Source organism: Bacillus infantis NRRL B-14911 (assembly GCF_000473245.1).
GTDB lineage: Bacteria > Bacillota > Bacilli > Bacillales > Cytobacillaceae > Bacillus_AB > Bacillus_AB infantis.
Genome location: NC_022524.1, coordinates 170,001 through 226,063 on the forward strand (window position 1 = coordinate 170,001; position 56,063 = coordinate 226,063).

58 protein-coding genes, 10 tRNA genes, 2 rRNA genes, 3 riboswitches and 1 other annotated feature (2 of these 74 cut by a window edge) are annotated in these 56,063 nt (G+C 47.9%); of the genes, 50 read left to right on the plus strand and 20 right to left on the minus strand.

Translation table 11 applies throughout. The features are described from left to right. From N288_RS00950 to rocF, 13 genes are all read left to right on the plus strand, one after another. Positions 1-1,402: ribosomal RNA gene (locus tag N288_RS00950) — 23S ribosomal RNA — on the plus strand; it begins 1,543 nt to the left of the window's first position. A gap of 119 nt (positions 1,403-1,521) precedes the next feature. Further along, positions 1,522-1,638 (plus strand): 5S ribosomal RNA (gene rrf / locus N288_RS00955). Positions 1,639-1,651: 13 nt separating this feature from the next. Further along, positions 1,652-1,726 (plus strand) — tRNA-Asn (locus N288_RS00960). 31 nt (positions 1,727-1,757) lie between these two features. Continuing rightward, positions 1,758-1,830, plus strand: a tRNA-Thr gene (locus tag N288_RS00965). A 33-nt stretch (positions 1,831-1,863) separates the two neighbouring features. Next, positions 1,864-1,938 (plus strand) — tRNA-Glu (locus N288_RS00970). A 3-nt stretch (positions 1,939-1,941) separates the two neighbouring features. Further along, positions 1,942-2,017, plus strand: a tRNA-Val gene (locus tag N288_RS00975). A gap of 5 nt (positions 2,018-2,022) precedes the next feature. Then, positions 2,023-2,098 (plus strand) — tRNA-Thr (locus N288_RS00980). A 28-nt stretch (positions 2,099-2,126) separates the two neighbouring features. Continuing rightward, positions 2,127-2,211, plus strand: a tRNA-Tyr gene (locus N288_RS00985). Positions 2,212-2,285: 74 nt separating this feature from the next. Beyond that, positions 2,286-2,360: transfer RNA gene (locus tag N288_RS00990), tRNA-Gln, on the plus strand. Positions 2,361-2,366: 6 nt separating this feature from the next. Further along, positions 2,367-2,439 (plus strand) — tRNA-Lys (locus N288_RS00995). Between the two features lie 52 nt (positions 2,440-2,491). Continuing rightward, a tRNA-Gly gene (locus N288_RS01000) sits at positions 2,492-2,566 on the plus strand. Between the two features lie 6 nt (positions 2,567-2,572). Then, a tRNA-Ala gene (locus tag N288_RS01005) sits at positions 2,573-2,648 on the plus strand. Positions 2,649-2,958: 310 nt separating this feature from the next. After that, positions 2,959-3,855 carry an arginase gene (gene rocF, locus N288_RS01010; RefSeq protein WP_009795852.1) on the plus strand — a complete coding sequence of 299 codons (897 nt, stop codon included), beginning with the start codon at positions 2,959-2,961 and terminating at the stop codon, positions 3,853-3,855. Positions 3,856-3,891: 36 nt separating this feature from the next. On the opposite strand, the gene N288_RS24465 is transcribed toward rocF, so the two are convergent. Next, positions 3,892-4,050, minus strand: a complete 159-nt coding sequence (locus N288_RS24465) for an aspartyl-phosphate phosphatase Spo0E family protein (protein ID WP_022543224.1) — start codon at positions 4,048-4,050, stop codon at positions 3,892-3,894. 186 nt (positions 4,051-4,236) lie between these two features. On the opposite strand from N288_RS24465, the gene sigW reads away from it, so the two are divergent. The 9 genes from sigW to N288_RS01055 all read left to right on the plus strand — a co-directional run bounded on the left by sigW (position 4,237) and on the right by N288_RS01055 (position 12,779). Further along, positions 4,237-4,800: an RNA polymerase sigma factor SigW gene (sigW, locus tag N288_RS01015; protein WP_009795680.1), complete on the plus strand. Its 564-nt coding sequence runs from the start codon at positions 4,237-4,239 to the stop codon at positions 4,798-4,800. A 69-nt stretch (positions 4,801-4,869) separates the two neighbouring features. Then, on the plus strand, positions 4,870-5,508 hold the full coding sequence (locus N288_RS01020) for an anti-sigma factor family protein (RefSeq protein ID WP_035403448.1): 639 nt from the start codon (positions 4,870-4,872) through the stop codon (positions 5,506-5,508). 227 nt (positions 5,509-5,735) lie between these two features. Further along, the gene (cdaA, locus tag N288_RS01025; protein WP_009795682.1) at positions 5,736-6,563 is read left to right on the plus strand and encodes a diadenylate cyclase CdaA; all 828 of its coding nucleotides are present in this window, start codon (positions 5,736-5,738) and stop codon (positions 6,561-6,563) included. Continuing rightward, positions 6,556-7,890: a CdaR family protein gene (locus N288_RS01030; RefSeq protein ID WP_009795683.1), complete on the plus strand. Its 1,335-nt coding sequence runs from the start codon at positions 6,556-6,558 to the stop codon at positions 7,888-7,890. The genes cdaA and N288_RS01030 overlap by 8 nt, the downstream gene beginning before the upstream one ends. A gap of 36 nt (positions 7,891-7,926) precedes the next feature. Next, positions 7,927-9,276 (plus strand): phosphoglucosamine mutase, encoded by a 1,350-nt coding sequence (glmM, locus tag N288_RS01035; RefSeq protein WP_022543227.1) that lies wholly within the window; start codon positions 7,927-7,929, stop codon positions 9,274-9,276. A 444-nt stretch (positions 9,277-9,720) separates the two neighbouring features. Then, positions 9,721-11,523: a glutamine--fructose-6-phosphate transaminase (isomerizing) gene (gene glmS / locus N288_RS01040; RefSeq protein ID WP_009795686.1), complete on the plus strand. Its 1,803-nt coding sequence runs from the start codon at positions 9,721-9,723 to the stop codon at positions 11,521-11,523. Positions 11,524-11,910: 387 nt separating this feature from the next. Next, positions 11,911-12,123, plus strand: a complete 213-nt coding sequence (locus N288_RS01045) for a helix-turn-helix transcriptional regulator (RefSeq protein ID WP_009795687.1) — start codon at positions 11,911-11,913, stop codon at positions 12,121-12,123. A gap of 2 nt (positions 12,124-12,125) precedes the next feature. Then, positions 12,126-12,488, plus strand: a complete 363-nt coding sequence (locus N288_RS01050; RefSeq protein ID WP_022543228.1) for a hypothetical protein — start codon at positions 12,126-12,128, stop codon at positions 12,486-12,488. Positions 12,489-12,500: 12 nt separating this feature from the next. Further along, complete coding sequence (locus N288_RS01055) at positions 12,501-12,779, plus strand: DUF3784 domain-containing protein (protein ID WP_009795689.1); 279 nt, start codon at positions 12,501-12,503, stop codon at positions 12,777-12,779. Positions 12,780-12,802: 23 nt separating this feature from the next. Here the strand turns inward: N288_RS01055 and N288_RS01060 are convergent, their stop codons facing one another. Further along, positions 12,803-13,186, minus strand: a complete 384-nt coding sequence (locus tag N288_RS01060; RefSeq protein ID WP_035403454.1) for an SET domain-containing protein — start codon at positions 13,184-13,186, stop codon at positions 12,803-12,805. Between the two features lie 801 nt (positions 13,187-13,987). Here N288_RS01060 and N288_RS01065 point away from each other — a divergent pair. Further along, positions 13,988-14,266 carry a CD3324 family protein gene (locus N288_RS01065; RefSeq protein ID WP_009795694.1) on the plus strand — a complete coding sequence of 93 codons (279 nt, stop codon included), beginning with the start codon at positions 13,988-13,990 and terminating at the stop codon, positions 14,264-14,266. Positions 14,267-14,375: 109 nt separating this feature from the next. Next, positions 14,376-15,011, plus strand: coding sequence for a FusB/FusC family EF-G-binding protein (locus N288_RS01070; protein WP_022543231.1), 636 nt, complete (start codon positions 14,376-14,378; stop codon positions 15,009-15,011). A gap of 89 nt (positions 15,012-15,100) precedes the next feature. Here the strand turns inward: N288_RS01070 and N288_RS01075 are convergent, their stop codons facing one another. After that, positions 15,101-15,799, minus strand: a complete 699-nt coding sequence (locus N288_RS01075; RefSeq protein ID WP_022543232.1) for a DUF421 domain-containing protein — start codon at positions 15,797-15,799, stop codon at positions 15,101-15,103. 138 nt (positions 15,800-15,937) lie between these two features. Here N288_RS01075 and N288_RS01080 point away from each other — a divergent pair, with 138 nt between their 5' ends. The 5 genes from N288_RS01080 (at position 15,938) to N288_RS01100 (ending at position 19,640) form a co-directional block, all read left to right on the plus strand. Continuing rightward, positions 15,938-16,561 (plus strand): histidine phosphatase family protein, encoded by a 624-nt coding sequence (locus tag N288_RS01080; RefSeq protein WP_009795697.1) that lies wholly within the window; start codon positions 15,938-15,940, stop codon positions 16,559-16,561. 126 nt (positions 16,562-16,687) lie between these two features. Beyond that, positions 16,688-17,029, plus strand: coding sequence for a hypothetical protein (locus N288_RS01085; protein WP_009795698.1), 342 nt, complete (start codon positions 16,688-16,690; stop codon positions 17,027-17,029). Between the two features lie 28 nt (positions 17,030-17,057). After that, positions 17,058-17,225, plus strand: a complete 168-nt coding sequence (locus N288_RS01090) for a twin-arginine translocase TatA/TatE family subunit (protein WP_009795699.1) — start codon at positions 17,058-17,060, stop codon at positions 17,223-17,225. An 86-nt stretch (positions 17,226-17,311) separates the two neighbouring features. Continuing rightward, positions 17,312-18,133, plus strand: a complete 822-nt coding sequence (locus N288_RS01095; RefSeq protein ID WP_022543233.1) for an undecaprenyl-diphosphate phosphatase — start codon at positions 17,312-17,314, stop codon at positions 18,131-18,133. Between the two features lie 72 nt (positions 18,134-18,205). Beyond that, a riboswitch (cyclic di-AMP (ydaO/yuaA leader) is annotated at positions 18,206-18,343 on the plus strand. Between the two features lie 73 nt (positions 18,344-18,416). Beyond that, complete coding sequence (locus N288_RS01100) at positions 18,417-19,640, plus strand: dicarboxylate/amino acid:cation symporter (protein WP_022543234.1); 1,224 nt, start codon at positions 18,417-18,419, stop codon at positions 19,638-19,640. Positions 19,641-19,713: 73 nt separating this feature from the next. Here the strand turns inward: N288_RS01100 and N288_RS01105 are convergent, their stop codons facing one another. Together N288_RS01105 and N288_RS01110 are read right to left on the minus strand one after the other, a co-directional pair. Then, complete coding sequence (locus N288_RS01105; protein WP_009795703.1) at positions 19,714-21,210, minus strand: potassium/proton antiporter; 1,497 nt, start codon at positions 21,208-21,210, stop codon at positions 19,714-19,716. A gap of 18 nt (positions 21,211-21,228) precedes the next feature. Next, the gene (locus N288_RS01110; protein ID WP_009795704.1) at positions 21,229-21,786 is read right to left on the minus strand and encodes a tyrosine-type recombinase/integrase; all 558 of its coding nucleotides are present in this window, start codon (positions 21,784-21,786) and stop codon (positions 21,229-21,231) included. A 173-nt stretch (positions 21,787-21,959) separates the two neighbouring features. Between N288_RS01110 and N288_RS01115 the strand changes: the two genes are divergently transcribed. Next, positions 21,960-22,406 (plus strand): hypothetical protein, encoded by a 447-nt coding sequence (locus N288_RS01115; protein ID WP_022543235.1) that lies wholly within the window; start codon positions 21,960-21,962, stop codon positions 22,404-22,406. 107 nt (positions 22,407-22,513) lie between these two features. Here the strand turns inward: N288_RS01115 and N288_RS01120 are convergent, their stop codons facing one another. Continuing rightward, a complete protein-coding gene (locus N288_RS01120; protein WP_009795707.1) occupies positions 22,514-23,560 on the minus strand; it encodes a lactonase family protein in 1,047 nt (348 codons plus the stop codon). Between the two features lie 134 nt (positions 23,561-23,694). After that, complete coding sequence (locus N288_RS25755) at positions 23,695-24,510, minus strand: general stress protein (protein WP_009795708.1); 816 nt, start codon at positions 24,508-24,510, stop codon at positions 23,695-23,697. 199 nt (positions 24,511-24,709) lie between these two features. On the opposite strand from N288_RS25755, the gene N288_RS01130 reads away from it, so the two are divergent. Both N288_RS01130 and N288_RS01135 read left to right on the plus strand, forming a co-directional pair. Beyond that, complete coding sequence (locus tag N288_RS01130) at positions 24,710-25,552, plus strand: STAS domain-containing protein (protein WP_022543236.1); 843 nt, start codon at positions 24,710-24,712, stop codon at positions 25,550-25,552. A gap of 118 nt (positions 25,553-25,670) precedes the next feature. After that, on the plus strand, positions 25,671-25,865 hold the full coding sequence (locus N288_RS01135) for a hypothetical protein (protein ID WP_009795711.1): 195 nt from the start codon (positions 25,671-25,673) through the stop codon (positions 25,863-25,865). A 30-nt stretch (positions 25,866-25,895) separates the two neighbouring features. On the opposite strand, the gene N288_RS01140 is transcribed toward N288_RS01135, so the two are convergent. The 3 genes from N288_RS01140 to N288_RS01150 form a co-directional block, all read right to left on the minus strand. After that, entirely contained in the window at positions 25,896-26,036 is a 141-nt protein-coding gene (locus tag N288_RS01140; protein ID WP_009795712.1) for a BA3454 family stress response protein, read from the minus strand. Positions 26,037-26,131: 95 nt separating this feature from the next. Continuing rightward, a complete protein-coding gene (locus N288_RS01145) occupies positions 26,132-26,857 on the minus strand; it encodes a YqcI/YcgG family protein (RefSeq protein ID WP_035403460.1) in 726 nt (241 codons plus the stop codon). Positions 26,858-26,960: 103 nt separating this feature from the next. Continuing rightward, positions 26,961-28,625, minus strand: coding sequence for a mechanosensitive ion channel (locus N288_RS01150; protein WP_009795714.1), 1,665 nt, complete (start codon positions 28,623-28,625; stop codon positions 26,961-26,963). Positions 28,626-28,785: 160 nt separating this feature from the next. Here N288_RS01150 and N288_RS01155 point away from each other — a divergent pair, with 160 nt between their 5' ends. Both N288_RS01155 and N288_RS01160 read left to right on the plus strand, forming a co-directional pair. Beyond that, positions 28,786-29,301, plus strand: a complete 516-nt coding sequence (locus N288_RS01155) for a sigma-70 family RNA polymerase sigma factor (RefSeq protein ID WP_009795715.1) — start codon at positions 28,786-28,788, stop codon at positions 29,299-29,301. Next, positions 29,294-30,616 carry a DUF4179 domain-containing protein gene (locus tag N288_RS01160; protein ID WP_009795716.1) on the plus strand — a complete coding sequence of 441 codons (1,323 nt, stop codon included), beginning with the start codon at positions 29,294-29,296 and terminating at the stop codon, positions 30,614-30,616. The genes N288_RS01155 and N288_RS01160 overlap by 8 nt, the downstream gene beginning before the upstream one ends. 280 nt (positions 30,617-30,896) lie before the next feature. On the opposite strand, the gene N288_RS01165 is transcribed toward N288_RS01160, so the two are convergent. Continuing rightward, positions 30,897-32,216 (minus strand): TrkH family potassium uptake protein, encoded by a 1,320-nt coding sequence (locus N288_RS01165; protein ID WP_022543237.1) that lies wholly within the window; start codon positions 32,214-32,216, stop codon positions 30,897-30,899. A gap of 104 nt (positions 32,217-32,320) precedes the next feature. Beyond that, a riboswitch (cyclic di-AMP (ydaO/yuaA leader) is annotated at positions 32,321-32,474 on the minus strand. A gap of 113 nt (positions 32,475-32,587) precedes the next feature. Beyond that, the gene (locus N288_RS01170) at positions 32,588-33,142 is read right to left on the minus strand and encodes a GNAT family N-acetyltransferase (RefSeq protein ID WP_009795719.1); all 555 of its coding nucleotides are present in this window, start codon (positions 33,140-33,142) and stop codon (positions 32,588-32,590) included. Between the two features lie 170 nt (positions 33,143-33,312). Between N288_RS01170 and N288_RS01175 the strand changes: the two genes are divergently transcribed. Further along, a complete protein-coding gene (locus N288_RS01175) occupies positions 33,313-34,197 on the plus strand; it encodes a YegS/Rv2252/BmrU family lipid kinase (RefSeq protein ID WP_009795720.1) in 885 nt (294 codons plus the stop codon). On the opposite strand, the gene N288_RS01180 is transcribed toward N288_RS01175, so the two are convergent. The 5 genes from N288_RS01180 to N288_RS01200 all read right to left on the minus strand — a co-directional run bounded on the left by N288_RS01180 (position 34,194) and on the right by N288_RS01200 (position 37,222). Continuing rightward, positions 34,194-34,838 carry a VC0807 family protein gene (locus tag N288_RS01180; protein WP_022543238.1) on the minus strand — a complete coding sequence of 215 codons (645 nt, stop codon included), beginning with the start codon at positions 34,836-34,838 and terminating at the stop codon, positions 34,194-34,196. The genes N288_RS01175 and N288_RS01180 overlap by 4 nt on opposite strands. Positions 34,839-34,952: 114 nt before the next feature. Beyond that, positions 34,953-35,384, minus strand: a complete 432-nt coding sequence (locus N288_RS01185; RefSeq protein ID WP_009795722.1) for a Dps family protein — start codon at positions 35,382-35,384, stop codon at positions 34,953-34,955. Between the two features lie 128 nt (positions 35,385-35,512). Beyond that, positions 35,513-36,094, minus strand: coding sequence for a YqaA family protein (locus N288_RS01190; protein WP_009795723.1), 582 nt, complete (start codon positions 36,092-36,094; stop codon positions 35,513-35,515). 151 nt (positions 36,095-36,245) lie between these two features. Beyond that, entirely contained in the window at positions 36,246-36,899 is a 654-nt protein-coding gene (locus tag N288_RS01195) for a permease prefix domain 1-containing protein (protein ID WP_009795724.1), read from the minus strand. Further along, on the minus strand, positions 36,896-37,222 hold the full coding sequence (locus N288_RS01200) for a PadR family transcriptional regulator (RefSeq protein WP_022543239.1): 327 nt from the start codon (positions 37,220-37,222) through the stop codon (positions 36,896-36,898). The genes N288_RS01195 and N288_RS01200 overlap by 4 nt, the downstream gene beginning before the upstream one ends. A gap of 122 nt (positions 37,223-37,344) precedes the next feature. Here N288_RS01200 and N288_RS01205 point away from each other — a divergent pair, with 122 nt between their 5' ends. Continuing rightward, the gene (locus tag N288_RS01205) at positions 37,345-38,202 is read left to right on the plus strand and encodes a sulfite exporter TauE/SafE family protein (protein WP_009795726.1); all 858 of its coding nucleotides are present in this window, start codon (positions 37,345-37,347) and stop codon (positions 38,200-38,202) included. Positions 38,203-38,238: 36 nt separating this feature from the next. On the opposite strand, the gene argS is transcribed toward N288_RS01205, so the two are convergent. Continuing rightward, the gene (gene argS / locus N288_RS01210) at positions 38,239-39,924 is read right to left on the minus strand and encodes an arginine--tRNA ligase (RefSeq protein ID WP_410110752.1); all 1,686 of its coding nucleotides are present in this window, start codon (positions 39,922-39,924) and stop codon (positions 38,239-38,241) included. A 58-nt stretch (positions 39,925-39,982) separates the two neighbouring features. Then, positions 39,983-40,195 (minus strand) — a binding site (T-box leader). Positions 40,196-40,251: 56 nt separating this feature from the next. Next, the gene (locus N288_RS01215; protein WP_009795729.1) at positions 40,252-41,424 is read right to left on the minus strand and encodes an FtsW/RodA/SpoVE family cell cycle protein; all 1,173 of its coding nucleotides are present in this window, start codon (positions 41,422-41,424) and stop codon (positions 40,252-40,254) included. Between the two features lie 527 nt (positions 41,425-41,951). Between N288_RS01215 and N288_RS01220 the strand changes: the two genes are divergently transcribed. Then, positions 41,952-42,728, plus strand: a complete 777-nt coding sequence (locus tag N288_RS01220) for a hypothetical protein (protein WP_022543240.1) — start codon at positions 41,952-41,954, stop codon at positions 42,726-42,728. A gap of 697 nt (positions 42,729-43,425) precedes the next feature. Here the strand turns inward: N288_RS01220 and N288_RS01225 are convergent. After that, a complete protein-coding gene (locus tag N288_RS01225) occupies positions 43,426-44,184 on the minus strand; it encodes a TrmB family transcriptional regulator (RefSeq protein WP_009795732.1) in 759 nt (252 codons plus the stop codon). Positions 44,185-44,320: 136 nt separating this feature from the next. Between N288_RS01225 and N288_RS01230 the strand changes: the two genes are divergently transcribed. The 13 genes from N288_RS01230 to N288_RS01290 form a co-directional block, all read left to right on the plus strand. Then, positions 44,321-45,496, plus strand: coding sequence for an MFS transporter (locus N288_RS01230; protein ID WP_009795733.1), 1,176 nt, complete (start codon positions 44,321-44,323; stop codon positions 45,494-45,496). Between the two features lie 91 nt (positions 45,497-45,587). Further along, positions 45,588-45,770, plus strand: a riboswitch (cobalamin riboswitch). A gap of 192 nt (positions 45,771-45,962) precedes the next feature. Further along, entirely contained in the window at positions 45,963-46,934 is a 972-nt protein-coding gene (locus tag N288_RS01235; RefSeq protein ID WP_022543241.1) for an ABC transporter substrate-binding protein, read from the plus strand. Continuing rightward, positions 46,900-47,961 (plus strand): FecCD family ABC transporter permease, encoded by a 1,062-nt coding sequence (locus tag N288_RS01240; RefSeq protein ID WP_009795736.1) that lies wholly within the window; start codon positions 46,900-46,902, stop codon positions 47,959-47,961. Before N288_RS01235 ends, N288_RS01240 begins: the two co-directional genes overlap by 35 nt. Further along, a complete protein-coding gene (locus tag N288_RS01245) occupies positions 47,961-49,424 on the plus strand; it encodes a heme ABC transporter ATP-binding protein (protein WP_009795737.1) in 1,464 nt (487 codons plus the stop codon). Before N288_RS01240 ends, N288_RS01245 begins: the two co-directional genes overlap by 1 nt. Then, positions 49,421-50,386, plus strand: a complete 966-nt coding sequence (gene cbiB / locus N288_RS01250) for an adenosylcobinamide-phosphate synthase CbiB (protein WP_009795738.1) — start codon at positions 49,421-49,423, stop codon at positions 50,384-50,386. Before N288_RS01245 ends, cbiB begins: the two co-directional genes overlap by 4 nt. After that, the gene (gene cobD, locus N288_RS01255) at positions 50,361-51,434 is read left to right on the plus strand and encodes a threonine-phosphate decarboxylase CobD (protein WP_009795739.1); all 1,074 of its coding nucleotides are present in this window, start codon (positions 50,361-50,363) and stop codon (positions 51,432-51,434) included. The genes cbiB and cobD overlap by 26 nt, the downstream gene beginning before the upstream one ends. Then, a complete protein-coding gene (locus N288_RS01260; protein ID WP_009795740.1) occupies positions 51,413-51,991 on the plus strand; it encodes a bifunctional adenosylcobinamide kinase/adenosylcobinamide-phosphate guanylyltransferase in 579 nt (192 codons plus the stop codon). Before cobD ends, N288_RS01260 begins: the two co-directional genes overlap by 22 nt. Continuing rightward, on the plus strand, positions 51,988-53,493 hold the full coding sequence (locus tag N288_RS01265) for a cobyric acid synthase (protein ID WP_009795741.1): 1,506 nt from the start codon (positions 51,988-51,990) through the stop codon (positions 53,491-53,493). Before N288_RS01260 ends, N288_RS01265 begins: the two co-directional genes overlap by 4 nt. Then, positions 53,490-54,281, plus strand: a complete 792-nt coding sequence (cobS, locus tag N288_RS01270; RefSeq protein ID WP_009795742.1) for an adenosylcobinamide-GDP ribazoletransferase — start codon at positions 53,490-53,492, stop codon at positions 54,279-54,281. The genes N288_RS01265 and cobS overlap by 4 nt, the downstream gene beginning before the upstream one ends. Further along, positions 54,230-54,862 carry a histidine phosphatase family protein gene (locus N288_RS01275; RefSeq protein ID WP_022543242.1) on the plus strand — a complete coding sequence of 211 codons (633 nt, stop codon included), beginning with the start codon at positions 54,230-54,232 and terminating at the stop codon, positions 54,860-54,862. Before cobS ends, N288_RS01275 begins: the two co-directional genes overlap by 52 nt. Further along, on the plus strand, positions 54,814-55,242 hold the full coding sequence (locus N288_RS01280; protein ID WP_022543243.1) for a bifunctional adenosylcobinamide kinase/adenosylcobinamide-phosphate guanylyltransferase: 429 nt from the start codon (positions 54,814-54,816) through the stop codon (positions 55,240-55,242). Before N288_RS01275 ends, N288_RS01280 begins: the two co-directional genes overlap by 49 nt. A 19-nt stretch (positions 55,243-55,261) precedes the next feature. Further along, positions 55,262-55,843 (plus strand): cob(I)yrinic acid a,c-diamide adenosyltransferase, encoded by a 582-nt coding sequence (locus N288_RS01285; RefSeq protein ID WP_009795745.1) that lies wholly within the window; start codon positions 55,262-55,264, stop codon positions 55,841-55,843. Positions 55,844-55,845: 2 nt separating this feature from the next. After that, on the plus strand, positions 55,846-56,063 hold the beginning of the coding sequence (locus tag N288_RS01290; RefSeq protein WP_009795746.1) for an ECF transporter S component. The gene runs 277 nt beyond the window's last position; 218 of the gene's 495 nt are visible here — the first part of the coding sequence; the start codon lies at positions 55,846-55,848; its stop codon lies off the right edge, out of view.

Below are 56,063 nucleotides of genomic sequence, written 5' to 3' on the forward strand. Positions count from 1 at the left end.
TGCAAACGAGGCAAATCCCGTTTGCATCAGGCTGAGCTGTGACGGCGAGGGAAATTTAGTACCGAAGTTCCTGATTCCACACTGCCAAGAAAAGCCTCTAGCGAGGGAAAAGGTGCCCGTACCGCAAACCGACACAGGTAGGCGAGGAGAGAATCCTAAGGTGAGCGAGAGAACTCTCGTTAAGGAACTCGGCAAAATGACCCCGTAACTTCGGGAGAAGGGGTGCTTTTTAGGGTGAATAGCCCGGAAAAGCCGCAGTGAATAGGCCCAGGCGACTGTTTAGCAAAAACACAGGTCTCTGCGAAGCCGCAAGGCGAAGTATAGGGGCTGACGCCTGCCCGGTGCTGGAAGGTTAAGAGGAGGGGTTAGCGCAAGCGAAGCTCTGAATCGAAGCCCCAGTAAACGGCGGCCGTAACTATAACGGTCCTAAGGTAGCGAAATTCCTTGTCGGGTAAGTTCCGACCCGCACGAAAGGCGTAACGATCTGGGCACTGTCTCAACGAGAGACTCGGTGAAATTATAGTACCTGTGAAGATGCAGGTTACCCGCGACAGGACGGAAAGACCCCGTGGAGCTTTACTGCAGCCTGATATTGAATTTTGGTACAGCTTGTACAGGATAGGTAGGAGCCTTTGAAGCCGGAGCGCCAGCTTCGGTGGAGGCATTGGTGGGATACTACCCTGGCTGTATTGAAATTCTAACCCGCGCCCCTGATCGGGGCGGGAGACAGTGTCAGGCGGGCAGTTTGACTGGGGCGGTCGCCTCCTAAAAAGTAACGGAGGCGCCCAAAGGTTCCCTCAGAATGGTTGGAAATCATTCGCAGAGTGTAAAGGCACAAGGGAGCTTGACTGCGAGACCTACAAGTCGAGCAGGGACGAAAGTCGGGCTTAGTGATCCGGTGGTTCCGCATGGAAGGGCCATCGCTCAACGGATAAAAGCTACCCCGGGGATAACAGGCTTATCTCCCCCAAGAGTCCACATCGACGGGGAGGTTTGGCACCTCGATGTCGGCTCATCGCATCCTGGGGCTGTAGTCGGTCCCAAGGGTTGGGCTGTTCGCCCATTAAAGCGGTACGCGAGCTGGGTTCAGAACGTCGTGAGACAGTTCGGTCCCTATCCGTCGTGGGCGCAGGAAATTTGAGAGGAGCTGTCCTTAGTACGAGAGGACCGGGATGGACGCACCGCTGGTGTACCAGTTGTCTTGCCAAAGGCATCGCTGGGTAGCTATGTGCGGAAGGGATAAGTGCTGAAAGCATCTAAGCATGAAGCCCCCCTCGAGATGAGATTTCCCATAGCGTCAAGCTAGTAAGATCCCTGAAAGATGATCAGGTTGATAGGTCTGAGGTGGAAGCGTGGTGACACGTGGAGCTGACAGATACTAATAGATCGAGGACTTAACCACATTTGATTGCTTTGTAATTCTTCTTCTGCATTATCTAGTTTTGAGGGAATGAAATTTTTAAAAAAATCCCTTGCAAAACAAAAACAAGATGATATAATAATACTTGTCTTGAAAAATAGTCTGGTGGCGATAGCGAGAAGGTCACACCCGTTCCCATACCGAACACGGAAGTTAAGCTTCTCAGCGCCGATGGTAGTTGGGGGCTCTCCCCCTGTGAGAGTAGGACGCTGCCGGGCGAAACAAAAACATTCCGCAGTAGCTCAGTGGTAGAGCATTCGGCTGTTAACCGAACGGTCGCAGGTTCGAGTCCTGCCTGCGGAGCCATCCTTAATACCGCTTAAGGTATTGGGCTAATGCTTCCATAGCTCAGTAGGTAGAGTGCTTCCATGGTAAGGAAGAGGTCACCGGTTCGAGCCCGGTTGGAAGCTTATAGAGATCATAATTTCTTAAATTAATAGCAAGGCCCCTTGGTCAAGCGGTTAAGACACCGCCCTTTCACGGCGGTAACACGGGTTCGAATCCCGTAGGGGTCACCATTTGGAGGATTAGCTCAGCTGGGAGAGCATCTGCCTTACAAGCAGAGGGTCGGCGGTTCGATCCCGTCATCCTCCACCATATTTGCCGGTTTAGCTCAATTGGTAGAGCAACTGACTTGTAATCAGTAGGTTGGGGGTTCAAGTCCTCTAGCCGGCACCATTTCCTTTACTTATCTGTAATGGAATGTGGAGGGGTAGCGAAGTGGCTAAACGCGGCGGACTGTAAATCCGCTCCCTCCGGGTTCGGCGGTTCGAATCCGTCCCCCTCCACCATTTTGAATAAAAACTGCAGATTTGGACAATCTTATAAATGTCCTTTTTATTTTGACCGGCAGGTCATTGATCAATGGGCTATAGCCAAGCGGTAAGGCAACGGACTTTGACTCCGTCATGCGTTGGTTCGAATCCAGCTAGCCCAGCCATTTTTTGAGCCATTAGCTCAGTCGGTAGAGCATCTGACTTTTAATCAGAGGGTCGAAGGTTCGAGTCCTTCATGGCTCATCATAGCAGGGCAGGCCTTAGGTTTTATACCCTAAGGTTTGTCTTAATGAATGCGGAAGTAGTTCAGTGGTAGAACATCACCTTGCCAAGGTGGGGGTCGCGGGTTCGAATCCCGTCTTCCGCTCCAATATACGGGGCCTTAGCTCAGCTGGGAGAGCGCCTGCTTTGCACGCAGGAGGTCAGCGGTTCGATCCCGCTAGGCTCCACCATTACTACATACATCTTACCTTAAACTCTGCCGGGTTTAAGGTTTTTTTATGTTTAAAAATGTTATAACTTCTAACAGCTGTACATGAACATCGAATCTAAATCTGTAGCAGCTTGTGTTATCCGCGGGTGATCATGCCATTTTCGTTATAATTCATGCTGCCGATTCCCCAGGAATTTACCTCTATCTTTTTATCCTTTTGATTTTTCAGAAAAGTACGCATATATATGCATGATTTTGTCGAGTTGAGTCATTGCTTTGAAAGCGGTTAAAATGAAAGCAGAACAGGGGTGAAGGAGGAACATAGAGAGATGAAGAAACTATCGATTATCGGGATGCCGATGGATCTTGGGCAAATGAGGCGAGGTGTTGATATGGGGCCAAGTGCTATCCGCTATGCCGGTGTAAATGAACGTCTGAAATCTTTATTTGAGCACATTCATGATCTGGGTGATATAGCGATTGGACGCCCGGAGGTGGAGATAGATCCAGATACCAATCTGAGGAATCTTGAGCTTATTGCAGATAAGACCGGCCAGCTGGCAGAAAAGGTTGATGAAGTAATCAAGGGCGGTTCATTCCCTCTTGTGTTAGGCGGGGACCACAGCATTGCCATCGGGACGCTTGCAGGTGTGTCGCGGCACTATAAAAACCTCGGCGTCATCTGGTATGATGCCCATGGAGATCTGAATACAGCAGAAACATCGCCTTCCGGGAATATCCATGGCATGCCGCTGGCAGCTTCGCTGGGCATCGGCCATCCGCTTCTGACCGGGATTGGGGGCTACTCACCGAAGGTAAAGCCTGAGAACATCGTCATCATCGGAGCAAGGGCCCTGGATGAGGGTGAGAAAGAGCTTGTGAAGGAGAAGGGCATCAAAGTATATACAATGCATGAGATTGACAGGCTCGGGATGGCAAGAGTGATGGAAGAAGCAATTGAGTATCTGAGGGACCGGACTGATGGGGTTCATTTATCATTGGATCTGGACGGGCTGGATCCCAACGATGCACCAGGCGTGGGGACTCCAGTCATAGGAGGCATCAGCTACCGTGAAAGCCACCTGGCGATGGAAATGCTTGCAGAAGCGGAGCTGATCACTTCCGCTGAGTTCGTGGAGGTCAATCCGATCCTCGATGACAAGAATAAGACGGCATCTGTAGCCGTTGCGCTGATGGGATCGCTTTTCGGCGAAAAGCTCCTTTAAAGAAAGAAACAAAAAACGGTAACTTGATTTTTCAAGTTACCGTTTTTTGACCAGATGATTGTATTTGTTCAGCAATGAATCCAGCCTTGTACTGGCTTCAATTACATGATGGCTGGACAAAGAGGTACGGGAAGCCAGTTGGACCATTTCCTTGCGGCACTTTTCAATATCCTGCAACAGTTCTTGAATGCCCATTCAAAAAAACCTGCCTTTTCCTCAGCTTAATTAGTCCCTTTATACCCCATTTAAAACTTTTTAAACATGAAGAAGTAAATTTTTGTTAAAATAATAGTTATTGAGAAATTTTATATAAAAAACGAAACCTTTTCCGCTATCGATCCGTAATATCGTATAGCCGCATTAGAGCGGAGGTAAATAGAAATGGAAGCAATCGTAAAGAAAAGGATCAAACAGGTATTAAAAGGCGACCAGAATGCTTTTGGGGAAATTGTGGAAATTTATAAAGACAAGGTGTTCCAGCTTTGTTTCCGTATGCTCGGCAACCGCCATGAGGCGGAGGATATTGCACAGGAGGCTTTCCTGCGCGCATATGTTAATATTCAAAGCTTTAATATCGACCTGAAGTTTTCCACCTGGCTGTACAGAATCGCAACCAATTTATGCATTGACCGGATCAGGAAGAAAAAGCCCGACTATTTTCTGGATGCGGAGGTTGCCGGGACGGACGGATTGACGATGTATTCGCAGATTGCAGCGGATACCAGACTGCCCGAGGAAGATGTAGAGAGCCTGGAGCTTCAGGAAACCATTCAAAACGAAATTTCCAAGCTTCCTGAAAAATACAGGTCAGTAATTGTGCTGAAATATATCGAGGAGCTTTCTCTCAACGAAATAAGCGAGATTATGGACCTGCCGCTCGGGACGGTTAAGACCCGCATACACAGGGGCAGGGAAGCTTTAAGAAAGCAGCTGCGTCATGTGTAGAGATGAATGGCTATGCCATCTTCTTTTGCAAAAATGAATTCAGCTTATCATTTTAAGAGGGTGAGAACTTTGAAATGTCCAGCAGAGATTGTCGAGTATATGCACGAGTATCTAGATGAAGAGATCTCAGCCGAGCATGAACAGCAATTAAGGGAGCATTTGAGCAGCTGCGACGAATGCCGCTCTTATTTTCATGAATTAAAGAGAGCTATTGCACTAGTGCAAAGCACTTCACATATACAAGCTCCGTCAGGCTTCACAGCTGGTGTGATGGCGAAGCTTCCAAAAGAAAAGAAGCAGGTGGGCTTCCAGCGTTGGTTCAGGCATCATCCCCTGCTTACTGCTGCTTCCCTGTTCCTCATCCTTATGATGGGAAGTGTCGTCTCCACCTGGAATAAGGACCATAATTTTTCGGTCTCCAAACAGCCGAACCTGATCGTCCAGAATGACACGGTCATCGTACCGGAAGGTGAAGTAATCAAGGGTGATGTGATTGTCCGCAATGGCAAGATAAAAATCGAAGGCCAGGTCGATGGCGATGTGACCGTCATCAATGGAGAGCAGTATATGGCTTCTGCAGGCCAGGTGACTGGTGATATCAAGGAAGTGAATGAAGTGTTTGAGTGGCTCTGGTATCATATCAAGAGCCTTGGCAAAGATCTTGTGAATGTGTTCGATGAGAAAGAAAAAGAGCCTGCAGCAGGCTGATTGAATAGAGAGAGCAAATCCCTGTCAAACTAGAAATATCCGGCTGAGCCGATATTCATTTGGCAGGGATTTTCTTTTAGATGAATGAGAAGGCACGCCAAGAGCTTTGCAATATATCCCATGTCCATATCATTGGTTTTCAGAGTATTTATGATATAATATGTGAGTTACATACATTGAAAACAAAGCTTATGCTTTTTGGAAAAATATATTTGGAGGAAGGGATAATGTCGTTTGCAGATTTCTCAATTTTGAAATACCTGGCTAATATTGTTGACATTCTCCTTGTTTGGTACGTCATCTACAAACTGATCATGATTGTGAGGGGCACCAAGGCCGTACAGCTCTTGAAAGGGATTTTTGTCATTCTGATCGTCAAGGTGATCAGCGATAAATTCCAGCTGCAGACACTTGGCTGGATGATGGAACAGGTTCTGCTATGGGGGGTCCTGGCCATTATCATCATCTTCCAGCCTGAGCTCCGGAGGGCGCTTGAGCAGCTGGGGAGGGGAAGATTCTTTTCGAGAAGCAGCTCCCAGGAAGAAAATGAACAGGAAAAGATGGTGGATTCCATTACAAAGGCCGTTGATTATATGGCTAAACGCCGGATTGGCGCCCTGATTTCGATTGAGCGAGAAACAGGGATGGGCGATTATATAGAAACAGGCATTCAGCTGAATTCAAAAATATCATCAGAGCTCCTGATCAATATTTTCATCCCGAATACACCTCTTCATGACGGGGCGGTCATTATCCAGAGGAACTGTGTGGAAGCTGCAGCCTGCTATCTGCCGCTGTCTGAGAGTCCGTTCATTTCTAAGGAACTTGGCACAAGGCACAGGGCCGCCCTGGGAATCAGTGAGGTCACAGACAGCCTTACCATCGTTGTATCTGAAGAAACGGGAAGCGTCTCACTGACTAAAAACGGTGAGCTTCATAGAAGCCTGAGCTCTGAGGCATTCAAGGAGCTCCTATCCAATGAATTGATTGTCAGCCAGAAGGCGAAACAGTCTTCTTCAGCCCGCTGGAATTGGAGGGGGAAGAAAAATGGATAAGCTGATTGATAAGCTGGTGGACAACAGGTGGTTCATGAAAGCTGTGGCCCTTGTTCTGGCTTTGCTCCTTTTTGATGCTGTCTATGATGGATCCGACAAATCGGGCGAGGTTAATGTTCCCGGGGATCAGGACACTGAGCTTATTGAAGATGTCCCGGTCAAATCCTATTATGATACCGATAATCTTGTCGTCACCGGAGTTCCGGATACTGTAGATGTGAGGGTGTCAGGGCCGAAAAGCCATGTCCAGATCGCCAAGACGCAGCGGGACTTTGAAGTATATGTAAATTTATCTGATGCTGAAGTTGGCGAAAAGCAGGTCCGGATCCTTGTAAGGGACATTTCGGATCGCCTCGATGTAACAGTCGATCCGTTATATGCTACAGTCTCTATCCAGGAGAAAGTAACGAAGGAGTTCAAGGTAGAGCCTGAATTCAACCAGTCCCTGCTTGGAGACGGATTCACATCCGGAGCACCATCTGTTAAGCCTGAAACTGTTAAAATAACGGGTGCCAAGGACGTAGTCGACCGCATCAGCTATGTGAAGGCAGCTCTCGATGTCAAAGGTCCGATAGAGGAATCTGTCACAGGAGCTGCAAGCATCAGGGTGCTCGACAGGGATATGAATAAGCTGAATGTAGCTGTCGATCCAGAGACGGTAGAGGTTACCGTGTCTGTGAAAAGCCTCGCTAAGACCGTGCCGATCGATGTCGTCCGGAAAGGTTCACTGCCTTCGGGTGTGACGCTTAACAGTATTGATCTGGATACAGCTGAGGCGAGAATCACCGGAAGCGAAGAAGCGCTCGGCCAGACGGAAAGAGTTAGGGTTGAGATTGACCTGGGCAAGATCACCAAAGATGGTGTTCAGACCCTTCCGGTCATCATCCCGGACGGCATCACATCTGTCGATCCGAAGACAGTAGAGGCTTCCGTGGATGTGACAGCTGAAAGCCAGGAAGATCAGGAGGACGCCGGCTCAGAAGCAGAAGAAGATGAAGCTGAGACGGCGACTCCTCCTGCGGAAGAAACAGAGAAGGATGAAACCAAAACCTTCTCGAACCTTCCGATTGACCTGACTGGGGCAGCAGAAGGATATACCGCTGCTTTCGCTGATGGATCAGGGAGAACAAATCTGTCTGTCCAGGGGCCGGTCAGTGTGGTCAATGGCCTTGGTTCTGCAGATTTCAATATATTCGTTGATGCAAGCAGCCTGTCAGAAGGGGAGCATAATGTGCCTGTAAAGGTGACTGGCCCCGATAATGTAAGCTGGAAGCTATCAAGAGAAACAGTAAAGATTTCTATCACTCAAAAGAATGAAGAAGCTTAAATATAATGTCACTATGGTTAGAAGGAGCGATTTTTAATGGGTAAATATTTCGGTACCGATGGAGTACGAGGGATTGCAAACAGTGAGTTGACCCCGGAGCTGGCTTTTAAACTGGGCCGGTTTGGCGGATATGTGCTAACAAAGAATGAGGAACGCCCAAAAGTATTGATCGGCCGCGATACACGCATATCAGGGCATATGCTGGAAGGAGCCCTTGTAGCAGGACTGCTTTCCATTGGAGCTGAAGTTATGCGCCTCGGCGTCATTTCAACGCCTGGAGTAGCGTATCTGACAAAAGCCCTTGGTGCACAGGCAGGTGTCATGATCTCAGCTTCCCACAACCCTGTAGCTGATAATGGGATCAAATTCTTCGGGCCTGATGGCTTTAAGCTTTCAGATGATCAGGAGCTGGAAATTGAAGCTCTCATGGATAAGGCAGAAGATGAGCTTCCGCGTCCGGTAGGGGCAGACCTTGGCCAGGTGAATGATTATTTTGAAGGCGGACAGAAATATCTTCAATATTTGAAGCAAAGTGTTGATGAAGACTTCTCAGGCATACATATTGCGCTTGACTGTGCGAACGGTGCTACATCTTCACTGGCAGCACATTTGTTTGCAGACCTTGATGCCGACCTTTCGACAATGGGCGCATCCCCTAACGGTCTTAACATAAACGATGGCGTAGGATCGACGCATCCTGAAGCGCTTTCGGCCTTTGTAAAGGAAAAAGGGGCAGATGCCGGATTTGCTTTTGACGGCGACGGAGACCGTTTGATTGCTGTAGACGAAAATGGCGACATCGTTGATGGAGATCAAATCATGTATATCTGCGGAAAATACCTGAAAGAGCAGGGCCGTCTGAAGCATAACACAGTTGTATCCACAGTCATGAGCAACCTGGGCTTCTACAAAGGGCTTGAAGCAAACGGCATTGAAAGCATCCAGACTGCAGTCGGAGACCGCTATGTGGTGGAGGAAATGAAAAAAGAGGGCTACAGCCTTGGCGGGGAGCAATCCGGCCATATTATCTTCCTTGACTACAACACAACCGGTGATGGACTTTTGACTGGCCTTCAGCTTGCCAATATCATGCAAGCGACCAAGAAGCCGCTGTCAGAGCTTGCGAATGAAATGAAGAAGTTCCCGCAGACGCTCGTCAACATTAAAGTTACAGACAAGCACCATGTAACAGACAACGATAAGGTTCATGCCGTGATTACAGAGGTTGAAAATGAAATGAACGGAAACGGACGCATCCTTGTCAGGCCTTCCGGCACTGAGCCATTGGTCCGTGTAATGGCTGAGGCGCCAACAAAGGAGCAGTGTGAGGCCTATGTGGAACGCATAGCCGCTGTTGTCCGCGAGGAAATGGGTTTAAAGGAGTAATGGAAGGGAAGATATGCATAGAGGAACGCTTTGGCGCCTCTATGCATATTTTTTTATATGGAGCCCCAAAGCTTCATGGGAAAATGTGTATTTTTTATGATATCAGTTGACGGATTCTCACGTAGTGATGTATGATTATCCTGTTTTTGCAAACCATTGTGCAAAGCATATTCAATAATAGAAAGGTGGGTCGTCAGGGTATACTTTTAAAGCGCCTGAACTAGCCATGAGAGGGCTAGTTGACGAGGAGGAGGTTTATCGATTTTTCGGCGGATGCCTCCCGGTTGAGCAAGCACAACCGAAAATCCTTCTTTAAAGCATCAAGGCAACTTGGTGGACAAAGAGAGGGATATGCTTCTGAACAAACAAAAACTAGAGATAAGGGGGCAAGTATGCCCTCTAAAAAAGGCTTCTTGCCCCCTTTATTAGGGAGGACACAGAAGTATGTGCGGAATTGTAGGTTATATCGGAAACACTGATTCAAAGGAAGTATTATTAAAAGGCTTGGAAAAGCTTGAATATAGAGGCTATGACTCAGCAGGGATCGCGGTCATGAACGAAAACGGTGTTCATGTTTTCAAGGAAAAAGGCCGCATTGCCGACCTGCGCAGCATCGTTGATGGAGATGTGGAAGCCCACACCGGGATCGGACACACGCGCTGGGCGACTCATGGTGTACCGAGCAAAAAGAATGCCCATCCCCACCAGAGTGCGGGCGGACGCTTCACACTCGTACACAACGGTGTTATTGAAAACTATGACCAGCTGAAGCGCGAATTTCTGAGCGGTGTAGAGCTTCAGAGCGATACGGACACAGAAGTCATCGTCCAGCTGATTGAGCTGTTCGTAAATGAAGGGGAAGCAACAGAAGATGCTTTCCGCAAGACACTGCGCCTGCTGAAGGGTTCTTATGCATTGGCGCTCCTTGATGAGCAGAATGATGAAACGATCTTTGTAGCGAAGAACAAGAGCCCGCTTCTTGTCGGTCTTGGCGACACATTCAATGTGGTTGCGAGCGATGCAATGGCAATGCTTCAGGTGACAGACCAGTATGTCGAGCTGATGGATAAAGAAATCGTCATCGTTAAAAAGAACGAAGTCATGATCCAGGATATGGACGGCCAAATCATTGCCAGAAATCCCTACACAGCAGAGCTTGATGCAAGCGATATTGAAAAGGGCACATACCCTCACTATATGCTGAAGGAAATTGATGAGCAGCCGCTTGTGACACGCCGCATCATCCAGAAATACCAGAATGCAAATGATGAATTGGTCATCGACCAGGACATCCTTGATGCGATGAATGAAAGCGACCGGATCTACATCATCGCAGCTGGTACTTCTTATCATGCCGGCCTTGTCGGCAAGCAGTTCATCGAAAGAATGGCTAAGATTCCGGTGGAAGTCCATATTGCCAGCGAATTTGGCTACAATATGCCGCTTCTGTCAGAAAAGCCGCTATTCGTCTTTATTTCACAGAGCGGTGAAACAGCAGACAGCCGTGCCGTGCTTGTGAACATTAAAGAGATGGGCTACAAAGCACTGACCATCACGAATGTTCAGGGTTCAACCCTTTCCCGTGAAGCTGATTACACGCTGCTTCTTCATGCAGGTCCTGAAATTGCAGTTGCTTCAACAAAAGCATATACTGCCCAGCTGGCTGTTCTTGCCATCCTGGCAGAAGTAACAGCGAAGAGCAAAGGACTTGGACTGCCATTTAACCTGGTTCAGGAGCTTGGCATCGTTGCCAATGCTATGGAGGTCCTCTGTGACGGCAAAGAAGAATTCGAAGCGATTGCCCGCGAATATCTGGCAACAACACGCAACGCTTTCTTCATCGGCCGGGGAATCGACTTCTATGTGGGGCTTGAAGGCTCACTGAAGCTGAAGGAGATCTCTTATATCCAGGCTGAAGGCTTTGCCGGCGGAGAGCTGAAGCACGGTACCATCGCCCTGATTGAGGACGGTACACCGGTCATTGCCCTTGCTACACAGGAAAGCGTCAACCTGAGCATCCGCGGAAACGTCAAGGAAGTTGTATCCCGCGGCGCCAACCCATGCATCATCAGCATGAAGGGTCTTGAACAGGAAGAAGACCGCTTCGTGATTCCGGAAGTAAATGAATTGTTAACACCTCTTATCTCTGTTATACCATTGCAGCTGATCTCTTACTATGCTGCCCTGCACCGCGAATGCGATGTAGACAAACCGCGCAACCTGGCTAAATCTGTTACGGTTGAATAAGCGGAAGTAAGGATTATATATAGTTTGTCTAAGGAGGCTCCTTTCAGGATGCCTCCTTTTTGCATAGGTGTGAGAATGTAAAGGTATTAATCAAATGTTTAATTAAGGGCTGCAATTGTACTGCTGTCACAGTATCCAAGGTTTAATCAAACGTTTGATGAAGGAAAGCAACTGGCTGCTGATGCAATAGTGTACGAGACTTTAATCAAACGTTTGACTAAGGGTAACAATGGACTGCTGCTGCAAGGATGTGAGGATTCAATTGAACGTTTGAATCGCAATATTTAAAAAATTCCCAAAGAATATTGTCATATATATACGACAAAAGTAAATTATATGTTACAATCTAAATAACAGAAAAAGGCAATATTGGTGGGAGGCGCGTGTTTGAAAGAAATTCTGATTAAGAATGCGGTAAAGATTACAAGGATGGAAAAAGGGAACTTGACGCAGGGAGACCTGGCAAAGCTTGTCGGGGTGACCCGTCAGACGATGAATTTGATTGAATCGCAGAAGTATAATCCAACCATTAAAGTCTGCCTGCTGATTGCTGCTGCCCTTGATACATCCGTTGAGAAGCTATTCTGGATGGAGGAATGATTATGAGAATACTGTTTACTTATCTGCCCGTCCTTTCCTTTGTTTTCGTTTTGTTTCTAATGGATGACGGCATCTTCAAGTGGACTTTACTGGTATGTGGAATTGTCCTTGTGGCCCTGGCCAAAATGTTGAGGGTGCGTATGAAGGAAGAGGAAGTCGAGTTTGATGACAGGGTAAATGCCAACATTGCAAAATGGTCACTGCGGAGCATCTATCTGCTGAATTTTATTTTAATCGTGCTGCTGTGTTTGGAAACTGCCAGTTCGGCAGCGATCGGCCTGGACAAAGAAACGATCTTAATTTATCTGCTGGCAACCCTATTTATTCCTTTTTATATTATTCCGGCCATAGTGAAGAAATTATAAGGAGATGAATCAATGAATCAGGATTTAATTATTTTTGGAACTATTTTTCTTGTGCTTGGTTTTCTGGTAGGAGTTAAGAAAATGACGTGGCTTCTATCGGGGTTCAATGAAAAAAGGGTAAGGGATAAAAACAAACTGGCCCATTTAGTAGGGGGAACGGAAGCGGTTCTTGGCATCGTTCTCATTATCGGCGGTATTCTGGGAGTGGGTTCACCGAAGTTTTTGATCATGCTCTGTATAGCCATTATGATGGGGCTCGTATTTTATGTGAACAGCAGGATGGCAGAGTGAATAAGGAGGGAAGCTGCCCCTCCTTATTCTTCTCCTCCGTTAAACCATAGTAGAGCATCATCATCGGGATCGCCGTTATAGTTGATCATGATTTCTTCATCTTTTTTTATATCCTTGTAAGCATAGAAATCAAAAGAGTGATTCTCGAAACTGATTTCATAATCGGCATTCGGCTCATAGGAATGGTTGAACAGCATTCCATATCCAAGGAGAAGGGCAGAATGGTTCGTCCCATACTCGAATACATAGTCGGCGAGCCTGGTTTTTTCAATATATTTATGTTCTTCATTTGGATATGCAAGTACCGGGGCCCTGTGGATCAGCTCTCCCTTTTTGATATCACGGGTAGCGAACACACCTTTATTGGTTTCGTCATCGGTAATGTTTGAGATTCTAACTTCAATCAAGCTTTTCACCTTCGCCTTCATAATCTGTCAATCCTAGTCTGACAGTGTTGGGGCAAAAATGCAATCGCAGGAAGCAATTGGATGACAGTCCCAGGGCTGTGTGGAGCTGATTTGATACCAGCCCGGGTGTTTGTGTGGTAAAGTAATAATAACAGCAGCAAAGGAGGAATTGCAGATGAAAATCACTGATCAGGCACGCGATATTTTAAAGCAGATGTTTGAAAAAGAAAATGCCCGCAATATCCGCATATATTTCGCAGGCTATGGCTGAGGACAGCCAAAAGTAGGACTGGCTCTGGATGAGCCGGAAGAGGACGATAATGTATCAACAATCAATGAAATCACGGTGGCAATCGATCCGATCATTGAACCGAATGTAGAGGATCTGGTCCTTGATCTTAGCGGAGACAAGAAAGGCCTTGTACTGCTGGGGAATACGGGCAATTGCTGCTAGAATAAGAAAGCATGGAAAAGGGCTTCTGCTCTTTCCATGCTTTTTTTGTTGTTCCTCAAGGCACAGGGACAGCCGCAGAGCATGCAGCCTGTTCTCACAAAAAACATGCAGACACACCCGAATTGTACTATAATAAATACCAAAATCAGGGTAATCGGGAGGTGGGTAAAATGGCAGAAATATTCCGGCTGCCGGATACTGGAGCGGCTCATGCAAAGCCTGTAAGAGGAAAGGCGATACTTTGCATGGGGAGATGGTTCATATAATCGCCCTTACAATGTAATCTCATTTCTATTACTGGCTTTGCCCCTTATTTAAGAAACCATTAAAATAAGGAGCTGGCCGAAATGAGCTATGTAAAAGCAGCTGCTGTTTTGCCTGAAGAGCTGATAGCGGAGATCCAGAAATATATTCAAGGTGAGATGATTTATATTCCGAAGCCTGAGGCTGCCCGGCAAAAGTGGGGGGAGTCCTCCGGAGGGCGGAAGCAGATTGATGCACGCAATGAGGAAATCAGGATGGCATTCCGGAACGGAAAGCCGGTCGAAGTGCTGGCGGAAGAATACTTCCTGGCCAATGAAACAATCAAAAAGATAGTCTATTCAAAACAGAAGCGCAGGCAGTAGGTACACTTTGGTTCAGAGTCATTCTCGGCCTATTCCCGGCTGCTGATTTTTCTTATAATTGTCTTTAGAAATCAACAGCCTGATCCGGGACAGAATAGGAGTGAATGAAATGGAACACTTTATCCGGAACGACCAGTATAATTTTATAAAAGAACAGGCAGCCCACCTTGTGAACGGGCACAGTTCAGTAAATGATAAAGGGGTTCTGAATGCACTGAGAGCCATCACAGCCGAGAAGGCTAAAGCCCTGTTTCCAGAGCTCACTGCTGAGCAGGAGGAGCTTCTTGCCCCGTTGCCTGATATAAAGGACAGGACAGATGCAGACCGGTTCCTGGAAGGCCTGCAGGCTTATATCATCCCATTTCCGGCAGTGGGCGAACAGGCAGCCAGGAAGCTGTTTCCCAAGGCTAAAAAGCTGAAGGTGCCTGAAGCCGGGCTGGAGGAGCAGAAAGGTCTTTCCTACTTTTCCTGGGACGACAGAGGCACTGGGAGAAGGTATATGGCCGTGCTGTATAAAAATAAGCTTGCCGGCCTGACGGGAACCTTCAAGCCGATCAGCCAAAAAGGGATTTGTTCCATATGCGGCAAACATGGAGAGGCAGGACTGTTTGTCTCCCAAAAGAAAGGCGCCGTTCAAGGGACTTACGTAAGAAAAGGCAATTATATTTGCAGCGACAGCATGATGTGCAATCAGAACCTGACCAGCCTTGAGAAGCTGGAGCAATTTGTAGAGCTGGTGAGATAGCATAAATGAAAGACAGGGGCCTGGCTACAGGTCCCTGTCTTTGCAGTAAAGCCCGCGCCGCAGTCAGTTATGAAGAGTCTTTTCTCCGGTTATTGAAGCTGATCATCCTTATAGTCAACATAAAGGGTGCCATTCTGCTGAACTTCAGCGTAAAAGACATCAGACAGGGAGGCGCCGCTTTGCTGGAGCTGGTCTTCAAGCCATTCCTGGGAAAGGTTTAAGCCGTCAAGATTCCGGGAGACAAGCTGGCCATCGGAAATGACGGCAGTGCCGACCGGATAGGCATCTTTAGGCACCGGGTTCCCCTGAGCTGCATGGCTTTGCGTCAGCGGGCGCTTTCCTTCTTTTTTAAGCACCGACAGCTTGCCGTCAGTTTCAAACACTGCATAGTCGGCATCAGAGATAGAGAAGATATTTTTCTGCCGAAGCAGGGCATTCAAAGCATCTATATCCAGTCTGGCTTTGCGGAGGGAATCTTCCATCACCTTGCCGTCTTTTATGACAATCAGCGGCTGGCCCTCCAGGAATAACCTTGCTTTCCGGGATTTGATATCAAGATAACCCATGAGAATGGTGAATACTGCCCAGCCGGTGAGTGCAATGACGCCGCTCCGAAGGGCCACATTCGGGTTAAGGACTGTGTTGGCTGCAATAGATCCAATGGCAATGGCTGAGACAAAATTGAAAAAGGTCATCTGGGCAATTTCTTTCCGCCCCATCAGTCTGGCTAGTAGAAAAAGGACAAGAAATGAAACTGAGATCCTTATGAGCAATTCCGAAATATTCACGTTACACCTCGTTTTAGTTTTTATTGGCTGCAAAAAAGTATTTGATTTGCTGACTAATCTGTTCTCCTGCCAAGATTCATCCTTATTTTGGCAGTGGAACATCTTTTTATACATAAAAAAGAAAGAGGGGTGGATTGTATGCTTGAATTATTGCTGATCCGCCATGGCCAGTCAGAAGCAGATCTGCTGAACGTCCACGAGGGCAGGGCGGATTTTCCGCTGACCAGTTTGGGAAGGAGGCAGGCGGGCCTTCTTGCGGAGTTTATCACCGAACACTATCCTCCAGATATCATCTGGGCAAGTACGCTGAAAAGGGCCTATGAAACAGCGGTTATTACAGCTGACAGAGTAGGGTGCGGGCTGAAGACGGATGAAAGGCTGATGGAATTCAATAATGGGGTTCTGGCCGGGATGTCCCGGGAGGAAGCGGGCATCCGTTATCCAGAACCGCCTGAGGGCAGAAAGCCGCATGTGCGCATCGAGAAGGGGGAGTCGATGCTTGAAATGAGATTCCGTGCCGAAACTGTATTATCAGAGCTGCTGGATGATGCTGAACAAAAAGGATACAAGCGGATTGCTGCGGTTTCGCACGGCGGGTTGATTTCCATGCTGATCCTGGCGCTGCTTGGACTGCCCAACACCAGCACCCGGCTCTTTGCTACAGGAGATACCGGTGTTCATTTGTTCAAGCTGGATCATAAAAGAAGAGTGGCCATGTTTTTGAACAGCCAGCGTCATTTGCCTGATGATTTTTTGAGATAGGAAGGGGCAGGATAGCCTGTTCCTTTTCTTTTTTCCATAAAAAGGGGCTCGTTTCTCAATTTTCGGTCTTTCCAAACCGGGACGGACGAAGTATGATAATTCTATCAAACTGAAAGGGAAGACACTATGGCGGGAATGAATCTCCTTTTCCTATTTGCAATCAGTGTTTATAGTCTATGGGGACTAGGTCATGACCCTTTCTCGAGCCTGCTTTCGGGCGATGACAAGCGTTTTGAAATGATTGTACTGGAGGAGGGCAAGGCTTTTTCGAAAGAAAAACCTTTTGAGCGAAAAGGGAAGCTCCTGGGAACAGCCCCGTATCTTCCATTATTGGCAGCGCCGGCCGGCATGCTGCTTTATAGAAGGTATTTCCGGATGGATATCATGCTGGAAAAATTGAGGTTCCTGCTTACGCCGGTCTTTTTTCATTCTAAGTTTTTTATCTCCTCCTCTGTTAGTGATGGATAAAAATTAATCTGAAAAAAGAGGTGCAGAGATGAGGAATTTAGGATTTGGGGAAATCATGATCATCGTTTTTGTTGCGCTGCTAATATTTGGTCCGCAAAAGCTTCCTGAGCTTGGCAGGGCAGCCGGCAATACGCTTCGTGAATTCAAAAAGGCAACAAAAGGCATCATGGAAGATGATAAAGAGAAAGATAAATAAATAGATGGCAGGACTGCTCCGCCGAGTGAGAGCTCATATTTGAAGCTTTTGCGTGCGGGGCAGCTGTTTTGTTCTGGAGGAAAATGATGAAAGAGATGATTGTTGCCCTGATATTGGGCATTGTTGAAGGTCTCACTGAGTTCGCGCCCGTTTCGTCTACGGGCCATATGATTATAGTGGACGATATTCTATTAAAATCCAAAGAGCTTTTCTCGAAGGAAGTAGCCAATACATTCAAGGTTGTCATTCAGCTTGGGTCGATCCTTGCGGTGGTGATTGTGTTCAAGGACCGGTTTATCCAGCTCCTCGGGCTGGGTAAAGGGGGGAAGGAACAATCGGATGGACCGAGGCTGAAGCTCACGCAAGTGATTGCAGGCCTGCTGCCTGCTGCGGTTCTTGGGCTTCTGTTCGAGGATTATATAGATAAGTATCTGTTCTCTGTCAATACAGTGGTAATCGGCCTTGTGGCTGGAGCATTGCTTATGATTGCAGCTGATTATTATTCAAAGAGGAAGCCGGCCATTGAGACAGTGGACAAGATCACTTACCGGCAGGCAATCCTCATTGGATTGTTCCAATGCATCGCTTTATGGCCGGGCTTTTCACGGTCAGGCTCCACAATCTCGGGCGGGGTGCTGCTTGGACTCAGCCATAGGGCAGCCTCTGACTTTACCTTTATTATGGCGGTGCCTGTCATGCTTGGAGCGAGCGGGCTGTCGCTCTTGAAAAATTGGGAGTATTTCACGCCTGATGCCATCCCATTCTTCATTGTCGGCTTCATCAGTGCCTTTGTGTTCGCCCTGGCCTCAATCCGTTTTTTCCTGGCGCTCATCAACAGAATCAAGCTGGTGCCGTTCGCCATTTACAGAATTATCCTGGCGGCAGTCATTTATTTTGTTTTTCTGTGAGGCTAAAGTACAGTTCCAGTATTTAAATATTTACAGAAGCTAGGTTCATAGAGTAAAATTAAAAAAAATTTATCGAAAGATGCGCTTAATCTTTTAAAGAGCGGGGGATCCAACCGGCATACACATGCCTCGGGGTGAATCCTTTACAGGTAGGGCACTCTCAAAGCCCGAATCCGACAGCTAACCTCGTAAGCGTTATTGAGAGGACAAGTCTGCGTTCAAACACAGAGGTCTCGCCCTCTGTGTTTTTTTATGCTAAAAATTCGATTAAGGAGGCTGCATGATGAAACTATCAACAAAGATTATCATCGCTCTGATTGCGGGGGGCATTGTCGGCTTATTATTGAACTTATATTCCCCGGATTTATTTGAAACATTGAACACCTACCTGTTCACTCCGCTGGGGAAAATATTCCTCAACTTGATCAACATGCTCGTTGTGCCGATTGTTTTCTTCTCCATCACGCTTGGCACCGCCGGTCTCGGCGATCCGAAGAAGCTTGGAAGGATTGGCTTGAAGACAATTTCTTACTTTTTGGCGACTACCTGTATGGCTTTGATCATAGGGATCGCATTCGCCTATATATTCCAGCCGGGAACTGTAGGAACTTTTGATACTACCGGCGCGGAGTTCCAGGCGGAGGAGGCGCCGCCAGTATCAGACACCTTGCTGAATATCATTCCGACAAACCCGATTAAGGCATTTACAGAAGGAAACATGCTGCAGATCATTACCTTTTCTGTTTTCATCGGTTTTGCACTAACCATGCTTGGCGAGAAAACCAGAGGGGTCCTGAAGCTGTTTGACCAGGGGAATGAACTGATGATGTATCTTGTGAACCTGATCATGCGTTTTGCTCCGTATGGAACCTTCGGCCTGATCGTATCGGCAGTTGGCACTCAGGGAGTAGATGCGATTAAAGCGATGGGGCTGTACATGGGTGTGGTCCTTGCAGCGCTGATCGTCCATACACTTGTGACTTACGGGTCATCAGTATACTTTCTGGCAAAGCGTAATCCATTTGAATTCTTCAAGGGCTTTGCCCCTGCAATGAGCGTGGCCTTCAGTACATCGAGCAGTAATGCCACACTTCCGGTTTCCATGAATGTGGCCCAGAAGAACTTGAAGGTCCCTGAATCGGTGAGCAGCTTCGTTCAGCCGCTTGGCGCCACGATCAATATGGATGGAACAGCGATCATGCAAGGTGTGGCCACCATCTTTATCGCGCAGGTATATGGCCTTGATCTGACGTTCACCCAGCTTGTGACAGTCGTTCTGACAGCTGTGCTTGCGAGCATCGGAACAGCAGGCGTGCCGGGTGTCGGCCTGATCATGCTGGCGATGGTCCTTCAGTCTGTTAACCTTCCTGTTGAAGGGATCGCCCTGATCATAGGGATCGACAGGCTTCTTGATATGACGAGAACAGCCGTCAATATTACAGGCGATGCCGCTTGTGCAGTCATCGTCGGTGAATCTGAGAAAAAGAAAAACAGGGAATTAACCTGATAATAGGGAAAGCAAAACACCGTCCGGATGAAGGACGGTGTTTTTTGATGGAACGGGTGAACCGCGGGAAGTACTACGCAGTCGGTTCGGCCGCTTCTTCTATTTTTTTCTGCAGAAGAAGCTTCTTGAGCTGCGGTTTGCTCTTGCGGCTGGCGAGGATATACAGCACATCCCCTGGAAGGATGATGGTGCTGCCGGCCGGGGTAATCAGTTCATCATTGCGGATGATGGCATTCACAAGCGCACCTTTAGGGAACGGGATATCAATCAGGGTCTGCCCGATGATCTGGGCATCATCCTCCATTTCGTATTCAATCATTTCTGCATCTGCCTTTCCGATGGACACAAGCTCAAGCGAATGCATAGGCGTCGTTTTTTTCGGTCCGGTCAGCTTGAGTCTCGCTGCGAGTGCTGTAATCGTTGAGCCTTGAATGAGGCAGCTGGTCAGGACGACGAAGAAGACGACATTGAAGATCTGCTGGCTTCCCTCAACTCCTGCAAGAAGAGGGAAGGTGGCCAATACGATTGGTACGGCTCCCTTAAGTCCGGCCCAGGAAAGGAAAATGAGTTCGTTCGTTTTATATCCCATCCTGATAGTGGACAAGAAGACGGCTGCAGGTCTTGCAATCAATATAAGGATTGCAGAAATGGCGATGCCTTTCAGGAATATATCCAGGCTGAACAGCTCGGAAGGGAACACCAGCAGGCCGAGAATCACAAACATCATGATCTGCATCATCCAGGCAAATCCTTCAGAAAAGCGGAAGATGGTGTGCTTGTAGGCAAGTTCCATGTTTCCGATGATAATGGCAGCGATATAGACGGCAAGAAGGCCGCTTCCGCTCGCAAAGGCTGTAATTCCATATGTTAAAAGTGCAAAGGCTGTGGCAAAGACAGGATAGAGGCCGCCTGAATCAAGATTGATGCGGTTAAGGGCAAACACGGCCAATCTGCCGAAGATCAGTCCAAACAGGAGGCCAATGCTCATCTGGAGGAAAAAGGTTCCGATCAAGGACCAGATGCTTGCTTCCGGAAGGGTGATCAATTCAATCATGGCGACTGTCAGGAAGACAGCCATCGGATCATTGGAGCCTGATTCTGCTTCAAGAGTGGCGCCAATCCGTTCATCGATATTCTTATCCTTGAGGACAGCGAAGACGGCAGCAGCATCCGTTGATCCGACAATGGCACCGAAAAGAATTGATTCGAGCCAGCCTGTCCCCAGAATGAGTTTCGCTGCGGCTGCAACAATTCCGGATGTGAGGATGACGCCGAGGGTGGCGAGTGACAATGATGGGAGGACAACAGGGCGCAGTGTTTTCCACTTAGTCTGGAGGCCGCCTTCAAACAGGATAATGATCAAAGCAAGGACACCGATCATTTGGGCTGTGCTGGCATTGTCGAAATAAATGATGCCCAGTACGTCGCTGCCCATAAGCATCCCGACTGCCATAAACAGCACGAGGGAAGGAACGCCAAGCCGTGAGGAGAATTTAGTAGTCAGCACGCCGGTGATAAACAGAATGGCTGCAAGCAGGATGAATGTATCTGTATGCAAAACATTAATCATGGATATCAGCTCCTTTTTCTATAAATTGACGTCGAGAGTGACAGATGGGGGGTTCTTAGGTGAAATCCCCAGATAGCTATAGGTTTCTGATGGGGATGATTGCTGAAGCCTCTTTTGAATCAGCGACACGGCAATGCCTTTTGAATAAGCATGGTAGCCAAAGGTTTTTCTTAAAGTGTGTGTGCCGACAGGCTCTTCAATGCCTGCGGCCCTGGCAGCCTCATTAATGATCCGGTACGCCTGAACTCTTGTGATTGAATTATGGGACTTCCTTGACTTAAAGAGCGGGTCTTCCCTTTTGAGGCCATTCTCCTTGATGCACTTGTGGAGGGCTTCGCGGACCTGCAGATTGAAATAGATAGGGGGGAAGCAATTTTCAGAGGTATGCAAATAGGAAAGAATATTTCCGCTTTCATCTGCAGCATCTTTTACCTGCAGATGAAGCAGGTCATTAATGCGTATTCCGGTGTTGATGCCAAGCAGAAACAAGCAATAATCCCTGGATGAGCGGGATTGGAGCCACTCTTTCATAATCAGGATCTTTTGTTTGTCAGTTATTGCACCGACTGTTTTCATTAAATCACCTCCAATGTAACTTAATCCTATTATAGCATATGGTTATGTAACATGGAAAAGAATAGAACCTGCTTTGGCATCCGATGAGTTCTATATATTTGGAAATAACATGAAATTACAAATAATTTTTGTTACGATAGAAAAAAAGCCCGGCTCTTATAAAAGGAGGAACCATGTTAAAGAAGTTTTTTTTGCCTATTATTTATATAAGTGAGTGGGTGGTGTTTTTTTATACTGTCCTCTTTATGATTATTTTTAATCTAACTTATTACGTAAACATGGTCATCATTGATATGCCTTGGGAAGAACGTACCTCCCTGCCTTTTATAAAGACTGTGATTTTCATGACAGGTGCATGTATGGTTTGTTTCCTTTATATCAAATACGTGAAAGGAAGAAGGATTTATCAGAATGTAAAAGATATCCTTTGGGGTATTCTGTTTGGAGTAAATGGCCTGCTGTGTATCCTTATGCTGGGGATAAGCCTTATTTTTGAGCTGCCTATTAATGAACGGGTTCTACTGGCATTGGCCTTCATTGCAAGTGCAGGATTTTTTTTGGCGTGCATCAGAAGCCTGTTGCTTTCTTATGTAGGACGCCCTTTTTTTTCAGCCAGGTAACCTTACAGCCAACATGATGATCAGGACCATATAATAAGCGCATGGATGTTAACATCCATGCGCTTATGAATACTTTTATAACGGGCATATCCCTTTTTAAAAGCTACTTATAAGAATTTCACACATACAGGGTAAGGAACTGAAACATCCTTCTGCAGCAGGGATAGCCTGCCGCTTTGTGCGTCACGGGCAAACAAAGTGAGGTTTCCGGTTTCCTGGTTGGAGGCAACGATATATCTTTCTGAAGGATCGAGCACAAAGTCGCGCGGCCAGTTTCCTTCAGTTGAAGTATGCTCGATGAAATCCAGCTTGCCTGTTTCTTCATTCACAGAGTATACGGCGATGCTGTCATGTCCGCGATTGGCGGCATAGACAAAGCGGCCGTCAGAAGAGATATGGATGGCGCTTCCCTGGTTATTTTCCCGGAATGTTTGAGGGATGGCCGGTACTGTCTGCATTACCTTGAAGCTGCCGTCATTCGGGCTGTATTCGAGCACGATTACCTCGGAGCTCAGCTCTGTCATCACATAGGCAATATTTCTTTCCGGGTGGAAAACAAGATGCCGCGGACCGCTGCCAGGCTTTACATCCAGTGTGGCCGCTTCCTTCAGCACTCCATCATTTAACTCATAGGTAATGATTTCATCTGTACCCAGGTCAACGGCTGCAATGAATTTTCCATCTGGCGTAAAACCTGCATAATGGGCATGCGGCTTTTCCTGGCGGTCTGGGTTTGGACCTGTACCCTCATGCTGGGCAACCGATGAAGCTGAAAGCAGGGAACCTTCCCCCGTCAGTCCGTAGGCTTCAATTGTACCTTTATGGTAATTGGCAGTCACTGCATAGTCCGAGTCTTTATTTACACTGATATGGCATGGAGATGCACCGTCAGACAGCTGGCGGTTCAGTTCCGTAAGCCCGCCGTCATCGCTGATGGAGAACGCGGCTGCGCCGCCTTTCGCCCCTTCCTTTACGACGGAATAAAGGCGTGTTTTATCTTCGCTGACTGTCACATATGTAGGGTTTTCAAGCTCTGCGGCGAGCTTGACATTATCGAGCCTGCCGTTTTCTGTATTCAATTCAAAAGAATAAATGCCTTTGCTGTCGCCTTTTGTGTAGGTGCCAATAAATCCGGAAAAAATATGGTCCTTCATACTAATTCTCCTTTCAAAGTGCGGAATTGCCTCTATTATAGCATGAACCTTTTCAGTGTATTCAGCAGGGCATTGTGAAAAAGCCAAAGGACCTGGCGGGTTAGTCTGCCAGGTCCTTGTGGCCAGCTGAGCCCTTATCCTTTAGGATAGTCTGAATTAGGCTGGCGCGGGTCAGTATAATCGCGGTTCACTTCATCTCTCAGTCTGTCTTCATCTGCAAAGGGGTTGCTTACCACCTTGTCACTGAGAGGGGTGTTTGGATCTATATTTTCATCTGTATACGGGCGGTTTTGATCATTGTGGTCCTGGAATGCATTTTCGCCTTTATCCAGTTCACCGGGGTTAAGCGGATCGACAATATAGTCGTCATACTTATCTTCCTGGTCCGTAGCCCGGATGGCTGTATTCCTGTCTGTTGTGCCTACGAAATCTTCGTCAGTGCGGCGGGCGTCATTGACAGCTCCTCCGGTGAAGATCGTTTCATCATCTGTCAGGCGGTCGCGGTTCCGGTCATCGGGATCCACAAGGATCAGGATTCTTCCTTCTTTTACCTCTGCTTCATAACGGCTGGCCTCTTCTTCCGGGATGCCCATGCCGATCAATGCGCCTGCAAGTCCGCCTGCCCCGGCGCCAACCGCTGCCCCGGTCAGTGTTGCAGCAATCGGGCCCGCCGCAACGATCGGTCCAATTCCAGGGATTGCAAGGGCACCGATGCCCACAAGCAGCCCTGTGAGCCCGCCCAATGCTCCGCCGGCAGCAGCGCCAGCCGCAAGGCCTTCCTCTGTCTTCGTCCCGGTTTCCTCGCTCACAGCGTCAAGATCATCACGGTTTTTGCTGATGACGGAAATGTCCTCAGCCCGGTAGCCTTCTGCTTTCAGCCTTTCAATTGTTTCAACCGCTTCATTCTCTGTTGCATATGAGCCTACTACGCGCTTATTATCTTCTGCCATGTTCATTCCTCCTTATTATATAAAAACTTATCTAATAGAATACATACCCTTATGTGAAAAAGGCCTAAACCTCAGCCTGCCTGAAATATATGGCAAAGAACCGCTTCGTACAGGGACACTCACGGGAGTCAGCATTGCAATACTGCAGGGAAATGCTATGATATAATTGTCAGACTTTTTCATGGGAGAAGGGATTGCATTGAGGAACGAATTGCTTAAGATTGGCACAAGAATAGTAGAGAGCAAAGAGCAGCTCGTCAATCACATATTTGAACGGGAATGCCCTTTCTATAAGGAAAAGCTTAAGAAATCGACTGTTGCCAGAAATCAGATAGCTGAATGGCGCAAGGCCTTGATTCAGATCCTGGGTGAATCATTATATATGGATCAGGAGGAAAGCGGGCGCAAAATTGAAGAATGGGCCCGTAACACAGGAGAAACTGCGATAGAAAACGGCGTTCCCCTGGACGAATCCCTCCGTGTGCTGTCCCTGTTCAGATCGGTTATTTGGGACGTTTTCACTGAGGAGCTGGAGAAAAATCAATTTGCTGCTGTCACGATGCTTGATGTCAGCAAAATCATCAACCCGCTCCTGGATGAGGTCGCGTATATATTCAGTAATATTTACATGAACTACAGCACAAGGAAAATAGAAGTAGCCCGGACTGCCCTGCAGGAGCTGTCCGTTCCGGTTGTCCCGATTTCAGAGGATATTGCCGTTCTTCCGCTCGTTGGGGAAGTAGATACAGAGCGCGCAAAATTCATTATGGAAAAATGCCTGAAAAACAGCTCAGAGCTTCAATTAAAGCAGCTGTTCATTGATGTTTCAGGCGTCCCGATGATAGATACGATGGTTGCCCATAATCTGTTTCAGATTGTAAAGTCATTAAACCTGATCGGCGTGAAGGCAACTATGACCGGAATACGGCCGGAAATCGCCCAGACGATCGTGGCCCTCGGGATAGAATTCCGGGAAATCCCCACGAGGGCAAATCTTAAGCAGGCGCTGATGGCAGCAGGATTCGAGCAAACTAAAAGATGATATTTGTGTGAAACTTATATACAAATGAGGAACTGACTGAATATAAAGTGATACACTAATCATATACAGTTGAAGGGAAATCTATTAAGCAGCCTTCTGCAAAAGCGGGGAGTCGAACATGAAGCTGGGATTAATCATCGTTATAGCCATTATCATCCTTTCTTTAATTTTCACCCTTATGCTGGCCGGCAAAAGTGATGCTGACTACTCAAAGTCAGCCAGGAAAAATACGGTCAACCTGACTGTGATTTATGCAGTGGTCATTCTGCTTTCTATTGTCGCGCTGGGTGTCTATATAAAATGGGGAATCTAAAAAAAGTGAAGCGTGCACGCTTCACTTTTTTTAATTGGCTGCCTGCCATTGTCTCTGCACCTGTTCCTGTGCAAGGCGTGCAATTTCCTCTTCTTGTGTCCCTCTATGTGCGATTACATTTGTCATATAATTTTTTCCGCCGTGATTAACGGTTACAGTTACTTGTACCATGCTTGTTTATTCCTTTCTTAATGGTATTTTAATATAGTGATACCATTTTAAAAGGAAAGTGAAACCTGTTTTACTGAAATTATGAGCCTAATCTATTATTTAGAATGGAAGGGGCATTTGCCTTCAATCGGCTTGATATCATCGCCGATGAAGTATTGCTTCCATTCCCGATGCTCAGGATCCCCATAATGGCTGATATTCGGATGCTTTGGCAGTCCATCCCACTTTTCCACTCGTTCCCTGACTTTTTCCCTGGACATAATTCCTCCTTTTGAAGTGCCTTCCAGCCCCTCAAAAATTCTCCGCGGCTGGAATCCCAGCACAAGGCTGTTACCTAGATCCCTTGTTTTCCGCTGCTTATAGGCTGGCGCGTTTCCAAATACAAAGAAGGGCTCTTCCGCAAAAGAGAATGCCCATAGATGGTGGTCCGGGTCCTCTGGATCATCCTTTGGCCAAGGTTTTTCATCCTGATCATGAAGATACTTCAGAATGTTCCAGAAATATTCGCGGTAGTAAGGGATATCCTTCTCTTCTTTTTCCGGCTCCACAAACACAAACAAGCCATGGCGGATAAGCTTAGGGGCATCAAAAAGATCAATGAACTGTTCCAGCGCCTTCGGAAGCTGTGACCAGTCCTCCTGTGAAATATATGCATAGCGCAGCTCCCCGCGGTTTTCAGCAGTCATGCCGAAATAGCACGGGAAGGTCTTGTCTGTGACGGTTTGATGGAAGGTCTTATATTCTTCAATGACCCAGGCAGGCACAATGTCAGGGTTAGTCATATCTTCTTTTGTCAGCAATGATTTTTGGATGGTTTTCATAATCAGCTCTCCTAATGTTTTTTTTCCATAGTGCATGAAAGCCGGCTTCCCGCAGGAGGCCGGCTTCATCTCATGCTTCAAAGATCATTTCTCTTCTTTGCAGTTATTCATCTCTTTTTTCATTCATGCGATTATGCTCCGGATTTATCGGATCAGCGTTATCCGGCGTCATCGGCCGGGCAGGGCCGGAATCCCCAGCTTGAGTGCCCCTGGAGGCATCTGGAGTCATTGATTCTTTAATCTGGGTGGTGCGGGCATCTTTATTGATGCTCGTCTGCTCAATTTTACGGTCAAGCTTTTGCAGATACTTGGCTGCAAAATCCTTTCCTCCTAAACCAAAGGCAAGGCCAAAGGCGAGGGCCAGTCCGCCGAGTATAAGGATAAAGGCGGAATTGACGATGGAATGGGCGACGCCAAGCTGGTCCAGGGCCATAAAGATGGAAATGGCTACAATTGCATATTGTGCCACAGATGAAAGAAGGCGGAAATGAGGGCCTTCCAGCAGGCTTGAAAGCAGCTTCTTTACCAGGGTTCCGAGCCATAATCCAGCTCCAAGAATGACAAGGGCTGCAAGAACATGCGGCAAATAGGCTATGACCCCGGTTGCCAGTGTGACAAGGAAGTCGAGCTTCAACAGGTTCAGAGCCTGTACAACAAATAAGAGGACAACAATGATCTGGGCAATATAGCCGATCAGCTGGGAAATCCCGCTTTTTGCAGCCCCGGTTTTATTTTTTTTGAATCCGATGCTATTAAAATATGAGTCTGCGCCGATTCGTTCAAGAAGGCTGGCAACCATCTGCCTGACCCATTTTCCGAGCCAGATGCCCGCAAGGATAAAGGCGATGGCTACAATGATATTCGGGATCATGGTGAGGACATCGTTCAGCATGGCAATCGCGGGCTGTGATATTCCTTCCAGATCCAATTCTTCGAGTGCCGCGATTACGACCGGGATCATAATGAAGACAAAGACGATATAGCCGGCAACAGATGAAAGGGTGGTCCCTTCAAACAGCTTGGACAGGCCGAAACGCCCGACAAGCTTTTCCGTACCGATGCTCTGCAGGAAGCTCGTGACAATATCACGGACCAGCTTGGCGATGAACCAGCCGATAAACAGAATAAGGGCAGCGGCAAGGAGTTTAGGAAGGAAAGCCAGAATATCATTGAGCATGCTGGCAAACGGTCCGGAGACTCCCTCGAGATTCAAGGCTGACAGCACGGCAGGAAGGGAAATCAGCAGAACCAGATAGAATACAATATTGGCAGCTTTATCGACGATATTGGAGGAATCGTGATCTCCTTTAATGAATTTATATTTGTTCAGTGTTTCATGGACGCGAAGCGTTCTGCCTCCACGCTTGATGAGAAACTTGAGGGCGGATGCCACCAGCCAGGCAGCCAGCAGGATCAAGGCAGCCTTTAGAATGCTTGGGATGGCACCTGTAATAGTCGAGAACATGCCTACTAGCGGAGTAGCCAGGAAGCTTAAGTTTAAGATATTGAAGAACCAAATAAAGACAAAAATGAGAATGAGAATATAAACGATTTTGCTTATGATTTTCTCAGGGGAATACTTTCTGTTTCCCGACTCGGCAAACAGTTTGTTATCAAGATTGGTTTTGCGGAGGCCTTTCAGGACCGCCTTTTCAACCGCCTTTGCAATGATCCATCCCAACAGGAGGACGACTAATGCCAGCAAAAGGTCGGGAAGCTGGTTCAGATAGCCATTCCAGCCATTCCAAAAAGCATAATTATTATCCAACTAGATCCACTCCTTAACATAGATATTTACATTTACCCAGTGAGTTAGCAGATAAACAGGCTGCAGGCAGCCGAATTGGAAAATAAAGTTTGGAAAAGCAAAACCTTTTTCCTGTGAAGCAGTCTAATATTCAGGAAAACAAGAGGGGGATCGATCAGCCTTGGAGCATATTGTCCGCAAAGCCATAAAAGGGGATGATGAAGCTTTTCTTGATATCATCCGTTCCTGCAAGGCAGATTTGTATAAAACCGCACTCGCCTATATGCGAAATGAGGAAGAAGCTCTTGAGGCCGTGCAGGAAGTAACCTTCCGGGCTTACAGGAGCATAAAAGATCTGAAGCAGCCTGCCTATTTCAAGACATGGATCATCCGTATCATGATCCATTACTGCTGCGACAGGCTCAAGAAGCAACACAGGCTCGTATATAATGAACAGCTGCTCCTCGCATCGGGCGGGGAAGAGGATACTCTTCTATTCGAGGTCCAGGATGCAATGGAGGCGCTCGATGACCGCTCCCGTGAACTGCTGACGCTAAAATACTTCCACGATCTTAAAATCAAGGAAGTGGCTGCCCTGTACAACCGTCCGGAAGGAACCGTGAAAACATGGCTCAATAAAGCGTTAAAGTCATTAAGAGAGAAGCTCGAGGAAAGCGGGGGGAAGATGGATGTTTGAAAAGGAAGAAAAAAAGCTTGAAGCCATACGGGAGCGGTATCAGGAGTTTCCTGTGCCGGATGAACGGCTGGAGGAAGCAATCATGAAAGGGTTCCGGCAAGCCAAAGCTGCCCCGAAGAAGCGGTTCATCAAAAGGAGCTGGCTGCCCGGTCTTGCAGCCGCCCTGCTATTGCTCGGATTTTTGACCAGCATCAGAGTTTCACCGGCCTTTGCCAACTATGTCGCAGAATTGCCAGGTATGGAAAAGCTGGTGGACCTTATCCGGTATGACAAGGGCTGGATATCCGCCGTGGAGAATAACTATATGCAGCCGCTCGGCATATCCCGGGAGAAAAACGGGGTCCGGGTGACGCTTGATGGTGCTATCCGGGATGAACGGGGGCTGGTGGTGTTTTATACAGTTGAGTCAGAGGAGAAACAGGTGCTCCAAACGGAGAGGATTATTTTAACTGGTGCAGATGGCAAAGAGCTTCCGCCGGGTGCTACTAGTTATGGAGGTGCTAGTTATACTGAGGAGCCAGTTAATTCAGTAAGTGATTCAATAGATTACTTTGCTATTGAACCTTTAAAAGCAACTGAATTCAAGATAGAGGTGAAAATTAAAACAGAGAAGGGGCTTGAATCATTTGAAATGGATTTTTCTGTGGAAAACTTAAAAGCGAATAAGAAGGTGTATACGCTAAACAAGACCGTATCTATTAAAGGTCAGAAAATCACCTTCAAGAACGTAACTATATATCCATTGCGCGCAGCTGTACATGTGACGTTTGATCCGGAAAATAACAAGAAGATCTTTAATTTGGACGATCTGAGGCTTGTTGATGAAAATGGAGAAGTTTGGTCAGGGATTGTAAACGGAGCAACAGCAAGCATTTTAGCTGAAAACGAAAAGATTTTCTATCTGCAGAGCAATTACTTTAAAGAGCCTAAGCAGCTGTACCTGACACTAAATAAAGTAATGGCTATAGATAAAGAGGATACAGAAGTGGTTATTAATACAGAAACACTAAAAATTATAAAGCAGCCAAAGGCTGAAAAATTGTCAGGGGTGAACTTGGAAGGGAGAAATTTATCTGTAAAGGTTCGTGCTGGTCAAGACTACCACCACCAGCTTTTCATAACTGCCAAAGATGCTGAAGGTAGAGATCTGAGCAACGGGAGCTCATTCTTTCAAACCAGCGTAGATGGTGTATACCAGGAATATGGGTTGATGCTATCAGAGGCAGACCCGCTAAAATACAAAAATCCAATCACTCTTGAACTAGGTGCGTTTCCTACCTGGATTAAGGGGGATATAAAGCTGCCACTGAAATAGGAAATGAGAGATCTGGAGTTTTCAATGATAGTGCCGGACAACAACAGGCAAGCCCTGTCTGTTCTATATGGGACCATTTATTGAAACGGAGAATTTGTTAGAACCAGGCCGAAATGAAGTAATGCGGCCTGGTTTTACTTATGACCTAAATCAGTTGCGGTTAAAATGTCGTTTTTACTCAGGCCAATGCTTAACACCAGTTCATATTGTCAAACACCTGAATAACCGCCTCCGCATTTCGTCTTGTCCAGCTCCGGACGCAAGCGTCCACCGAATTCCCCTACCCCAACAAAACATCCTCACCAGGATACCGAATTTTCTCCGGTTTTTGTTTGGCGAAGGAGAAGGCGAGTGTGAGCGGGCCGAGTTTGCCCAGGAACATGATGAAGATGATGATTTCTTTTCCGATTTCCGACAGGTCGGCAGTGATGCCCATGGACAGGCCGACCGTTCCGAAGGCGGATACTACTTCGAAAATAATTTTAATAAATGGCAAATCCTCCGTGATGCTCAGGACAAAGATGGCGATAAAGACGAACAGGATGGAAATCATTGAGATGGCCAACGCTTTTGTCAGATAGTTGACGCTGATGGTGCGGCGGAAAATGACAATGTCTTTTTTGCCGCGTATGAATGTAATGACAGCCATGATAATGATGATAAAGGTCGTCAGTTTAATTCCGCCGCCGGTGGACGCGCTCCCCGCACCCACAAACATTAACAGCAGCATATACAGGACAGTTGCATCCTCAAGCCCGCCGATGTCCACTGAATTGAACCCGGCAGTCCTCGGCGAAACGGCCTGAAAATAGGATGCCCAAAGCTTTTCCCAGCTGGTCAGATGGGCGAGGGTCTGCGGATTATTATATTCTAGGTAAAAGATGACGGCCATTGATACAATATTGACCGCAAAGGTGCCCACAATCATCATTTTGGAATGAAGCGACAGCCTTTTGAATTGCTTTGATTTCCACAGATCGGCCAGTACGGTAAAGCCAAGACCGCCAATGATAAAGAGCATGGAAATGACAATATTGATGACAGGATCGCCGACAAACCGGCTGAGTCCGTCCGGCCAGAGCTGAAAGCCTGCATTGTTGAAGGCGGAAACAGAATGGAACAGGCTGTAATAAAATCCATCCTGCCACCCATACAGCGGAACCCATCTCAGGCAGAGGAAGAACACAGCAATGGCCTCGATCGTAAAGGAAAAAATAAACAGGTAGCGGACGAGGCGTATGACTCCGCCGACCGACGTCTGGTTCAATGCCTGCTGCAGGACAAGGCGCTCCTTGAACCCGATTTTCCTTCCGAGCATCAAGTAAATCAGCACAGCGAAGGACATGATTCCAAGGCCTCCGAGCTGGATGAGGCACATGATGACAATCTGGCCGAACAAGGTATAGGTAGACGCCGTATCAGCCACTGTCAGCCCTGTCACGGTCATAGCCGAGGTGGCTGTGAACAGGGCATCGATCCATGAAACACCATGAACGGTTGAAAAGGGAAGCTTCAGCAAGGCGGCCCCCAGCAGGATGAAAAACAGGAATATAAGGGTCAAAAGCTGCGGCGGCGTGATATTCAGGTATTTTCGCTTCATGATCGATAAAGCTCCTTTTTCCTCAAATAGTGAAAAGCAATATATTTTTGGCCAAAAAAAAACCATTCTTATCCACGGAAAAGAACGGTCAATATACGTATTGGCCTTTCTCTCAATATGCTTACGGAGTTAGCTGCCGGATTAGGAATTGAGAGCTTCCTTCCCGGCCTCCGCCAGGATTCACCCCGGGCAGGCGCAAACAGCCTCCTGCCATATTGGTTCCCCCGTTCTTAACATAAGATTCAGCAAAGGTATGAAATTTGAGTGTGATTATAATAATTAAAATACTCCCGCTCATTTGCAAAGTCAATCAGGAAATTGTAAATTTTTACGAATCAAAAAAACCGTGCACAGTGCACGGTTTTGCAAGTCTATTCCTCCAGATGGATACGCCGGTAGTCATCCTCCAGAATGCTCATCATGATGGAATCATGGTATTGGTGATCGTAAAATAAAGCCTCTCGCTGGACGCCTTCCTGCATGAAGCCGAGCTTTTCGTAGACATGAAGCGCCCGGTCGTTATAGTTGAAAACATTCAGCTCGATCCTGTGCAGATTCAGCACGCCGAACGCATAGCCAAGCATCAGTTCCATTGCTTCGCTGCCATAACCGCGCCCCTGGTTCTCTTCCTCGCTGATGTTCACGCGGATATTGGCATTTCGGTTGGTGCTGTCTATATCCTGAAGGGCGATATCGCCGATCACTTCATTCGTTCCATCAAGGACAATCAATAAGAGGATGGATGATGAATCCTCCGCCTTTTCTTTAATATAAGAAAAGATCTGATCTTTGGAGAAAGCTTTTTTCAGACCGGTAAGCTTTCTTGACCGTTCATTATAGAGCAGCTTCACATATATATCCGTATCTTCTGTACTGATGGGCCGAAGATAAATCCGTTCTCCCTGCAGGAACCTTATAGCATCCATTTGTACTCCTCCTTGGCTTTTCCTAATTACAATATAATCCAATCCCGCTCAATTAAAAATAGATATATTATCCCTTTCAGTAATTTGAACATCAATATAATTGAAACATCAAAAGTTGGGTAAATGTAATAGCAGATACACTGTTCGAAAAAAAGGGGGCCTTGGCCAGGATGGATTATAGAAAAGGAATGCTTATTTATAATGGAAATGCCGGTCAAAAAGATATAGAAAAATCGCTTGCAGCTTGTGTTCCGGTCTTGTCTGCAGAGCTGGATTCCCTGATTCTGCTGCCAACCAAGAGGGAAGGGCATGCAAGAGAGCTGTGCAGGGAATATGGATCTGAGGTGGATGTTCTTTTCATCCTGGGCGGAGACGGGACGGTACATGAATGCATCAATGGATTGGCGCCGCTCGAGGATCGGCCGGCCATCGGCATATTGCCTGGGGGGACTTGCAATGATTTTTCAAGAACATTGAATATCCCCCAAAATATACGTGATGCAGCACTTGCAATGATCTCAGGAGAAGCAGAGCCGGTTGACATTATGCAGGCGAATGAAGACTACTTTCTCAACTTCTGGGGTATTGGGCTGGTGGCGGAAGCTTCGGAAAATATTAAGGCAGCAGAAAAAAACCTATTCGGGCGGATCAGCTACTTCCTGAGCGCCTTGCGGACGATCAAGGAAATGGAGCCATTCCATGCTTCGCTTATAGTGGATGGAAAGGCCATAGAGGAAGATGCCGTTATGATACTTCTGGCCAATGGCCATTATATTGGCACTAATGCATTGCCTTTTGAGAATCTTGACTATAATGACGGACTGGCTGATTTATTTATTATAAAAGATGCCAATCTTGCTTTAATGAAAGAAGCACTTACAGTAGACAGCATGGAAGCAAACGAGAATATTCTCCATTATAAGGGAAAGGAAATACAAGTAAGCACAGAAAAGAGGATGGAAGCTGACATGGATGGAGAGGTATATTCAGCGACTCCGTGCCGGATAAGCGTCCATGAAGGACATATGCAAATGATAAAGCCAGGGCAGCCTTAAGGGCTGTCCTGGCTTATGGTTGTTTCAGGAGGTTCGTTCAGTGCTCCAATTTCTTTCAGGATAAAATAAAATCCGCCTGCCGATACAATGGTAAAGCCCCAATTCAGGATCTGCCTCAGCACGATTCCCTGGTCAAAGGCATCAACCCCGTATTTTCCAATGAGCCAGACCTTAATGGAGGCAAGAAGAATGAATTTCAGAGCAAAGCCTGCCGTGATCAGGCTGAAGATCATCAGTGTTTTGCTTTTAAAGAAAACTTCCTTCATGCTGCCCCTGTCTTTTCCCTGCAGTTCCATAAAATCGAGAGTGAAATAGAGGAAGACTGGCTTTTTCAGCACAATCGTCAACAAAAACAGGCAGCCCAGCACGTAAGAATAAATGACGTTATTCCATAGAAGCTGAAGGGCCGACCCGGCGAGCACATCGATCAGGGTGCCGATCACCAGGTTCACAAGAAGGAACAGGCCGAATAGATTGATTTTTTTAAGCTGAAAGAAGCGGTACAGTGTATAGATGATGCCAGGTACGGATGACAGGATCATCGCCAGATAATCACCAAGCACGTCCCGGCCGTAATTCCAAACAACAAGAGGGAGCACAACATAAAAGAGAATGTCTGGCACCATTGAATTTTTCTGCATTTTTTTCGTTCCTGCCTTTTTTAAAGGTTTCTGTAATTAAGTATTCCCCATAGAAAGTAGAACTCCTTTATTTTCTTATAGGAGTATACAAAAAAAGAGCCGCTGGGCTCTTTTTTATGCTAGGAAGGCTTTCAGCATCCAGATTTTCTTTTCCAGGTCTTCAATCAGCCCGACGGCAAGGTCTTCTGTGACCGGGTCGTTTTCTTCCTCGGCGAGTCCTGCCAGCTCTTTTAGTTCCGTGCTGATCGTGCTGTAGTCTGATATAAGGGCAGCGACCATTTCTTCTGCGGTTTCTTCACTGCCGTTATCCTTGATAGACGCATGTTCAAGGAACAAGCTCATTGTGGCAATCGGCCTGCTTCCTGCTGCCAATGCCCGTTCTGCAATTGTATCCACATTCGCTGCTGCTTCATTGTAAAGCTCTTCAAATTTCTCGTGCAGGGTGAAAAATGCAGGTCCTTTTACAAACCAGTGAAAACGGTGAAGTTTAGTATATAGGACGCTCCAGTTGGCGATTTGTTTATTCAGGCTGTTTGTCAAAGTCATAGTGATTTCCTCCTCGTTTTGTCCTTAATTAAATTATATCAAATATTATTTTATAATCAATACTTATTTATAATAATTATAAATAAAATATAAGTATAAAAAAACGGCCATTAGAGGGCCGTTTTCAGTCAGACGGTTTTTTTCTTTTTGCGCATAATCAGATAGATGATATATACGATGACAATCAAAGCTCCGCCTATAAGTGTCAGCATCCCGAAGTTCTCTTCAATGAAGGGCCGCGCCTGGGCGCCAAGTACCATAATAAGGGCAGCTTCAAGGAAGAAGCGAGCGCCTCTGCCTATGATGGACCAGATAATGAGGGTCCTAAGCTGGACTTTTGTGATGCCGGCAAAAATGGTGAACACTTTATAAGGAATTGGGGTAAAGCCTGCAATAAGGATGGCTACTGGCCCGTATTTATTGAAATAGTTCTCGACTTTCTGGATTCTTTCTTCAGAGATGATGTACCGCAAAACAGGGCGGCCCAGTTTTTTACCGATGAACCATCCGAGAATGGCGCCAAGGACAGATGCCACGGTTGTGATGAACGCATACCAGATGACGCGGTCGGGATTGGAAATGCCCATTGGGATTAATAGTACATCCGGAGGGATAGGGAAGAAGGATGAGTCGGCAAAGGACACAAAAAACAATCCAAAGATACCATACTCCATAAGCCATTCTTCAATCGAGTGAATCAGTTCTGACATAACGGATCTCCTTTAGCAGCTTCGTTAAATATCCTCAAGCCCCTTGTACAGAGAGCTTAAGGACAGCACACGAGAAGTATATCATTTACTGTCTGCCAAGTCATGCAGGAGTCCGATAATTACATTCATTTTCAAAAAAGGCAAAGGGGGATTACCGATGGCCGGCTGATCCGGCATTTCCTGTACCCGACAAGAATAAAAGGGTATACATCTGCCTTGCAAGAAGATAAATGAATGCCCCGATCAGGATGGCGAACAGGTCGAGCCAAAGCCCATTCTGGTATTTTTCAGGCTGCTTGAACCAGTCAAGCGATGTCAAACCCGAGATAAGAGCAGCCGGAACAAGAATGACCACCCAGGGGCTCTGCAGCCATTTCGCTTTATAAGCCTGTGACACAGCTTCATACAATACCTCTGCGATCCCTGCAAGGAAGAACACAAGCATATAGGTGGTGAAAAGGTAGCCGGGCTCCAGGCCAAACTCATACTGCGGGTTATAATACACCATAGCCTCGTATGATAGGAGATGAAGGGAAGCCGTCAGTAAAATCGTGCTGAAGAGGAACCGGAAAATTTTATAAAAAGGAAAAACGGCTTTCTTCAGCTCTGAGCTGATTCGCTTTTCATTCCCGAAGCATCTGATCGCTTCCCCGGCGGCTTCCTCCTCGGACCAGCCGAATGCCATCAGCTCTTTTGCATGCTCTTCAAGATGAGAGGTCATCTCAAGCCTCAGCTCTTCCCGTTCAGAATGGTCCATTGGCAGGCCGTCAACGATATGATCAATATACTGATCGATTGTCTTCATGAGTAGCCCTCCGAAAATTTGTGGATCAAATCGCTGATCTTGTTCCAGTTTTTGAGCTTTTTGCCCAATTCTTTGCGGCCGTCTTCGGTGATGCTGTAATACTTCCGCCTGCTGGCTTCAAGCTCCTGATGCCAGTAGGAAGTGACAAACCCTTTTGCCTCCAGCCGCTTGAGAGCCGGATATAGAGTTCCTTCATTCATGCTGTATGCTTCATCGCTTTTTTTGCGGATTTCCTTTGTCATTTCATATCCATAGCTGTCTTTTTCAGAAAGAAGGGATAATAAAAGAATATCGATGCTTCCTTTTAACAGTTCTTTATCCACGAAGGGTACCTCCAGGTTCATTTGTTTACATTGTACTTCAATGTACATTGTATTACAAGGTAAAGGGCGAAAGGTAATGAAATCAGTTACAATGGGTATAGAGATAACAAAGGAGTTTTTATATGGAATATTTACTATTTTTATTGCTGGGCGGAGTGATCAGCGTCCTCTCCGGCTTCTTTGGAGTAGGAGGAGGATTCATCCTGACGCCTGTTCTGCTATTGATCGGGTTTGCGCCCCTTGAGGCGATTGCAACCAGCCTTTTTTTCTCAATAGGCACTTCACTGTCAGGTATAGGCGCCCATTTCAGGCTGAAAAATATCCTTTGGAAGGAAGGGGCAATACTCGGGGTGAGCGGTATGCTTGCCACCCAGGCCGCAAAGCCGCTGGTGCTGTTCCTAAGTGAAAAAGGCCTGGATGCAACCGTTATCCCGGCCTGCTATATTGTACTGCTCTCCTATTTCGCGTTCACTATGTTCCGGCAGGGAAAAAAGACCGGTGAACAGTCCCGCGAGGGCAGGCCATCCCTGGCTGGAATGCTGCTGATCGGATTTTCAGGCGGTTTTGTCTCTGCCGCTTTAGGAGTGGGCGGAGGGTTCATCATGGTTCCCCTGTCAATCGCCTTTCTGGGACTGCAGCCGAGAAAGGCAGTGGGGACAAGCCTGTTTGCTGTCCTTCTGATTGTCAGCACTGGATTCCTGTCGTATGCATCTGCTGTGGAGATCAGTTATCTGACTGCCATCCTGCTTGTTGCCGGCGGCCTTGTCGGATCCCAGGCCGGCGCATGGCTGACCAATTTTTATAAAAATAAGGACATCAGCCTGCTGCTTTCAGGATTGTATATTGCGACTCTCCTAAGCGTCGTTTTCAAGCTGGTCCATCACAATCTGATCGGCATTGTCCTGCTGAGCCTATTTATTACTTATTTCTTTTTCCTGTCACTGTCGAAGATCATCAGGAAGAAGGAAGCGGAGGCATAGAGGCAGGAGGGGAGGGCGCTTTGCCCTCCTCTTTTTTTACATTTTCTTTGGCGCCGCAATCCCAAGCAGCCGCAGCCCTTCTTCAAGGACAAGGGATACAGCCCGGACCAGGCTGAGTCTTGTCTCAAGCCCCGGCGTATCGTCCAGTATCCGGATCTGCCCATAATATTTATTGAAGCTCTGTGCCACATTGATGATATACTTGGCAATCACTGAAGGCGAATAATGCTTATGGGCTTCTTCAATCTTCCCGGTAAAGAGGCTGAGCTGCTTGAGCAGATCCCAGCTGTAAGGGTCGCTGAGCCCCTGCTCCATCCTGCCGGCTGTCCCGGCCTTTTGAAGGATGGAGCTTGCCCTTGCATTTGTGTACTGGATATAAGGGCCGGTCTCACCTTCAAATGTAAGCATTTCTTCCAGAGAAAAATCAATATGGTTGAGGCGGTCATTTTTCAAGTCGTGAAAAAGGACTGCTCCGATGCCGACAGCGGCAGCGGTTTCTTCCTTCTGCTCAAGAGAAGGATTCTTGCGGCAGATATTCTCATAAGCAAGCTCGACCGCTTCATTCAGAACATCCTCAAGCAGGACGACCCTGCCTTTCCTTGTCGACATTTTCTTGCCGTCCTTCAGATAAAGCCCGAAAGGTATATGATGCATATTTTCTGCCCACTGAAAGCCCAGCTTTTTCAGAACAAGCTTCAGCTGCCTGAAGTGGACGGACTGCTCCTGGCCGACGACATACAGGCTTTCAGAGAAGCGATAGGTTTCTTGCCGAAAGATGGCTGCGGCCAGGTCGCGGGTTGCATAAAGGGTTGCTCCATCCGATTTTTTGATCAGGCAGGGTGGGAGGCCATGTTCTTCCAAGGTGACCACTGCTGCTCCCTCGGATTGAGTCAGGAGGTTCCGGGACTGCAGGAGCTCTACGGCTTTTTCCATTTTATCGTTGTAAAAGGCCTCTCCGTTATAGGAATCAAAAGAGATGCCCAAAAGTTCATAGATCCGGTTGAACTCTTTTAATGATTCTTCCCTGAACCAGCTCCATAGCGCAAAAGCCTCATCATTACCCCGTTCAAGCTCCCGGAACCAGCGGCGCGCTTCGTTTTCGAGATCAGGATCTTTCTCTGCCTCCTCATGGAAACGGATGTAAAGCTTGAATAGTTCAGCGATCGGCTTTTCTTTTACAGTGCGGGGGGTGCCCCATTTCTTATAGGCGGTAATCAGCTTGCCGAATTGGGTTCCCCAATCTCCGAGGTGATTGATCCTGATAACCTCATAGCCGCATTTTTCAGCTATCAGGCTGATGCTGTTCCCGATAACGGTTGAACGCAGATGGCCCATTGAAAACGGCTTGGCAATATTGGGGGCTGAGAAATCAATAGTGATAGTCTTTCCTGTGCCTACGCTGCTATTGCCGTATAGGGAGCCGGCTTCAAGAAGGGACTGCAGGATCTCCAAGCCAACTTTCTCCTTCGAGAAGAAAATATTCAGGTACGGGCCGTGTGCTTCTGCCTGGTCAATGAGGCTGTGCTGCAGCTTTCCGGCGGCTTCAGCAGCGATTACTGCCGGGGCCTGCTTCATTTTTTTGGCAAGGGTGAAGCAGGGAAATGCCAGGTCGCCGTGCGCCGTATTCTTTGGCACTTCAATCAAGCCGGCAAGCTCAGCAGCTGTAAGCCGGTCTTCAAACAGTTCCCAAAGCGCTTCAGTAAAGATTGCTTTCAGTTTGATCATGGGATCTTTCTCCTTCTTGTTGATGTAATTGAACACAAAAAAGCCCGCCTCTTATAAAAGAGACGAGCCTGTTATACCCGCGGTGCCACTCTGATTGTCCATAGGACCTCTTGACATGATAACGGGGGATGGCCCCGGCAGGACCTACTTTGACTTTCGGCCCGGCATCTCCTAAGTGCGCTTCATAAAAGGGTCCCTGCAGGCTTTCACCATCCCTGCATCGCTTCAGGGGACGGCCCTTTACTACTCTCTTCATCATTGATTGACTATATCGCTGCGTTGAATATTACACGTATTATATCCTATTGTATAAAAATTGCAAGATTATTGTGAATCGGATGAAAACATATAGGTTTTATGATGGAAGCGGATGCTGAAGATCAAGCCCATCGCAAACATATTTCCCATCAGCGAGCTTCCGCCATAGCTGATGAAGGGAAGCGGTATCCCTGTGATCGGCAGCAGCTGTATGGTCATGCCGATATTCTGGAATACATGGAACGTAATCATACTGATGATCCCTGTACAAATATAAGTATTATAAGGATCCTTGGTTTCCATAGCCGTCTTGGTCAAATGATAGATTAAGAGGAAAAAAAGGCTGATGACGACGCTTGCCCCAAGGAAGCCATATTCCTCTCCGATGACGCTGAAGATGAAATCGGAATGATTATCGGGGATATTGACCTGCCTGTCGCCGACCCCTTTCCCTGTTATAAGGCCGGAGCCAATAGCCTGGAGCGAGCGCAGCAGCTGAAGGCCGGCAGACTGCCCATAGCTCTCGGGATCGAGCCATGAATAGATCCGGTCAAATTGATAAGGATCGACCTTTAAATATTTTTCAATAACGTCAGGCGCCCAAATGACCAGGTAAAGGACGCTGGCGGCAAAACCGATGCCTGCGCTGTAGATGGGCAGCAGAATCTTCCATGAGATCCCGGAGACGAAGATGATCCCAAGCATGATGGCAATGATGACGAGGGCAGTTCCCAAGTCCTGAACAAGGATGAGGCCGAGCGGCAAAGCGGTCACAGCACCAAGCTTGATCAAAAGATAAAAGTCGGTCTTCAGTGTTTTCTGGACGAATTTCTCGTGATGGGAGGCGATCAGCTTGCTGAGAGCCATGATCAGGAATACTTTAACAAATTCGGATGGCTGTATCGAACCGACGCCGGGGATGACAAACCAGCTTTTTGCTCCTTTGATTACGGGAGCGATGCTGTCAGGGGCGAGGGCAAGCGCGACAAGCAGGAGTATGCCGAAAGCATAGAGGATCCAGGAAAGCTTCCTGAATTGCTCACTGTCGAAATACATGGTCACGCCCGCGATGAAAGCGCCGACGCCATACCAGAAAATCTGCATCAGCAAGAAATTTTTATCATATTGCTGTAAGGTTTGGGCGCTGTAGATCGCTGTACAGCTGACTATGGCAAATAACAGCAGCAGAAAGCTCAGCGTCCAGTCGAAGCGGTCGGAAGGCTTAAGTGAACGATCCATTATAAAATACACCCTGTTTCATTTCGGTTTGGCCATTGTTTATATAATCCGCCCTGCTTCTAATACATCTGCAGGGGAGGCGGGTGGATTCTGGCGAAAGTCCGGATTAGTTTTTTAATTATAGAAAGCGGCTAATAGTATAGACGTATCTGCCAGGCAGATTGTTTCCTTTAAAGGATAATTTTTCAAACTTAATAGGAAAAATAGAGTTTTTATGGCGGTCATATTTTTGCTCAATCTGCTGAAGCTTTAATGGCAAATGAATGATCAGCGTCATTCTTGCATTGTGAAGTTCACCATAAATTGGAAAGTTACAGCGATTTATATTTTTATTAAAACTAAGAAGTTTTCAATGTTTTTTGCTAAAATAGGGATATTGTATCCGGACGGGCATGGCAGCTTAAGCGTGAAGCCAGGCTGTGCACTTTAATAGATCAGAAGATGCATTAAACTTCGACAACTGTTCAGCCCCGCGCTCCATCGGCTCAGAAATCATCTTTTTTCATTTTTATTCGGAGGTTCTGCTATTGAAAAAGAATCATAACAGCTCGCGTGATCTCATATATGTCCACTTAAATGAACAGGAAAATTACGTAATGTCTTACGGCATTGAATTTGAGGAGTTTGCCCGTTCACTGTCAGATGTAATGGCGAATCTCCTGCTGCTGAAGCATGGATTTGATGATGGGGAATTTAACCGGCATACGCTCCTGGAGTATGTTCCGTATGAAAAGCTGAATAAGCTGCTTTCTGATGATGTCTACAACTATGGCGACTTCTGCTGGATTGATTTTGAAGAACTTGACGGGCTGAACGAGCTGCCGGGCCAGACCATTGCAGAGTTATTGTATCTGGGACATCTCAAGGAGCACCTGAAAGCGCCATTTTATAACTATCTTGGCAACCGCTTTGTGTATCTGGCCCATGATGACGGCTGGTATAACAAAACCTATTACCGGGACATGGCTGATTTTTACCGCCTGCTGAGCCAGCTGATCCCTGAAAAGCTGAGCGAAATCAAGCCGGAAAAATCACTTCTTGGCCTGCGGAAGAAAGGTTCATTCCCGCCGGTGCCGCAAGAAGCCATTTCCTACATGAAAGACATGATGAGGGAAGGCGCCGTCATCTCCATCAGACAGACCGATCAAAACCGCGCGCGGATTGAAATCCCCATCTGGGTGATCGGCGACTTTGCCAATATGGACGACATGTACGAAGAATACGAAAGCATCGCAAAAGAAAAATGTGAAGCCAAGCTTGTGTTTGATAAAAAAACACGGGAATGGAAGCTGTATGCGAGATGAGGAAAGCCCGGCAGACGTGCCGGGCTTTTTTTTGAGGGGACGATGGGGTGCTGGTGAGTGTGGGTGTGGCCTTCTGGAAAGTATTTGAAGAATAGAGGGTGTTAGTGATCGTGACTAAAGCCGTTTAAAGGAGATTTTGAAGAACAGAGGGTGTTAGTGGGCACGACTAGAGCCGTCTAGAAGAGATTTTGCTAAACAGAGGGTGTTAGTGGTCGCGACTAGAGCCGTCTAAGAGGGATTCTGAGGAACAGAGGGTGTTAGTGATAGAGACTAGAGCCGTCTAGAAGAGATTTTGCTAAACAGAGGGTGTTAGTGGTCGCGACTAAAGCCGTCTAAGAGAAATTTTGCTAAACAGAGGGTGTTAGTGGTAGCGACTAAAGCCGTCTAAGAGAGATTTTGCTAAACAGAGGGTGTTAGTGGTAGCGACTAAAGCCGTCTAAGAGAGATTTTGCTAAACAGAGGGTGTTAGTGGTAGCGACTAAAGCCGTCTAAGAGAGATTTTGTTAAACAGAGGGTGTTAGTGGTCGCGACTAAAGCCGTCTAAGAGAGATTTTGCTAAACAGAGGGTGCCAGTGAGAACAACTAGGACCCTCTAAAAGAGTTTTTTCCAATCAGAGGATGCCAGTGGATCCGTTGCAAGCATCTGAACCCCAAATCCCCTCTGTTATCCAAAAAGCACCAGCACTCCGCCTCGCCCCTAATACCGCAATTTCAAAAGAACATCCCGGACCGCTTTATCCTCCATGATCGTATCTTTATATTTCTGTGTAATTTCGGTAAGGGCGACATCATGGTAGAAGAACTCAGCGAAAAACTTCACGAGCGGCCTTGAACGGGTCGTGATGGCATTCCATTTGCCGGCTTCCATGCCGGCGAACAGCATTTCTTCTTCGTCGATGATGGCAATCCTGCTTCTTTCGAGTGTTTCATGATGCTTGTCCGGAATCAGGACCGAGACGGACGGGAGGCTTGTTTCGATATTTCCGATAGAGTGGACATGGATACTGACGCCGCTTTCGTGCTTTTCCTCCAGCAGCTCCGCATACTTCTCCAAATCATCGCCCCAGGCAGAGATGATGATTTTTCTTTCCGCCCTGCCGAGCATTTCCTCCAGCAGGGAGAGGATGGAGTGATTATCCTTCAAGGTCCACACCCGGTCATCCGCGACAGGTTTTTTGACGGCTGCCTCCCGCAGCTCCTGGACGCTGGTTTCGAAATCTGCTTTCAGCCTGCTGATCACCGATTCAACGGGAAGGGCGGTGTACAAACGCTTTTTTTCGACCGTCGTTTCAAGGATGATGCCTTTCTCTGCCAGGCGGTGAAGCACCTCATACACCTTCGAGCGGGGAACGGCAGAGAGCTTGACGATTCCTGTGGCGTCCAGCGGCTGGTCCGCTGAAATAAGCGCCTGATAAATTTGGCTTTCATATTGGGTAAACCCGAATTGCTGCAGCATAGACAGAACTCCTGAGTCAGTTTTTTCTTAATAATATCATATCTTTTCCGCTAAATCGCACTGGGAAAATTAACACTTGCACCTATCCCTATAAAAAGTTACCATTGTGGTGGTAACTAATTGAGAGGTGTATAAAATGGATAAACGTGTGTATCTTTTGACGATCGTTTCCTTTGTAGTCGGGATGGTCGAGCTTATAATAGGAGGAATCATTGATCTGGTTGCGGCCGATCTTCATGTCAGCATCGGCAAAGCCGGCCTTTTGATCAGTGTGTTTTCGATTGTATATGCTGTCGCGGCACCGATTCTGCTGACAGCAACCGGGGGAGTGGAAAGGAAAAAACTGACGCTCATAGCCTTGCTCGTTTTCCTTGCAGGAAATATCCTGGCTTTCCTGAGCCCGAGTTATAGTATTCTTTTTCTGGCAAGGGTTATATCAGCGGCAAGCGGATCTTTGCTTGTTGTGCTGTGCATCACGATCGCATCGAATATAGTGCAGGAAAAATATCGCGCACGGGCGATCGGCATCGTGTTTATGGGCGTAAGTGCTTCACTTGTTCTTGGCATTCCGGCCGGGCTTATGCTTGGCAATGAATTTGGCTGGAGGGCACCATTCCTGATGATTGCTGTCCTGACATGCCTGTCGATAGCAGGGGTGTACTTTTTCATGGACCGGATTGAACCGAAAGCTGCCATATCCATCAGGCAGATGTTCGCTGCCCTGAAGAACAGGAAAATTTTATTCGCCCAACTGGCCTCGTTCCTCTTTTTAGCAGGGCACCTGACACTTTATGGATATCTGACTCCATTCTTAAAGACCGTCCTGGGAATGGACGAAAACTGGGTCAGCATCATGTATCTGCTGTTCGGTATTGCCGCGGTGGCCGGCGGCGGTGCAGGCGGGTATCTAGCCGACCGCTTCGGTACAAAACCGACAATCTTAGCCATTATCGTGCTGTTTGCGGCTGCACTGTTTTCAATTCCGCATACTGCCTTTTCCCTGCCGCTGTTCATTGCGGTCATGATTATCTGGAGCATGCTGAGCTGGGCCATCACACCGGCATTGCAGAGCTATTTGATAGAGTCTTCACCGGAAACATCGGATATCCAGCAAAGCCTTAATAACTCAGCCCTGCACTTTGGGATTGCCTTTGGGTCTCTGATCGGGGGAATTGTAATTGAACAGGCTTCGGTCGAGTGGAACGCTTCGGCAGGGGGAGTCTTCATCCTCTTCGCGCTTGGCGCTGCCGCTGTCTCGATGGCAGGATTGAAGAGCAGGCGGCCGGCAAGAAGCAGCAGCCCGACCGTCTAGCAAAAAGGGCCCGCCCGGTCTTCTTCCGGACGGCCCTTTTTCTGCTAGTTTTAAAGAAGAAATAGTGTATAATGGCGATAGCGGAAAATTTCATACATATGCAGAAACAGGTGTTTTTCTTTGAAAGACTTAAAAGGGAAGTTGGTGCAAATTCCAACGCGGTCCCGCCACTGTAAATGGGAGCAAGCTGCAGAAGCCACTGTACGGGATGTATGGGAAGGGGCAGCGAGCATTGACCATGAGCCAGGAGACCTGCCTGATTCTTATGCACCCATAAACCTACGAGGATAGGGAGGTGTACGGCAGCCTTTTGGAATCTTTTTTTTTGAATCTGCGCACGCCGTGCAAAGCATCTCCATGTTTATTGGGGATGCTTTTTTTGGTTCCAAAGGATGCTGGTCCCGTTTTGGGCATAAGACCTTTGCAGCATGAATTTTGCGACATTTATTCTACAGGGGGATTTACCATGAAAAAGCTTTATTCATTATTATTCAGCATGCTTTTGGCTGCTGGTGTTCTGTCAGGCTGCGGCGATTCAGCGGCAGAGCCTGAAAAGGACAATGGCAGCAGCACTGAACAGACAGAGACTGAAACAGAAAAAGCAGAATTTCCTGTTACAATCACAGATGCCGCCGGTGAAGAAGTTGTCATTGAAGAAAAGCCGGAGAAGATTGTTTCTCTGATTCCAAGCAACACGGAAACAGCGTTTGCACTTGGTCTGGGAGAAGAAGTGGTTGGGGTATCTGATTTTGATAATTATCCAGAAGAAACAGCAGATAAAGAAAAGATCGGCGGAATGGAGTTCAATGTTGAAAAAATCATCTCCCTTGCTCCAGACCTGGTTCTTGCACACGCTTCAAGCGCACATAATTCAACTGCAGGATTGCAGCAGCTGAAAGATTCAGGAATCGCTGTGCTGGTTGTCAATGATGCCCAGAGCTTTGAACAGGTATATGAGTCGATCGAGATGATCGGTACCGCTTCAGGTGCAAAGGAAGAAGCAGAAGAAGTGATTGCCGGCATGAAAGAGAAGATAGAGGCAATCAAAGAAAAAGCTGCTGGCGTAACAGAAAAGAAGAAAGTGTTTGTAGAGGTGTCTCCAGCGCCGGAGATTTATTCGCCTGGGAAAAATACATTCATGGATGAAATGCTTACGATGATTAATGCAGAGAATATTGTAAAAGAAGAAGGGTGGCCAAAGGTAGATCCTGAAGCCATCATCAAGGAAAATCCGGACGTGATCATTTCCACTTCCGGCTACCGCAATGAAGATGCTGTGGCAGAGGTGCTCGCCCGTGAAGGCTGGCAGGATGTAAATGCCGTTAAAAACAAGCAGGTGTTCAGTGTGGATTCAGATACAGTAAGCCGCTCCGGCCCAAGGCTTGCTGAAGGAGTAGAGGAATTTGCCAAAGCTGTCTATCCGGACGTATTTAAGTAAGAATAAGCTGTCAGCCTATGTGCTTGCAGCCGCTTTCCTTGTCCTGTGCATGCTGGTGGGGATTTCAATCGGTACAGTCTCTGTGCCGATTCCTTCTATCATTAATATAGTTGGGTCTAAGCTTCTGCCGATTCAGCTTGATGCTTCAGTTGACCCGATGCACAGCAATATTGTGATGAATATCCGCCTGCCCAGGGTCATTCTTGCCGGACTTGTAGGAGCTTCCCTCGCCATTGCGGGGGCAGCCTTCCAGGGCCTCTTGCGGAATCCGCTTGCAGATCCTTATACACTGGGGGTTTCATCCGGTGCGTCTGTCGGTGCAGTGCTGGTGCTTTTTTTTCAAATATCAATCCCGTTTGCCGGCCTCTTTACACTGCCTATTCTCAGCATGGTTTTCTCATTCCTGACTATATTCGCCGTGCTGTTTTTTGCAAGAAGAATTGACAGGGCCATGAAGGTGGAAACTATCATTTTAACAGGTATCATTGTCAGTTCTTTTCTTGGTGCGCTCATTTCGCTCATGATTGCCCTGACTGGAGAAGAGCTCAGGCAGATCATCGGCTGGATCATGGGAAGCGTTTCAATGAGGGGATGGGCTTATATACGCATCATCCTGCCGTTTTTCATTATAGGAAGCCTTCTGTTGATGATGAATGCGAAAGAGCTGAATGCCATGTCATTTGGAGAAGAGCGTGCACAGCATCTGGGCGTAAATGTGCAAAGAAGAAAAATGATGGTTCTTGTGGCTGGTTCCATTTTAACAGGCGCAGCCGTCGCGGTGTCAGGCACCATCGGCTTTGTCGGCCTCGTCATCCCGCATCTGACAAGGCGGCTGTGGGGGCCAGACCATATCCACCTGCTGCCTTTGTCGATGCTGACCGGCGCAGGCTTCCTGATTCTTGCCGACCTGGTCGCGCGGACGGTCATCTCGCCAACAGAGCTGCCGATCGGCGTCATTACGAGCATCATCGGAGCGCCTGTGTTTGCACTCATTTTGCTGAAAAGAAGAAATAGGAGGGCTGTCTGATGCTGAGCATACAAGGATTGACCGGCGGCTACGCAGACGAAAGCATTATTAAAGAGGTCAGTTTTTCAGTGAAAAAAGGGGAGCTGTTCGGCATCCTGGGCCCAAATGGAAGCGGAAAGACAACTCTCTTAAAAATGCTGAGCGGCATCCTCTCCTATAAGAGCGGGAGCATTTCTGTCAAAGGCAGGCCTTTGACGGAGTTCTCTGTGAAAGAGCTGGCAAAGGTCATTGCGGTGCTGCCGCAGCATTCATCACAGTCTTTTTCTTATACAGTCAAAGAAACGGTTTCTTTAGGCAGGTATGCCCATCAGAAGGGGTGGTTCCAGACCTGGTCTGAAGAGGATGAAAAGACCGTCCAGCGCGTGATGGAACAGACGCGGGTCGCAGGATTCAAGGACCATTATATCCATGAGCTTTCCGGCGGGGAGAGGCAGAGGGTATTCCTTGCCCAGGCCCTTGCCCAGGAACCTGAGATCCTGCTCCTGGATGAGCCGACCAACCATCTGGATCTATCATTCCAGAAAGAGCTGCTTGACCTGCTGCGTATATGGGCGAAGGAATGCGGGATGACCGTTATTTCCATTTTCCATGATCTGAATCTTGCGGCGCTGTATTGCGACAGGCTGCTTTTGATGGAGAACGGGAAGGTTGTCGCGGCAGATGTCCCGAATGAAGTGCTCCATGAGGACCGGATCCGCACAGTCTATCAGACGGATATTATGAAGCATGCACATCCTGCCGTCCCTGCCCCGCAGATGGCAATTCTGCCAGGGGACCTGACTGCTGAACCGGCCATTATCGGCGAAAAAGATGTCCAGGTGTATGAAGACCATGTGCTTGTAAATTCTCCTTTCCCGCTCCGTACGATGTCATCGGGGGTGGCAGGAGCCGGGGTAGGCTGGCACAGGCTGTTTGTTAACCGCCAGGTGCCGAACACTTATGACTGCAGTGACCACCGGGCAGAAATGAAAGAATATTTGCGGGAAAAGGGCTATGAGCCAGGCGAGACGGTCGGCATGATGACAGCCGTCCAGGTGGCCGACGCTGCCTACAGGCTCTATGAATCCGACGGTTTTTCTCTCCTTGCAGTTGTCACCGCGGGAACAGGGAATGCTGTAGACGCTTCCCAAAGCGGCCTGCACAGCTTTGAGTTTTCCCCAGGCACGATCAACACATGGATCTTCATCAACGGAAATCTTACAGAAGAAGCGTTCATTCAAAGCATCATGACAGCCACGGAAACAAAGGTGAAGGTGCTTCATGACCATGGTGTTGAGGATAAGGTGTCAGGCACTCTGGCAACAGGCACTAGCACAGACAGCATCCTGATTGCTGCGGCCCAATCAGGGAAAAGGCTGGAGTTTGCAGGAACGATTACACCGCTTGGCAAGCTGATCAGCAAAGCCGTATATGACTGTACAGCTGAAGCGCTCCACAAATACCGGAAGAGGGTGTCATCATGATGGTTTATCATCTGGCTGCCCTTACCCTTGCGTTTCTGCTGGATCTGCTTATTGGAGATCCACCTAAATGGCCCCATCCAGTCCGGTGGATCGGGTCATTTATTCTATTTTTGGATAAAAAATGGAACCGGGGCGGCAGGCGGAAGCTGAAAGGGGCCATCATGGTCCTGGCTGTCCTTGGTACTGTATTCCTTGCTGCAAGTGCCATCACATACTCCGGCTATTACATCCATCCGCTGGCAGGAATCATAATCGAAGCCATCCTCATTTCCACCACCATCGCGCAAAAAAGCCTGAAGGAAGCGGCGCTTGAGGTCTATGGTCCGCTTCATAGAGACAACATGCCCGAAGCACGCCTGAAGCTATCCTATATAGTCGGCCGTGATACAGAAAAGCTGGAGGAGCCGGACATTGTAAGAGGAACAGTAGAAACGGTTGCAGAAAATACGAGTGACGGGATCACTGCTCCTCTATTTTGGGCGCTCATCGGCGGAGCACCTCTGGCTCTCTTATATCGTGCAGCCAATACTTGCGACTCTATGGCAGGCTATAAGAACGAAAAGTATCTTGCGTTTGGCTGGGCCTCTGCCCGGCTCGATGATCTGCTGAACTTTATCCCGGCCCGGCTGACCGGCCTCCTGATGCTGCTCGGAAAAAAGCCCGAGCATACCAGCTTTAAGAAAGCATGGAACATTCTCATCAGGGACAGCAGGAAGCACCCGAGCCCGAACAGCGGCTGGGGAGAAGCGGCAGCTGCTGCCTTGATGGGTGTGCAGCTCGGGGGCATCAATTACTATAAAGGGATCGTCTCTGACAGGGCAAGAATGGGCGACCCTGTCGCTGTCCTGGAAAAAGGCCATATATTGTCGGTTATTGAGATTATGAATAGGACGTCTTTATTATTTCTATTATTCTTATGGCTGGGGGGAATGCTCTTTGAATTGGCCGTCACATGGATCTAATCCGCAGCATTTATTTAAGGCACTTGGGCTGCCGGAGCCATCGGAGCTGCTGGATTTCAGCGCCAATATCAATCCTATGGGGCCGCCAGAACGGTTAAAGGCAGACTGGCATTCATTTTTCAATGAGCTGCCTGTTTACCCGGACCCCTTTGCAGCAGAACTGACTGCCAGGCTGGCTCAAAAGGAAGGCATCGCCGGAGAGTATGTACTGGCCGGGAACGGGGCATCAGAGCTGATCAGTCTGGCAGCAAGGCTTCTGGCCGGAAAAAAAGTCATGATTGTTCAGCCGGCTTTCTCTGAATATGAACAGGCCTGCAGAGTGAATGATTGTGACATCAGCTATTTTCAGCTGGAAGAAGGAGGCTGGGAACTTGATACGGCAAAACTCTGTGAGGCAGGAGGGAAAGCGGATGCCCTGTTTCTCTGCAATCCGGCTAATCCGACAGGCAGATACTATGGCCGTGCAGAAATCGTTTCATTATTAGAGGGATGTCCCGAAACACTCGTCATCGTAGATGAGGCTTTCTATGATTTTCTGCCGGATTATGAATCTCTCGTGCCGCTGCTCTCAGAATACAAGAACCTCATGCTTCTTCGCAGCATGACAAAAATGTTCAGCATTCCGGGTCTGAGGCTCGGCTATGTGCTGGCAGAACCTGAGCTGATCAGGGGAATGGCCCGCTTTCAGTACCATTGGAGCATCAACTCCGCTGCCCAGCAGGCAGGGCTGATTTGTCTGGATGAAGATCTATACATAGAGGAAACACAAATTTATATGGAAAAAGAAAGAAGCAGGCTCTTTAACTTCTACAAGGCCAAAGGCTTGCTCGTGTCCGAATCGAAAACCAATTTTTATCTGCTCCGTGACCCGGAGCTGGGTGACCAGGAAAAATTGTTCTTCTTTTTGCTGGAAAAAGGGGTTGTCCCGCGCCATACCTATAATTTCCCCGGCCTTTCAGGGCGCTGGCTGCGGTTTGCCGTCAAAGGGAAAGAAGACAATCAGAAGCTGATGGAGGCGATCGACGAATGGAAAGGTCAGAAGGACTGATATTCATTACAGGAGGCGTCCGCAGCGGCAAAAGCACCTTTGCGGAAAAAACAGCAGAGTCCCGAGCTGCCGCCTCCAATGGCCGTCTTCATTATATTGCCGCAGGGAAGAGCTCGGATGAAGAAATGGCCGAGCGGATCCTGCTGCATCAAAAGCAGCGGGATGAAAGCGGCAGCGGTTGGAGGACCTGGGAACAGCCTGCAGGAATAGGGGAGCTGTCTGCAGCTTTTACAAAGCGGGATGTGCTGCTTCTGGACTGCCTGACCACTCTGTTGAATAATGAATTATTCGGGACAGGCGGCAGATGGGAGAGTCCGGAGTTTCAGGAAGCGGTCAAGGAGCGGATCCTTACTGATATCCACTCTCTTAAAGAGAGTGCGGCGGCATTAATCATTGTCAGCAATGAAGTTAAGTATGAACCGATTGAAACAGGGAGTGTGTCCCATATATACGCCAGGCTGCTTGGCCGGCTTCATCAGAGGATTGTGGGAATGGCAGTCCAGGCTTATCTTGTGGAAGCGGGAATACCGCTTCTTATGAAAGGAAGAAAACCATGAAAGGCATCATGATACAGGGAACGGCTTCAGATGTGGGGAAAAGCTTTATCGCTACTGCTCTCTGCCGACTGCTGTCCAATGAGGGCCTCAGGGTGGCGCCGTTCAAGTCGCAGAATATGTCCAATAATTCCTATGCGACGGCGGACGGCAGGGAAATCGGCCGGGCGCAGGGCATCCAGGCAGAAGCGGCAAGGACCGAGGCAACAGTCTGGATGAACCCGATCCTGCTGAAGCCGAAATCTGATATGAGCTCAGAGGTGGTCCTGCTTGGAAAGGCAGTTCAAACCTATTCCGGCCGCAGCTACCGTGAGAATTTCTATGAAAAGGGCCTGGATGTAATCCAAAAATCATTGAAAAAGCTTGAAGCCGATTTTGATGTCATTGTTGCAGAAGGTGCCGGGAGTCCGGTGGAAATCAATTTGAAGGACAGGGAGCTTGTCAACATGAAGGTGGCCGATCTGGCTGACATCCCGGTCATCCTGACAGCGGATATCGACCGTGGAGGCGTGTTTGCAAGCATCATCGGCACCCTTGAGCTGCTCACGACTGAAGAAAGGGAGCGGGTAAAGGGTTTGATCATCAATAAGTTCAGGGGCGACCCGGATTTGTTTGCGGACGGCATCTCCTGGCTGGAGGAGCGGACAGGGATTCCTGTTCTTGGCGTGCTGCCCCATTTTGATAACCATATGATTGATGGAGAGGACTCCCTTTCCCTTGAGGACAGCTTTTACAGGAAACAGGGAGGGAAGATTGATATTGCGGTAATCAGGCTGCCGTATATATCAAATTACAGCGACATTGAACCGTTTCTCTATGAAGAAGACGTGTCGGTGCGCTGGGTGAAAAATGCTGCTGAGCTGGGCAAGCCGGATGCCATCATCATCCCGGGGACGAAAAGTACAATCCATGATCTGCAGTTTTTGAAGGCAGCCGGCCTGGACCGTTCTATTATCCGTCTTGCCGGGGAGGGCTGCAGGATTGCCGGAATATGCGGCGGCTACCAGATGCTAGGGGAGCAGCTGTATGATCCTGAAGGGACCGACAGCGGTACGATAGGCGTGAAAGCAAAGGGGCTGGGCCTCATAGCGGCTGATACGACCTTCTTCAGAGAAAAAATAACCGTCCAGGCGAAGGGTTCGTACATAGCATCCGCCGGGTTTGGCAGCGGCAGTGTTGAAGGCTATGAGATTCACCTTGGCCAAACAGCCAAAAAAGGCATAGATGCAGGCAGGAGTTTATTTTTGATGGAAGATGGCCGGGAGGAAGGCTATAGCGGCAGCGGCGGAAAGGTCATCGGGACCTATCTTCATCATGTTTTTCATAATGACGGCTTCAGAAACAGGTGGCTTGGCAGCATCCGGAAGGAAAAAGGCCTGCCGCAAAAGGAGCCTGTACGGATCGGAGACATGAAGGACGAACGCTTTGAGAAACTCGCCAATGAGGCAAAGCAGCATCTTCAGTGGGATAAAATCAAAGAAATTATAGGATATGAAAATACATGAAAACCATTAAAGGATTTTTGATCAACATTCAATTTTTCACAAGCATTCCGGTGCCGATGCAGATACCGATGGATAAAGTCCATTTGAAAAGGGCCGTGATCACTTTTCCAATTCTCGGGCTTCTCCAGGGACTCTTTTACAGCCTGGTGCTGTATGGATTCCTGGAATGGACCCCGTTTTCGCAGCTCGCCTCGGCATTTGCCCTATGGCTTGCCATAATTATCCTGACAGGAGGAATCCACCTGGACGGCTGGATGGATGCGAGCGATGCCTTCTTCTCTTATCAGGATCGGGAGAAGCGGCTCGAAATCATGAAGGATCCCCGCACAGGTGCGTTCGGCGTCCTTTCAGTCATTGTGCTTCTTGCCGCACGCTTTTTGTTCATATATGAAATAGTGCTTCAGCAACAGCCGGAGACATATTGGCTCATTGCCCTGATTCCGTTTCTCGGAAAGCAGATCATGGGCGTGCTCCTGATGCAGGTGCGACCGGCAAAGCCTGAAGGACTGGGGGCAATGTTTCAAAAAGCTGCCAGTGCCAGGGATTTGGCCTTTTACCCGGCGGCAGTGCTGCTGGTGTTCGTGTTGTATGCTATGGCAGATATCAGCCTTGCAGTCCATGCGGCGATTCTGCTGTTGGCAGCAGCAGGTTTTCTGATGTTTGCCGCTGTAAAGTCGGTTAAATGGTTTGGCGGAATTACAGGGGATGTGCTGGGTGCATCTGCAGAAGGAGCTGAATGCTTTTTATGGATGGTACTGTGGCTGTTACATTATTTCGCCATGTCCTGACAGAACAAAACAGGCACAAAGCCTATCTCGGCTGGTCAGACTCTGCCTTATGCCATGAAGAGAAACGAAGATTTGAAGGCTGGGCCCGCTCCCTGCCTGAATTTCCTTTCATTTTTTCAAGCGATCTGGGACGCTGCCTCGAGACTGCCGGTCTTTTGCCCGGAGGAGATGCTCTCAAGCTGAAGGAGCTGCGGGAAATAAATTTTGGCAAATGGGAAGGCGGTGTCTATGAAGAGCTGAAGAATGATCCTGCCTACCAGGCCTGGCTCAATGATCCTTTTACCGCCCCGATACCGGAAGGCGAGGATTATGGGCAGTTTTCTGAAAGGGTCAGGCATGGCTGGGAAAAAGTCAGGACCATCCTGATCCGGCATGAAGGAACAAAAGCTGCTGTCGTCACGCACGGCGGGGTGATCCGGCAGCTGTTGACAATGCTTGCCCCAGAGGAAAGGCCGTTCTGGGAGTGGACAGCCCCGCATGCCGGCGCCATCACACTTATCTGGGAAGACAATGGGTTCAGGAGGGGTGAAAGATGCACTTTATTATTGGAGGAAGCTTCAACGGGAAAGCTGCCTGGGTGAAGAGGCAGTATGCAGAAGAAAAGGCTTCCTGGCATAGTGCTTACAAGGGCGTGCGGTTGCCTGAAGCTGCTGATGCAGCGACAGACTGTGTCATTCTGGAAGGAATCGAACAGTGGATCCGCGAAGATATAAAGAGAATGGATAAGGATCCGGCAAGAGCCCTGTGGAAGGAGCGGTTAGATGATTGGCTCCGCTGGGAAGCTGGTGTGCAGGAAAGAAAACTGGTGCTGATCGGGACAGATATCACAAAAGGGATTGTACCGATGGAAAAAGAAGACCGGGATTGGCGGGATGCCGCCGGGTGGATATTCCAGGATGCCGCAGCAGCTGCTGAAAGGGTCGATCTGATCTGGTATGGCATCAGCCGGAAATTAAAATAAAAAGATAGGGGAAATGAAGATGAGGATTTATACAAGGACAGGCGACAAAGGGCAGACAAGCATCATTGGCGGCCGGGTGGATAAAGACGATGTCCGGGTTGAAGCGTATGGCACGGTTGATGAGGTGAACTGCTTTGTCGGACAGGCCATGACTGAGCTGGATGGGGAAGTATTCAAGGATGTCCTGGATGATCTGGAAAAGATTCAGCATGAGCTGTTTGACTGCGGAGGAGACCTGGCCAATGTGTCGGCTAAAAGGGAACTGAAGCTTGGGCAGGAATCCATCGATTATCTGGAAAGCAGGATCGATGAATTCATTGAAGAGGCGCCCGAGCTAGAACGCTTCATCCTCCCTGGAGGTTCAAAGCCTTCTGCTTCCATCCATATAGCAAGGACGGTATCCAGAAGGGCAGAGCGGCTCATCGTCACACTCATCAAAACAGAAGAGAAGGTTCCGGAAGTTTGCCTGCAGTATATGAACCGCCTCTCTGACTACTTCTTCGCATTGGCGAGGGTGATTAATTTCCGCCTTCAAGTGAAGGATGTGGAATATGTTCGCAGTGCGAAGGTTTTCCGCGGCGGAAAGCGCAAGGAGAACTGATTGTGAAAAATAAAAAGATGATGCTGGCTGCCTTGTTCATTGCTTTTTCAGCCATTGGGGCAGCTGTCAAAATTCCGGCGGTTATAGGGAGTGTGGCACTCGATTCCTTTCCAGCCTTAGCTGCCGCTGCCCTGCTGGGGGGCGGAGCCGGCAGCATTGTGGCCGGGCTCGGCCACCTCCTGTCGGCACTGGTCGGCGGGATGCCGCTCGGACCGCTTCA

Coding starts and splice junctions, on each gene's coding strand:
- rocF (WP_009795852.1), top strand. CDS start 2,959: ATGAAGAAACTATCGATTATCGGGATGCCGATGGATCTTGGGCAAATG.
- N288_RS24465 (WP_022543224.1), bottom strand. CDS start 4,050: ATGGGCATTCAAGAACTGTTGCAGGATATTGAAAAGTGCCGCAAGGAA.
- sigW (WP_009795680.1), top strand. CDS start 4,237: ATGGAAGCAATCGTAAAGAAAAGGATCAAACAGGTATTAAAAGGCGAC.
- cdaA (WP_009795682.1), top strand. CDS start 5,736: ATGTCGTTTGCAGATTTCTCAATTTTGAAATACCTGGCTAATATTGTT.
- N288_RS01030 (WP_009795683.1), top strand. CDS start 6,556: ATGGATAAGCTGATTGATAAGCTGGTGGACAACAGGTGGTTCATGAAA.
- glmM (WP_022543227.1), top strand. CDS start 7,927: ATGGGTAAATATTTCGGTACCGATGGAGTACGAGGGATTGCAAACAGT.
- glmS (WP_009795686.1), top strand. CDS start 9,721: ATGTGCGGAATTGTAGGTTATATCGGAAACACTGATTCAAAGGAAGTA.
- N288_RS01050 (WP_022543228.1), top strand. CDS start 12,126: ATGAGAATACTGTTTACTTATCTGCCCGTCCTTTCCTTTGTTTTCGTT.
- N288_RS01055 (WP_009795689.1), top strand. CDS start 12,501: ATGAATCAGGATTTAATTATTTTTGGAACTATTTTTCTTGTGCTTGGT.
- N288_RS01065 (WP_009795694.1), top strand. CDS start 13,988: ATGAGCTATGTAAAAGCAGCTGCTGTTTTGCCTGAAGAGCTGATAGCG.
- N288_RS01070 (WP_022543231.1), top strand. CDS start 14,376: ATGGAACACTTTATCCGGAACGACCAGTATAATTTTATAAAAGAACAG.
- N288_RS01080 (WP_009795697.1), top strand. CDS start 15,938: ATGCTTGAATTATTGCTGATCCGCCATGGCCAGTCAGAAGCAGATCTG.
- N288_RS01085 (WP_009795698.1), top strand. CDS start 16,688: ATGGCGGGAATGAATCTCCTTTTCCTATTTGCAATCAGTGTTTATAGT.
- N288_RS01090 (WP_009795699.1), top strand. CDS start 17,058: ATGAGGAATTTAGGATTTGGGGAAATCATGATCATCGTTTTTGTTGCG.
- N288_RS01095 (WP_022543233.1), top strand. CDS start 17,312: ATGAAAGAGATGATTGTTGCCCTGATATTGGGCATTGTTGAAGGTCTC.
- N288_RS01100 (WP_022543234.1), top strand. CDS start 18,417: ATGAAACTATCAACAAAGATTATCATCGCTCTGATTGCGGGGGGCATT.
- N288_RS01105 (WP_009795703.1), bottom strand. CDS start 21,210: ATGATTAATGTTTTGCATACAGATACATTCATCCTGCTTGCAGCCATT.
- N288_RS01110 (WP_009795704.1), bottom strand. CDS start 21,786: ATGAAAACAGTCGGTGCAATAACTGACAAACAAAAGATCCTGATTATG.
- N288_RS01115 (WP_022543235.1), top strand. CDS start 21,960: ATGTTAAAGAAGTTTTTTTTGCCTATTATTTATATAAGTGAGTGGGTG.
- N288_RS01120 (WP_009795707.1), bottom strand. CDS start 23,560: ATGAAGGACCATATTTTTTCCGGATTTATTGGCACCTACACAAAAGGC.
- N288_RS25755 (WP_009795708.1), bottom strand. CDS start 24,510: ATGGCAGAAGATAATAAGCGCGTAGTAGGCTCATATGCAACAGAGAAT.
- N288_RS01135 (WP_009795711.1), top strand. CDS start 25,671: ATGAAGCTGGGATTAATCATCGTTATAGCCATTATCATCCTTTCTTTA.
- N288_RS01140 (WP_009795712.1), bottom strand. CDS start 26,036: ATGGTACAAGTAACTGTAACCGTTAATCACGGCGGAAAAAATTATATG.
- N288_RS01145 (WP_035403460.1), bottom strand. CDS start 26,857: ATGAAAACCATCCAAAAATCATTGCTGACAAAAGAAGATATGACTAAC.
- N288_RS01160 (WP_009795716.1), top strand. CDS start 29,294: ATGTTTGAAAAGGAAGAAAAAAAGCTTGAAGCCATACGGGAGCGGTAT.
- N288_RS01165 (WP_022543237.1), bottom strand. CDS start 32,216: ATGAAGCGAAAATACCTGAATATCACGCCGCCGCAGCTTTTGACCCTT.
- N288_RS01170 (WP_009795719.1), bottom strand. CDS start 33,142: ATGGATGCTATAAGGTTCCTGCAGGGAGAACGGATTTATCTTCGGCCC.
- N288_RS01175 (WP_009795720.1), top strand. CDS start 33,313: ATGGATTATAGAAAAGGAATGCTTATTTATAATGGAAATGCCGGTCAA.
- N288_RS01180 (WP_022543238.1), bottom strand. CDS start 34,838: ATGCAGAAAAATTCAATGGTGCCAGACATTCTCTTTTATGTTGTGCTC.
- N288_RS01185 (WP_009795722.1), bottom strand. CDS start 35,384: ATGACTTTGACAAACAGCCTGAATAAACAAATCGCCAACTGGAGCGTC.
- N288_RS01190 (WP_009795723.1), bottom strand. CDS start 36,094: ATGTCAGAACTGATTCACTCGATTGAAGAATGGCTTATGGAGTATGGT.
- N288_RS01195 (WP_009795724.1), bottom strand. CDS start 36,899: ATGAAGACAATCGATCAGTATATTGATCATATCGTTGACGGCCTGCCA.
- N288_RS01205 (WP_009795726.1), top strand. CDS start 37,345: ATGGAATATTTACTATTTTTATTGCTGGGCGGAGTGATCAGCGTCCTC.
- N288_RS01215 (WP_009795729.1), bottom strand. CDS start 41,424: ATGGATCGTTCACTTAAGCCTTCCGACCGCTTCGACTGGACGCTGAGC.
- N288_RS01225 (WP_009795732.1), bottom strand. CDS start 44,184: ATGCTGCAGCAATTCGGGTTTACCCAATATGAAAGCCAAATTTATCAG.
- N288_RS01230 (WP_009795733.1), top strand. CDS start 44,321: ATGGATAAACGTGTGTATCTTTTGACGATCGTTTCCTTTGTAGTCGGG.
- N288_RS01235 (WP_022543241.1), top strand. CDS start 45,963: ATGAAAAAGCTTTATTCATTATTATTCAGCATGCTTTTGGCTGCTGGT.
- N288_RS01245 (WP_009795737.1), top strand. CDS start 47,961: ATGCTGAGCATACAAGGATTGACCGGCGGCTACGCAGACGAAAGCATT.
- cbiB (WP_009795738.1), top strand. CDS start 49,421: ATGATGGTTTATCATCTGGCTGCCCTTACCCTTGCGTTTCTGCTGGAT.
- N288_RS01260 (WP_009795740.1), top strand. CDS start 51,413: ATGGAAAGGTCAGAAGGACTGATATTCATTACAGGAGGCGTCCGCAGC.
- N288_RS01265 (WP_009795741.1), top strand. CDS start 51,988: ATGAAAGGCATCATGATACAGGGAACGGCTTCAGATGTGGGGAAAAGC.
- cobS (WP_009795742.1), top strand. CDS start 53,490: ATGAAAACCATTAAAGGATTTTTGATCAACATTCAATTTTTCACAAGC.
- N288_RS01275 (WP_022543242.1), top strand. CDS start 54,230: ATGCTTTTTATGGATGGTACTGTGGCTGTTACATTATTTCGCCATGTC.
- N288_RS01280 (WP_022543243.1), top strand. CDS start 54,814: ATGCACTTTATTATTGGAGGAAGCTTCAACGGGAAAGCTGCCTGGGTG.
- N288_RS01285 (WP_009795745.1), top strand. CDS start 55,262: ATGAGGATTTATACAAGGACAGGCGACAAAGGGCAGACAAGCATCATT.